Origin of the sequence: Chryseobacterium sp. PMSZPI (assembly GCF_002835665.1) — a bacterium.
Lineage (GTDB): Bacteria > Bacteroidota > Bacteroidia > Flavobacteriales > Weeksellaceae > Chryseobacterium.
Window position 1 is genome coordinate 1 of record NZ_PIZV01000012.1, and the last position, 57,671, is coordinate 57,671.

57 protein-coding genes and 1 tRNA gene (1 of these 58 running past the window's edge) are annotated in these 57,671 nt (G+C 34.9%); 22 read left to right on the plus strand and 36 right to left on the minus strand.

Features of this window, described 5'->3' with window-relative positions; genetic code table 11:
• The first annotated feature begins 17 nt into the window (after nt 1-17).
• From CW752_RS02955 to CW752_RS02975, 5 genes are all read left to right on the plus strand, one after another.
• Nucleotides 18-842 carry a hypothetical protein gene (locus tag CW752_RS02955; protein WP_101238306.1) on the plus strand — a complete coding sequence of 275 codons (825 nt, stop codon included), beginning with the start codon at nt 18-20 and terminating at the stop codon, nt 840-842.
• A 112-nt stretch (nt 843-954) separates the two neighbouring features.
• Complete coding sequence (locus CW752_RS02960) at nt 955-1,791, plus strand: hypothetical protein (RefSeq protein WP_101238307.1); 837 nt, start codon at nt 955-957, stop codon at nt 1,789-1,791.
• Nucleotides 1,792-1,865: 74 nt separating this feature from the next.
• A complete protein-coding gene (locus tag CW752_RS02965) occupies nt 1,866-3,095 on the plus strand; it encodes a hypothetical protein (RefSeq protein ID WP_133121642.1) in 1,230 nt (409 codons plus the stop codon).
• 84 nt (nt 3,096-3,179) lie between these two features.
• A complete protein-coding gene (locus tag CW752_RS02970) occupies nt 3,180-3,569 on the plus strand; it encodes a hypothetical protein (protein WP_101238309.1) in 390 nt (129 codons plus the stop codon).
• Between the two features lie 19 nt (nt 3,570-3,588).
• Nucleotides 3,589-3,843, plus strand: coding sequence for a hypothetical protein (locus CW752_RS02975; RefSeq protein WP_133121643.1), 255 nt, complete (start codon nt 3,589-3,591; stop codon nt 3,841-3,843).
• Nucleotides 3,844-4,222: 379 nt separating this feature from the next.
• Here the strand turns inward: CW752_RS02975 and CW752_RS02980 are convergent.
• From CW752_RS02980 to CW752_RS02990, 3 genes are all read right to left on the minus strand, one after another.
• A tRNA-Arg gene (locus tag CW752_RS02980) sits at nt 4,223-4,294 on the minus strand.
• Between the two features lie 75 nt (nt 4,295-4,369).
• Nucleotides 4,370-6,136, minus strand: a complete 1,767-nt coding sequence (locus CW752_RS02985) for a TonB-dependent receptor (protein ID WP_101238311.1) — start codon at nt 6,134-6,136, stop codon at nt 4,370-4,372.
• Between the two features lie 70 nt (nt 6,137-6,206).
• Nucleotides 6,207-9,170 carry a tetratricopeptide repeat protein gene (locus CW752_RS02990; RefSeq protein ID WP_101238312.1) on the minus strand — a complete coding sequence of 988 codons (2,964 nt, stop codon included), beginning with the start codon at nt 9,168-9,170 and terminating at the stop codon, nt 6,207-6,209.
• Between the two features lie 253 nt (nt 9,171-9,423).
• On the opposite strand from CW752_RS02990, the gene CW752_RS02995 reads away from it, so the two are divergent.
• The 3 genes from CW752_RS02995 (at nt 9,424) to CW752_RS03005 (ending at nt 13,951) form a co-directional block, all read left to right on the plus strand.
• On the plus strand, nt 9,424-11,664 hold the full coding sequence (locus CW752_RS02995) for a CocE/NonD family hydrolase (RefSeq protein ID WP_101238313.1): 2,241 nt from the start codon (nt 9,424-9,426) through the stop codon (nt 11,662-11,664).
• A 104-nt stretch (nt 11,665-11,768) separates the two neighbouring features.
• Nucleotides 11,769-13,451, plus strand: coding sequence for an APC family permease (locus tag CW752_RS03000; RefSeq protein WP_101238314.1), 1,683 nt, complete (start codon nt 11,769-11,771; stop codon nt 13,449-13,451).
• A 152-nt stretch (nt 13,452-13,603) separates the two neighbouring features.
• Nucleotides 13,604-13,951, plus strand: coding sequence for a DUF962 domain-containing protein (locus CW752_RS03005; RefSeq protein WP_101238315.1), 348 nt, complete (start codon nt 13,604-13,606; stop codon nt 13,949-13,951).
• A gap of 42 nt (nt 13,952-13,993) precedes the next feature.
• On the opposite strand, the gene CW752_RS03010 is transcribed toward CW752_RS03005, so the two are convergent.
• From CW752_RS03010 to CW752_RS03025, 4 genes are all read right to left on the minus strand, one after another.
• Nucleotides 13,994-14,467, minus strand: coding sequence for a hypothetical protein (locus CW752_RS03010; RefSeq protein WP_101238316.1), 474 nt, complete (start codon nt 14,465-14,467; stop codon nt 13,994-13,996).
• Nucleotides 14,468-14,479: 12 nt separating this feature from the next.
• A complete protein-coding gene (locus CW752_RS03015; protein WP_101238317.1) occupies nt 14,480-14,941 on the minus strand; it encodes a lipocalin family protein in 462 nt (153 codons plus the stop codon).
• Nucleotides 14,938-15,738 carry a hypothetical protein gene (locus CW752_RS03020; RefSeq protein WP_133121644.1) on the minus strand — a complete coding sequence of 267 codons (801 nt, stop codon included), beginning with the start codon at nt 15,736-15,738 and terminating at the stop codon, nt 14,938-14,940. The genes CW752_RS03015 and CW752_RS03020 overlap by 4 nt, the downstream gene beginning before the upstream one ends.
• A 107-nt stretch (nt 15,739-15,845) precedes the next feature.
• Nucleotides 15,846-17,867, minus strand: a complete 2,022-nt coding sequence (locus CW752_RS03025; protein WP_101238319.1) for a hypothetical protein — start codon at nt 17,865-17,867, stop codon at nt 15,846-15,848.
• Nucleotides 17,868-18,019: 152 nt separating this feature from the next.
• Between CW752_RS03025 and CW752_RS17005 the strand changes: the two genes are divergently transcribed.
• A complete protein-coding gene (locus tag CW752_RS17005) occupies nt 18,020-18,634 on the plus strand; it encodes a DUF4377 domain-containing protein (protein WP_228401596.1) in 615 nt (204 codons plus the stop codon).
• A 125-nt stretch (nt 18,635-18,759) separates the two neighbouring features.
• Here CW752_RS17005 and CW752_RS03040 read toward each other — a convergent pair whose 3' ends face one another.
• Nucleotides 18,760-19,698 (minus strand): SPFH domain-containing protein, encoded by a 939-nt coding sequence (locus CW752_RS03040; protein WP_101238320.1) that lies wholly within the window; start codon nt 19,696-19,698, stop codon nt 18,760-18,762.
• A 164-nt stretch (nt 19,699-19,862) separates the two neighbouring features.
• Nucleotides 19,863-21,218 (minus strand): deoxyguanosinetriphosphate triphosphohydrolase, encoded by a 1,356-nt coding sequence (locus CW752_RS03045; RefSeq protein WP_101238377.1) that lies wholly within the window; start codon nt 21,216-21,218, stop codon nt 19,863-19,865.
• 161 nt (nt 21,219-21,379) lie between these two features.
• Between CW752_RS03045 and CW752_RS03050 the strand changes: the two genes are divergently transcribed.
• Together CW752_RS03050 and CW752_RS03055 are read left to right on the plus strand one after the other, a co-directional pair.
• Nucleotides 21,380-22,006, plus strand: a complete 627-nt coding sequence (locus CW752_RS03050) for a class I SAM-dependent methyltransferase (protein WP_101238321.1) — start codon at nt 21,380-21,382, stop codon at nt 22,004-22,006.
• A 107-nt stretch (nt 22,007-22,113) separates the two neighbouring features.
• Nucleotides 22,114-22,848 carry a DNA-formamidopyrimidine glycosylase family protein gene (locus tag CW752_RS03055; protein ID WP_101238378.1) on the plus strand — a complete coding sequence of 245 codons (735 nt, stop codon included), beginning with the start codon at nt 22,114-22,116 and terminating at the stop codon, nt 22,846-22,848.
• A gap of 98 nt (nt 22,849-22,946) precedes the next feature.
• Here the strand turns inward: CW752_RS03055 and CW752_RS03060 are convergent, their stop codons facing one another.
• Nucleotides 22,947-23,282, minus strand: coding sequence for a DMT family transporter (locus CW752_RS03060; protein ID WP_101238322.1), 336 nt, complete (start codon nt 23,280-23,282; stop codon nt 22,947-22,949).
• A 1,353-nt stretch (nt 23,283-24,635) separates the two neighbouring features.
• Here CW752_RS03060 and CW752_RS03065 point away from each other — a divergent pair.
• The 4 genes from CW752_RS03065 to CW752_RS03075 all read left to right on the plus strand — a co-directional run bounded on the left by CW752_RS03065 (nt 24,636) and on the right by CW752_RS03075 (nt 28,160).
• The gene (locus tag CW752_RS03065) at nt 24,636-25,355 is read left to right on the plus strand and encodes an AAA family ATPase (protein ID WP_101238323.1); all 720 of its coding nucleotides are present in this window, start codon (nt 24,636-24,638) and stop codon (nt 25,353-25,355) included.
• Nucleotides 25,352-26,098: a YggS family pyridoxal phosphate-dependent enzyme gene (locus CW752_RS03070; RefSeq protein WP_101238324.1), complete on the plus strand. Its 747-nt coding sequence runs from the start codon at nt 25,352-25,354 to the stop codon at nt 26,096-26,098. The genes CW752_RS03065 and CW752_RS03070 overlap by 4 nt, the downstream gene beginning before the upstream one ends.
• Before the next feature lie 135 nt (nt 26,099-26,233).
• The gene (locus CW752_RS16820) at nt 26,234-26,410 is read left to right on the plus strand and encodes a hypothetical protein (protein WP_185117558.1); all 177 of its coding nucleotides are present in this window, start codon (nt 26,234-26,236) and stop codon (nt 26,408-26,410) included.
• 289 nt (nt 26,411-26,699) lie between these two features.
• A complete protein-coding gene (locus CW752_RS03075; protein WP_101238325.1) occupies nt 26,700-28,160 on the plus strand; it encodes a S41 family peptidase in 1,461 nt (486 codons plus the stop codon).
• 121 nt (nt 28,161-28,281) lie between these two features.
• Here CW752_RS03075 and gcvP read toward each other — a convergent pair whose 3' ends face one another.
• The gene (gene gcvP / locus CW752_RS03080; protein WP_101238326.1) at nt 28,282-31,140 is read right to left on the minus strand and encodes an aminomethyl-transferring glycine dehydrogenase; all 2,859 of its coding nucleotides are present in this window, start codon (nt 31,138-31,140) and stop codon (nt 28,282-28,284) included.
• Between the two features lie 491 nt (nt 31,141-31,631).
• On the opposite strand from gcvP, the gene CW752_RS03085 reads away from it, so the two are divergent.
• Nucleotides 31,632-32,804 (plus strand): DcaP family trimeric outer membrane transporter, encoded by a 1,173-nt coding sequence (locus CW752_RS03085; RefSeq protein ID WP_133121645.1) that lies wholly within the window; start codon nt 31,632-31,634, stop codon nt 32,802-32,804.
• A gap of 106 nt (nt 32,805-32,910) precedes the next feature.
• Complete coding sequence (locus CW752_RS16825) at nt 32,911-33,063, plus strand: hypothetical protein (RefSeq protein ID WP_185117559.1); 153 nt, start codon at nt 32,911-32,913, stop codon at nt 33,061-33,063.
• Nucleotide 33,064: 1 nt separating this feature from the next.
• Here CW752_RS16825 and CW752_RS03090 read toward each other — a convergent pair whose 3' ends face one another.
• From CW752_RS03090 to tpx, 25 genes are all read right to left on the minus strand, one after another.
• Nucleotides 33,065-33,712 (minus strand): J domain-containing protein, encoded by a 648-nt coding sequence (locus tag CW752_RS03090; protein WP_101238328.1) that lies wholly within the window; start codon nt 33,710-33,712, stop codon nt 33,065-33,067.
• Between the two features lie 376 nt (nt 33,713-34,088).
• A complete protein-coding gene (locus CW752_RS03095; RefSeq protein WP_185117560.1) occupies nt 34,089-34,637 on the minus strand; it encodes an alpha/beta hydrolase in 549 nt (182 codons plus the stop codon).
• Between the two features lie 252 nt (nt 34,638-34,889).
• Nucleotides 34,890-35,147, minus strand: a complete 258-nt coding sequence (locus tag CW752_RS03100; protein ID WP_101238330.1) for a hypothetical protein — start codon at nt 35,145-35,147, stop codon at nt 34,890-34,892.
• A gap of 89 nt (nt 35,148-35,236) precedes the next feature.
• On the minus strand, nt 35,237-35,569 hold the full coding sequence (locus CW752_RS03105) for a hypothetical protein (RefSeq protein ID WP_101238331.1): 333 nt from the start codon (nt 35,567-35,569) through the stop codon (nt 35,237-35,239).
• Nucleotides 35,570-35,580: 11 nt separating this feature from the next.
• A complete protein-coding gene (locus tag CW752_RS03110; RefSeq protein WP_185117561.1) occupies nt 35,581-36,135 on the minus strand; it encodes an RNA polymerase sigma factor in 555 nt (184 codons plus the stop codon).
• Between the two features lie 526 nt (nt 36,136-36,661).
• Nucleotides 36,662-38,665: an alpha/beta hydrolase family protein gene (locus CW752_RS03115; protein WP_101238333.1), complete on the minus strand. Its 2,004-nt coding sequence runs from the start codon at nt 38,663-38,665 to the stop codon at nt 36,662-36,664.
• A gap of 182 nt (nt 38,666-38,847) precedes the next feature.
• Nucleotides 38,848-39,306, minus strand: a complete 459-nt coding sequence (locus CW752_RS03120; RefSeq protein ID WP_101238334.1) for a hypothetical protein — start codon at nt 39,304-39,306, stop codon at nt 38,848-38,850.
• Nucleotides 39,307-39,424: 118 nt separating this feature from the next.
• Nucleotides 39,425-39,880 carry an SRPBCC family protein gene (locus tag CW752_RS03125; RefSeq protein WP_101238335.1) on the minus strand — a complete coding sequence of 152 codons (456 nt, stop codon included), beginning with the start codon at nt 39,878-39,880 and terminating at the stop codon, nt 39,425-39,427.
• Nucleotides 39,881-39,933: 53 nt separating this feature from the next.
• Nucleotides 39,934-40,362: an ATPase gene (locus CW752_RS03130; RefSeq protein WP_101238379.1), complete on the minus strand. Its 429-nt coding sequence runs from the start codon at nt 40,360-40,362 to the stop codon at nt 39,934-39,936.
• Nucleotides 40,363-40,408: 46 nt separating this feature from the next.
• Nucleotides 40,409-41,242, minus strand: coding sequence for an SDR family oxidoreductase (locus CW752_RS03135; RefSeq protein ID WP_101238336.1), 834 nt, complete (start codon nt 41,240-41,242; stop codon nt 40,409-40,411).
• Nucleotides 41,243-41,289: 47 nt separating this feature from the next.
• A complete protein-coding gene (locus CW752_RS03140) occupies nt 41,290-42,156 on the minus strand; it encodes a VOC family protein (protein WP_101238337.1) in 867 nt (288 codons plus the stop codon).
• A 161-nt stretch (nt 42,157-42,317) separates the two neighbouring features.
• Entirely contained in the window at nt 42,318-42,575 is a 258-nt protein-coding gene (locus CW752_RS03145) for a hypothetical protein (protein WP_228401598.1), read from the minus strand.
• A 17-nt stretch (nt 42,576-42,592) separates the two neighbouring features.
• The gene (locus CW752_RS03150) at nt 42,593-43,006 is read right to left on the minus strand and encodes an SRPBCC family protein (protein WP_101238338.1); all 414 of its coding nucleotides are present in this window, start codon (nt 43,004-43,006) and stop codon (nt 42,593-42,595) included.
• Between the two features lie 80 nt (nt 43,007-43,086).
• A complete protein-coding gene (locus CW752_RS03155) occupies nt 43,087-43,518 on the minus strand; it encodes a VOC family protein (protein ID WP_101238339.1) in 432 nt (143 codons plus the stop codon).
• Between the two features lie 33 nt (nt 43,519-43,551).
• On the minus strand, nt 43,552-44,331 hold the full coding sequence (locus tag CW752_RS03160; protein ID WP_101238340.1) for an alpha/beta fold hydrolase: 780 nt from the start codon (nt 44,329-44,331) through the stop codon (nt 43,552-43,554).
• A 3-nt stretch (nt 44,332-44,334) separates the two neighbouring features.
• Nucleotides 44,335-44,859 (minus strand): hypothetical protein, encoded by a 525-nt coding sequence (locus tag CW752_RS03165; protein WP_101238341.1) that lies wholly within the window; start codon nt 44,857-44,859, stop codon nt 44,335-44,337.
• Nucleotides 44,860-45,159: 300 nt separating this feature from the next.
• Complete coding sequence (locus CW752_RS03170) at nt 45,160-45,621, minus strand: hypothetical protein (protein ID WP_101238342.1); 462 nt, start codon at nt 45,619-45,621, stop codon at nt 45,160-45,162.
• 39 nt (nt 45,622-45,660) lie between these two features.
• Entirely contained in the window at nt 45,661-46,071 is a 411-nt protein-coding gene (locus CW752_RS03175) for a VOC family protein (protein ID WP_101238343.1), read from the minus strand.
• Nucleotides 46,072-46,229: 158 nt separating this feature from the next.
• Nucleotides 46,230-46,640: a VOC family protein gene (locus tag CW752_RS03180; protein ID WP_101238344.1), complete on the minus strand. Its 411-nt coding sequence runs from the start codon at nt 46,638-46,640 to the stop codon at nt 46,230-46,232.
• Nucleotides 46,641-46,717: 77 nt separating this feature from the next.
• On the minus strand, nt 46,718-47,308 hold the full coding sequence (locus tag CW752_RS03185; protein WP_101238345.1) for a Crp/Fnr family transcriptional regulator: 591 nt from the start codon (nt 47,306-47,308) through the stop codon (nt 46,718-46,720).
• A gap of 275 nt (nt 47,309-47,583) precedes the next feature.
• Entirely contained in the window at nt 47,584-48,795 is a 1,212-nt protein-coding gene (locus CW752_RS03190) for a DUF763 domain-containing protein (RefSeq protein ID WP_101238346.1), read from the minus strand.
• A gap of 59 nt (nt 48,796-48,854) precedes the next feature.
• Entirely contained in the window at nt 48,855-49,259 is a 405-nt protein-coding gene (locus tag CW752_RS03195; RefSeq protein WP_101238347.1) for a glyoxalase superfamily protein, read from the minus strand.
• Between the two features lie 11 nt (nt 49,260-49,270).
• Complete coding sequence (locus tag CW752_RS03200) at nt 49,271-49,618, minus strand: VOC family protein (protein ID WP_101238348.1); 348 nt, start codon at nt 49,616-49,618, stop codon at nt 49,271-49,273.
• Between the two features lie 311 nt (nt 49,619-49,929).
• The gene (locus tag CW752_RS03205) at nt 49,930-50,619 is read right to left on the minus strand and encodes an alpha/beta hydrolase (RefSeq protein ID WP_101238381.1); all 690 of its coding nucleotides are present in this window, start codon (nt 50,617-50,619) and stop codon (nt 49,930-49,932) included.
• 478 nt (nt 50,620-51,097) lie between these two features.
• On the minus strand, nt 51,098-51,598 hold the full coding sequence (gene tpx / locus CW752_RS03210) for a thiol peroxidase (protein WP_101238349.1): 501 nt from the start codon (nt 51,596-51,598) through the stop codon (nt 51,098-51,100).
• 250 nt (nt 51,599-51,848) lie between these two features.
• Here tpx and CW752_RS03215 point away from each other — a divergent pair, with 250 nt between their 5' ends.
• From CW752_RS03215 to CW752_RS03235, 5 genes are all read left to right on the plus strand, one after another.
• Nucleotides 51,849-54,068, plus strand: coding sequence for an NADP-dependent isocitrate dehydrogenase (locus tag CW752_RS03215; RefSeq protein WP_101238350.1), 2,220 nt, complete (start codon nt 51,849-51,851; stop codon nt 54,066-54,068).
• A gap of 5 nt (nt 54,069-54,073) precedes the next feature.
• Nucleotides 54,074-55,375 carry a hypothetical protein gene (locus CW752_RS03220; protein WP_101238351.1) on the plus strand — a complete coding sequence of 434 codons (1,302 nt, stop codon included), beginning with the start codon at nt 54,074-54,076 and terminating at the stop codon, nt 55,373-55,375.
• 227 nt (nt 55,376-55,602) lie between these two features.
• Complete coding sequence (locus CW752_RS03225; RefSeq protein WP_101238352.1) at nt 55,603-56,586, plus strand: heme-binding domain-containing protein; 984 nt, start codon at nt 55,603-55,605, stop codon at nt 56,584-56,586.
• Nucleotides 56,583-57,026, plus strand: coding sequence for a hypothetical protein (locus CW752_RS03230; protein WP_101238353.1), 444 nt, complete (start codon nt 56,583-56,585; stop codon nt 57,024-57,026). Before CW752_RS03225 ends, CW752_RS03230 begins: the two co-directional genes overlap by 4 nt.
• A gap of 79 nt (nt 57,027-57,105) precedes the next feature.
• On the plus strand, nt 57,106-57,671 hold the 5' portion of the coding sequence (locus CW752_RS03235; RefSeq protein WP_101238354.1) for a sensor histidine kinase. Its footprint extends 448 nt past the window's final position; the window shows 566 of its 1,014 coding nt (coding positions 1-566); it begins with the start codon at nt 57,106-57,108; its stop codon lies beyond the right edge, outside the window.

Here is a 57,671-nt window from a genome sequence, read left to right on the forward strand (position 1 = left end):
TTTAAAATTCAGTAATAATGAAAAAAAACTTAATTATCTTATCTACAATTTTGTGTTCTAGTTCCGTTATATCACAAGTTGGCATTAATACTTCAAGCCCTAATGCTACTCTTGAAGTATTAGGAGACCCAGCCAATGCTTCTAAATTGGATGGAATTATTCCCCCCAGAATTACAGGTGCAGAATTGCGAGCAAAAAACTATGGTGCTAGCCAGATAGGAGCTATGGTATATGTAACTTTAGCGGATACTGCACCTGCCGGCCAAACTATCAATGTAACAAGAACAGGATATTTTTCATTTGATGGTACAGTGTGGCAAGCTGTTTCAACTCCTCCCTTGAACCTGCCCAATGGTACAGGGAGTGTTATTTCCATTAATGGAGTACAACAAATAGCCCAGGAAATTTCCGTAAGAATGTCAGCAGATTGGAATATACCCAGTACAGCATCACTAAGTATAGGTAATATTACAGTCAAAATGATCGACAATTATAATTCTTTTACAGGTTTGGCTACTAGTAATTCCTTTACGATAAATACTACCGGGACTTATTTTTTGACTATGAATTTTTCTGTGCAGCCGCAGGGAAATTCGTATGATGGTAATTTTTATTATGGCATTTATAATGATTCTGATGCTGCATGGGGATCTCAGCTTTTACAAACATTACATTTGGTAAATGGAGATGTGTCTAACCTGGCTTTCAATGTTGCACTAGACCTTACTGCCGGAAAAATTTATTCATTCAGAATTCTTAAATCTGTCTCCTCAAATTTGATAATAAGAGGTCAATTAAGTGGAAATCCTTCCACCTTTTTCTCTGTTAAACGACTTAAATAAAAATATTAGGTACCACCATATATCCGAACAATTCTAAATGAATAAGAATATATTATAATTACCAAGTTTAATTTACGATAACACAAAAAAAATAACTCTTAAAACTTAAACAATGAAAAAAAACCTAATAACTTTATTTGGAATCTTGTGCTCTGGTTTGGCCTTCTCGCAAGTTGGTGTAGGTATCAATACTACAAACCCTCAAGCTACTTTAGATATTGTATCTAAAACAGCGACCCCTGCAAACAAAATCATAAACGTTCAAAATAGTAATGCTACAGATTCAAATAACCTAAGTATATATGAAGATAGTAGAACTTATATAGGGAAACCGGATAGTGTTACTCCAGATGCTACAAATGATGCATTGGTTAATATTTATGGTAATGTAACCCGTTCAGCACTTAAATTGGTAAATCCTCCACTTACTCAGGATAAACAAACAGGAAATATTGCGGCAGGTGTGAATTACGACAGGCTTTCACCTGCATATATCGATGTAAATGGAAATATTGTCAAAGGATATGATGTTGGAGCCGCTACTTCATTAAATTTTGATGGAAGCTATAGCCTTACTACGACAGGTTTAAAAATAACGGATATTTCCCCTTCAGCAATGCTTACTTTTAAAATTTATACAGGTCTGGTATTTGGTCCTGCCGGAACTGGATCTAGCATCTTAGCAACTGCCAATTTTGGTATTAATACAGGATTTACAGTTTCTAATTTCGCATCTGGAAGCGGATCAGGCTCAACACGTTATGCCGCTACTGCAACCGCTGTAAATAATGGCAATACAACAATTTCGGCATTTACTTCAACACTTACTTTTGCTTTTGGAACAGGTTCAAGTTTAGAATTTTATTACCAAAATAATGCTATATATGCTCGTGTAGTAGGAGGAACTACAGGAAGTATATTAATATTTGAATCAAAAAGATTTAGATAAGTCTTTTTATTTTTTTGTTAATGTTGATATATATTGTAAGATTCTAATATACACAAATTAAAAAATTAATAGCAATGAAAAAAAACTTAATAATTTTATTTGCAATCTTGTGCTCTGGTTTGGCCTTCTCGCAAGTTGGTGTAGGTATCAATACTACAAATCCGCAAGGAGTTTTCCATGTGGATGGAGCCAAAGATAATCCAGCAACGGGAACTCCTACTGTTGCACAGCAAGCCAATGATGTGGTAGTACTTAATAACGGCTATGTGGGAATAGGTACAGTATTACCCAAGCAACAATTACATATTACTGAGCTTAATACTACGAGTGGAATAACAAACAGCTTTATCTCAGGAATAGCTATTACGGGAAATGGAACAGCTTCAACATTATCCGGACCTGGTTTCTATCTTGAAAATCTAGCAGCAGCGGCAGGAAATAAAGTTTTAAAAATCAATTACACTCAAAATGCGACAGAACCTGTTTTGAATTTTCAAGCTGTAAGTGATAATGCAGGAATAAGTAGTGGACAAATATTATCTATTACACGTTCGGGAAAAGTAGGAATAAACAATACTGGCAACCCGGCAAGTAATCTCTCTATAAATGGAAATGCTTCTATTGGTAATGGTTATGCCAATACTGCAGCTCCAACAAACGGAGCAATTATTCAAGGGAATGTCGGGATTGGAACTACCGCACCATCAACCAGATTACATATTAATTCTGCTACAAACGGAGCTGTACGAATTGTTGATGGTACACAGGGAGCTAACAAAGTCCTAACATCGGATGCAAGTGGAACAGCAACATGGCAAGCTCCCACGGTACAATCTGTTACGGGAATAGCAACATCGGGTTCCATTGATATTCCCTTTGCTGATTCTTCAACCTATATGGCAACTGGAAATAAAATCACGTTGCCTTCTGGGAAATGGGCTCTCACCATTACTCAGCTTATACGTGTTAACGGGACACTAGCAGTGGGACAAAAAATGTTTGTAAGAAGTACTTTCTCAGACCAAACTTTGGCAGTAGGGGCTATTGGTACTCAATCCACAGATGTAATAAGACCTACTTTAATGAGTTTTTCTGTGGTAGGCCCTATAGCTGTAGCAGGAAATACTATAGAAAATGCGGTAACAGGTTCTGTTTTCATCAATAATACCTCGGGAGGAGACAAAACTTATACTTATATTGTAGGAGCTGCTGTCACACAAGGAAGTCCTCCCAGTTCAACTTTCATAAGCGGCTATGGAGGCAATTGGTCTGAAAATGCATTATATGCTATCGCAATTAACTAGGTATTAAACCATACACAAATGATGTATGATAACTTTGATAACCACCATTTTCTATAATGAGACCATTAAAAATAATCTATTACCATGAAAAAGTTATTTTTATCAATTGTTTTAGGGGGAGCTGCTCTTTTAGTAACAGGATGTAAGCAGCCTGCGAAGACTGTTTCTTCAAAACCTCAAACTCTGGTTAGCACTGACAATATTGTGAAAAATGTTTATGTTGATGATGAGTTTGGAGATGATGAAATGGAAGTTGTTATTAATAATACTCACAATACTGTAATAATCCATTTTGAAGGGGAAACCTACCAATTGAGTAAAAACAATGATTTGCCAAGCTATACAGCGGAAAATCCAGAATACAGATTTTCTGATATTAAAGGCGAAATTACTTTTTTAAAAAAGGACTCTGAGATGGTTCTCTTTCACCATGAACCCAATAATAAAAAATCATCAGAAAAAGCTTCCAATTAATTTTGCTAAATCAATCATTATGAATTATCAACAAGCTATTCAACATAAAAAAGAGATTCTAAAGAATACTAACGAACTTATCACTGTCCCATATTTTGAAATTCTGATTGTTCCTTCAAAAGCAGAAGACTTTGAAAGATTTATGAAATATTATAAACTGTTTCCAAAAGAATTTAATGATAACACCTGTACCAAATTTTCGACTGATAATGCATACATGGTGTACAGATTTTGTGAAGATAATGCTTTAAATTTTAGGGAGGGGAAAATATAATCATTCTGAATAATTATTATAAAAATTAAAATTTTGTCTTATTCCGAAATTGGATACGATTCTAAAAACACATACACTAATACACTAAAATTTAAAAAGCAAAACCTTCGCAATAGCGGAGGTTTTATTTTATAATTTGGAAATACATATAAATTTTAAAAATATTGTTAATAACACAAGTTAAAAACTCACACCAGTTGGGAGAATAGTAAAAAGGCTGCTAAAAAAGAGGGGCTAATACTATAAAAAATGGTTGGAGGCTAAACAGAAACTAAAGGCTTTTTAAGTCGCTATATTTTTTATCAATATCCACAAAGATAACCTGATTGCGTTTATAACTGTGTATATAATAAAAAAAGCCCCTAAAAAGGAGCTTTTGTGACCGCAGAAGGATTCGAACCCTCACTGTCGGAGCCGAAATCCGAAGTTCTATCCATTAAACTATGCAGCCGTATTCATCAGTAATGAATGATAAGTAATGAGTAATTCTCAAATTACTTATCATTCATTACTGATTACTTATATTTTAGAAGGTAATCTTCACACCACCCAAAATCTGAGGACCCAAAACTTTATAAGCTTTGTACGTCTGATATTTTGAGCCCAGAAGATTATTTCCGAGTGCGAAAATACTGAAATTTTTGTGAATTTTATACTCTGCAGAAAGATTTAAATCAGCGTAACCACCAACTTTATCGTTTGTATTCTCCGTAGACTGGAAAATCATACCAGGATTGGCAACCCCTTCAATCGTATAAGAATTTGTCGTTCTGTCACTTGCAAAGATTCCTTTGAAACCTAACAATAATTTTTTGTCAAGCATTGTATATTTAGCTCCGATGCTAGCATTGAACAACGGAACGTTGTAAATATTGTCGTAATTCTTTAAACTGTACTTTGTAAACCTTAGCTCTCCATCAATAATTAGGTTTGCTAATGGAAAATACTGCACACTACCTTTGATATCACTTATATTTCCGTCGTCATATACCGCAGAAAATGTATTGGCAAAATCATAAGCAGAACGATTCATGGTGTAGTTATTATCAAAAAGGCTATTCGCCTTGAAGAACATAATATCTTTCATCTTTCCAAAGCCTGCAGAGAAGTCGTATTTCAACGTTTCATCAATATCTCCTCTCAATCCTACATAAAAATGATATTTGGTCTCTGTTGGCTTTAAATACTGATCAGAAAGAATATATGGATTGGCCTGCAACATATCGCCATATGTATTAAGCTTTAGACCTCCGTCTACCCCACCGTAGAATTTAAATTCTTTAGCTGCCGCAAACTGGAATTCAGCTTGTGGAAACCAATAGGTTTTATTGTTCTTTACCTGATCCATTAGCTTATTTGAGTTTTTAGCATTCAGGAAAGAAAACCCTGAACCTAACATCAAATAAGATTCTCCTTTTCTAAAAGTTACTTTTGGAGTCAAATTAGTATTGAAAAAATTGGAAGAGTTTTTATCTACTATCGCAAAATCTGTTTTTACAGCTTCCAATCCTACTCCTAAATCAGCATTCAGATTAATTCCTGATTTACCCAGCTCAACGGCATGTTTCGAAAAATTAGCCAAAATGGAAACCTGGTTTTCCTGAGCATCAAAATGATCTTTCAGGAATGATGATTTTACTCTTACATCATTTAAGATTTCATTAGAATAAAAATCATAGTATCCATTCACCTTAAACTGGTTTACCTTCTGCTTCAAATCAACATCTGCAGATGGTTGCAGGGCATAAATTCCATAATAATTATAGTTGTCTAATCCATACTCGGCATTGATATTGAATTTTCCTTTTTCTCCGTAAGAATTTAAGAAAGCTCCGATCGTAGCTGACGTTTGACCTGATTTCCAATCATAATCTTTTTTAAGACCACTTGTAGAAAGTAAATGAACATCCGCTCCTACTTCAAACTTATTTTCAAGGGTTTTGGAAACATTTCCATCTAACAGGATTTTACCATAATTACCCATGCCAAACTGGACGTAATTATTCTGGGCTGTTCCATCGAATTTTGGAGCAACATCCTCCCCTTGAATTGTTGAAGTTTTAAAATCCGAAACCGCAGGAACATCCGTAATGGTATATTTTACGGGGTTCTGTGATTTCTCTTCCGGAGGATAATTCTTAATGGTTTCTACCGAAGTCTTCTTCTTCTCGATCTTCTTCACTTCCGGTTCTCTTTTTTTATTAAGAACCAGTTTTTCCTCTTTGATCTGGGAAAACGCCACCGACGAAACCCCTAAAAATAATATGGATAATAATTGAATTTTTCTGTTCATTACTATTGGGTGTATTTGTGTATTGATACAAAAAGTACAATGACTTTCACATCAATAGGATACTACATTTTTACTTTTTAATCTGCTTTTTAACATCCTTAGCTTCTGCAACGATTTCAGGGAAATCTTTGTAGTTGGCAATAATCTGGTCGCATGTATAACTCGCCTGATAATTATCTTTCAAACCAATATAATTTTTAGCCATCAATACTAAAGCCTTCGCACCCCAATATTCTTCTGATGCATAGTTATTGGCAAGCTTAAAGATCGTTTCATTGGAAGATTTAAATGCTTTACCTTTATTCTGATAATAAGCTTTAGCATATAACGCTTCTGCCGCTACTGTTGTATTGGAAGATTTTTCAAGAGAAGCATATGCAGATTGTGCATCCTTATCTTTTCCTGAATTCATCAGACTTCTTGCTTTAATTACTTTGGCTGTTTCAATCACAGCAGCAGAATTCTTAGAATTAGCAATCACCGCATTAGCTAATTTTTCAGCTTCAGAGAAGTTCTTTTCATTAGCATATAGCTTCATCAACTCCACATTCGCATAATTTTTGATGCTGATATCGGAAGAGTTCCTAATACTTTCAAGATATTTTTTCGCTTCGGCAGTATTACCTTGTGCAATAAAAATCTGTGCTAAACGGGTTTGTGCATCATCCTGATAATCGTTCTGAACAGCAGCCACTTCCTGTAAAACAAGAAGTGCTTTTGTTGAATTATTCGTTTGATAATAACTTTCTCCTAATTCATATTTAGCTTGATAAAGACCTTCTCCTGTAGGGTTTTGCGTTAAATATTTCTCATAATAAGAAATAGCATTTTTATAGTCTTTCTTAGAAAAATATTGCTTCCCGGTAGATAAATTGATTTCATCAATTTCTGATGCATCAACATTAACTCCTATATTTCTTGCAAAGTTTTCATAGCCTGAAACATCTCCGGTTTTCGTGAAAATAGGTTTTGCTGCCTGAACGATTTTCTGTGCATAAGCTGTATTTTTATACTGTTCTGCCAAAGATTTCAATTCGGAAAGCGCTTTATCATTCTGATTTTGATCGATGTAATTCTGAGCCCTATAAATAGAAGCATTCGCAATAAGATCTTTATCTGAAGACGTTTTGATTACTTTTCCAAAATAATCATTGGAATTGGCAAAATCATCCTGAGCTGCATAAGCTGTTCCTATTTCGTATTGGGCATCATCATAATATTCGGAATTCGGATATTTCGATAAAAGGTTCTTTAGATTATTAATTTTTGCCTGCGTATCTCCTTTAAATCCTAAAGCCATTGCTTTTTGGTATAGCGTATAATCCGTTGCATCATCGTTTTTATCATAGATGGCAATGGCTTCATTCAGATCATTATTAGCATAATGGATGTCTGCCAAACGAAGTTCTGCATCATTTTTAAATTCAGGTTTCGGATTAGTCAGGTATTGTTTGAAATAGGTCGCTGCCTGATCAAATTTTTTAGATTTAAAATAAGCATATCCTAAATCATATGGTAACTGTTGTTTTTCCGGGAAATTCTCGTTAAGAAGTTTTTCGTAACGAACTATAGCAGACGGATAATTTCCTTTCTGGTAATATACCTGAGCCAGCCAATATAAAGCTCTGCTGTTAAATTCTTTATTAATATTAAATCCGAGACTTCTCAGGAAATACTTTTCGGCCTCGTCATAATTTCCTTTATTAAATTCTTCCGTCCCTAATAAATAAGAAACTTCCTGATCTACTTTATTGATCTCAGGAGTCGAATTCTGTAACCTGTCGATAGCATTCAACGTTTCTTTATAGTTTCCGGAATACAAATATGATTTCACCAATAACGATCTCATTTCTGATGCATTGGCTCCATCCTGATTTTCGTTGATATAACTTTGAATAACCGCTGACGGACTTTCAAATGGGTTTCCGATATCGTAACTCAATTTCGCGTACTGCTCATGAGCCAGTTTTTTCACTTTCGCATCATACTCCATCTGATAAGAAGAACGGAATGCAGAAAGTGCTTCCTGCTTTTTATCAACTGCCAGATAAGCATTTCCCAATTGATAATAAGCGTTCTGTGCTAATGCAGAATTGCTGTTGATAAGCTGGTTATAGTAAGAGACTGCCTCGTCGTATTTTTTAAGCTGAGCCGCTACAAACCCCATTTCATATAAGTCGTTCTCAGACGGACTTTGTTGTACGTTCAGATAATCTTTCAAATGTGGATAAGCAGAAGTATAATCCTTCTTCATAAAGTAACTCTCTCCAATGATCTTATGAACTTCCGCTTTATAAGAATCTGAAATATTTTCGTTCAATAAAGAATTTCCTTCAGAAATAGCCTTGTCATAATTCTTATCATTATAGTACATCTGTACATAATAAGGACGTACCAGCTTGGAAAACTTATCCTGATCTTTTATAGAATCAAAATATTGAAAAGCTTTATCATTCTGCCTGTTGCTGTAATATAGATGGCCCAGCATATAGGCAATATCTCCTTTTTGAGACTGATCCGCCGTTTTATAAGCTTCTTCCAAAGCATCAATAGCTCCTTTAGAATCTCCCGTCATAAACTTGGCATATCCCAATTTTAGAATATACTGTGTATTTTCCTCTTTAGAAAGTTGATATTGGTTTACTTTTTTCAAAGTTTCCAAAGCTTTATCAAAATCTTTCTTAGCCAAATAATAATCGGCCAAAGGAAGATTTGCCTGAGCAAAATAAGCAGAATTCGGATATTCTTTCATAAAAGCCGTTAATCCTTCTTCCGCATGATTCTTCTGAAGAATCACTCCGATCACATTATCAAAAAATTGCGCCGCCTCCTTTTTCGAACGTGACAAATTCTGATTGTAGAAATATTGTCGTGCATATTCGTATTGGGAGGCGTTGTATATTTTGGTCTGGTAAAGATTTTCAGCTAGATTGAATCTATAATTTTCTTTCTGTGTAAAATATTGAGACTGTTGAGCATCGGAGATTCCGAAATAAATGACCGCAGCCGCTAAAAGTATTTTTTTTGATTTCATTCTTCTTGATATAAGAAAATTAGTCTACATAAGTTAACGAAAATATTAAAAACTTATTGTTTAAGCAAGTTTTAACAGATTTAATAATCTAAAATATCAAATTCGCAACAATGAAATCATTTCACTGTTTTATGATAAAAATTCTTACTTTAGTCTGATAAAAAATTAAACAACTTAAGTATACCTTTCAAAATTCTTTTGATTTGATACTTTTTCAACAGCAGCTAAAAACATACCAGAAACCTTCTATGTCATGAAATTTAAGATACTTTTAGCATTAATTTTTGTGAACCTGATGCAGGCGCAAAAGTTTTCTTTCCCTAAAACAGCCGTTACAGACTCTCTTATTTTAGAAAAACAGATGCCTGAACTTGCCCAACAAGTGATCAACCATCTTCATTCTTCTCAGCATAAACTGAAAAACAACATCAATTTTTTGGATGATTTCTTCCGCTTACAGATCGCTGCAAAAGACTATCAAAAGGCAATCAATACCTTAGCCGATTACCGCAACGAATATGCAGATCACAATATGGCCGGAAATAAATTTCTAGGATATGAAGTGTACAGTATGGCTAAATTGATAGAGAAAGAGCGAAAAATTATTTTTCCGGACGCTCTCCAAATTGCATTTAACACAAAATACGAAAGCCTTCCCGATCAATTGACAACCAGGTTAGGACTCATATTGGATGGTGATGTAAATAATTATAAAAAAACGTTCAGGAAAGCCCTGGACAAACAAAAAGATAAAGACAACATCGATTATGTTTCAGCCTTGGCGCTATGTAAAAGTTATATCAACTATAAAATATATTCCGGTATTAAGCCTCAGGTCATGAAATTACTGGCATTAAAAGACAAAGCCCAATATATCATAGAAACAAAAGACCTGACATTAAAAAACGGGAGTACTCTAACGATTACCATTGTCAGGAAAAAAGCAAACACATCTCCCCTTCCGGTTATCCTTACCAGTAATATTTACGCAGGACCATTTGATGAATACTTTGGGAAAAGAGCAGCGTCCTATAATTATGTAGGAGCTGTAGTTAATACTCATGGTAAAAGAAATAGTAATGATGTCAATAATCCTTTTGAACATGAATCACAGGATCTTTATGAAGTGATAGACTGGGTTTACAAACAACCATGGAGCAATGGTAAAGTAGGTATGATCGGAGGAAGCTATTTAGGGTTTAGCCAATGGGCTGCTGTAAAAAAATTACATCCTGCTTTAAAAACAATTGTTCCACAAGTAGCAGTAGGAATCGGGATTGATTACCCTGCCCAAAATAATATATTCATGAGCTATATGCTACAGTGGATTCGATATGTCACCAATAATAAACTGACAGATGATGCGGACTTTAGTAATGCCACAAAATGGGATTCCATTAATACAGCCTGGTACAAAAGTGGTAGATCATTCCGGGCTTTAGATTCAATAAGTGGTAAACCCAATAAGATATTTCAAAGATGGCTGGATCATCCGGGGTATGATGAATATTGGCAAAAAATGGTTCCTTACAAAGAAGATTTCAGTAAAATAAACATTCCGATTTTAACGACTACAGGATATTATGATGATGATCAAATTGGCGCCTTATACTATTTTAAGCAACATCATCAATATAACAAAAATGCTGATCATTATCTGGTAATCGGACCTTATAATCATGGTGGAGCACAAAGCTACGGTTTTACTTATGTAAACGAAACTCCCATAGACCCTGTTGCCAGAATAAGTATTGACGACCTGGCTTTTTCATGGTTTGATTATATTCTTAAAAACGGGAAAAAACCAGAACTTTTAAAAGATAAGATCAACTTCCAGGTGATGAATACCAACACATGGAAACATGTTTCTGATCTTGATAAAATGCACAATTCTGCCCTCAAATTTTATCTTAAGGATCGTAAAGACAATTCTTCGGTTTTCAATCAACCTCATCAACAAAATTTTACTAAACAAATTGTTGACCTTAAAGACAGGGATAAAAAAGACACGTACTATATCATCAGCAAAAAAGACAGTATAAAAACGACCAATTCCATATATTTCGAAAGTGAAGTACTGGACAAGGATCTTATCATCAGTGGAAACCTCTCCGGTTTTTTCAATCTTTCCATTAATAAAAAGGATTTCGATACAGATACCGCCTTATATCAGATACAACCGGATGGAAAATCATTTTTATTATCCAATCATATGGTAAGAGTAAGCTATGCTAAGGATAATGCCGTAAGACAACTTCTGGAACCAGGTAAAAGTGTACAGATTCCTATAAAAAACTCAATAGTCATCAGTAAAAAAATAGAAAAAGGAAGTAAATTACTGCTATTAGTAGGTGTTAATAAAAATCCACGCTGGCAAATTAACTATGGTACAGGCAAAGATGTAAGTGATGAAACCCTACAAGATGCCGGAGAACCTTTGGAGATAAAATGGTACAACGACAGCTATGTGGAAATACCTGTCTATAAGGACTAAAGACTATTGACAAAGCATTTTTGCGCAAATGTTGTTAACAGCTGTTAACATCAAAATAAAAAATCATTACATTTGCTTTTTTTCAAATCAAATATACTTATTGAATGAGTCAACTTTTTAGAAGAAAAATCTATTCAGATACAGATACTTCAACAGGACTTTTAAGGGTCTTAGGCGTATGGGACATCGTATTTTTCGGGATTGCGGCAATTATAGGAGCAGGAAGTTTTAGTAGTTTAGGAGAAGCCGTTTTCAGAGGCGGTCCCGGTGTTATCCTTCTATATTTGATTTGTGGTTTTGCCTGTGGATTTACAGCTTTATGTTATGCTGAGTTTGCCAGCAGAATCCCTACAGCAGGCTCTGCATACACCTATGCCTACGCGAGTTTTGGAGAACTGATTGCCTGGATTATCGGCTGGGCTCTGATTATGGAATATTCCTTCGGAAATATTTATGTAGCCTTTTCCTGGTCGGATTATTTTACCAGTTTCTTAGGCCGTCTCGGAATGCATATCCCCGATTATCTTACCTGTAGCTATACAGAAGCTAAAAAAGCCTTTTTAAACGGTTCCGAAAATAAAGAATTATTGAACGCATGGAAAAGTGCCCCATTAATCGGAAATCTGAAGTTTATTGTGGATGTTCCCGCATTGGTCATCAACGGACTAATCACATGGCTTTGCTATGTAGGAGTGAAAGAAAGTAAGAATTTCAACAATTCACTTGTTATTTTAAAACTGGGGGTAATCTTATTGGTTATTTTGGTTGGTTTTGCTTATATCAATACTGATAATTGGACACCAATAAGCCCTACAACAGGGACTCCGTCTTTCATGCCGAATGGCTTTACCGGAGTGATGAGCGCCGTTTCAGGGGTATTCTTTGCGTATATTGGATTTGATGCTTTAAGTGTTTTATCGGAAGAAACAAAAGATCCTCAAAAAACATTACCTAAAGGGATGATCATTTCCCTTGTATTGTGTACAGTGATTTATATTGCCCTTACTTTGGTATTGACAGGTATGGTAGATTACAGAAAGTTTGACGGTGTAGGTGACCCGCTTTCTTTTATATTTGAAAAAGGTAATGCTAACGTAGCCTGGATGGAACTTGTGGTTTCCTTTGTTGCTATTGTAGCCATCACAACCGTATTATTGGTTTTCCAGATGGGACAACCCAGAATCTGGTACGCCATGAGCCGTGACGGTTTGATGCCTCAAAAATTCTTAACGATACACCCAAAATACAAAACCCCTTCTTTTGCAACGATTGTAACAGGAATTGTGGTAGGAATTCCAATTTTATTTACAGATAAAACGTTTATTCTCGACTTTACAAGTATCGGAACCATCTTTGCTTTCGTACTGGTTTGCGCAGGAGTTCTTGTACTTCCGGCTAAAGAAAAGATAAAAGGAAGATTCCACCTTCCTTATGTAAATGGTAAAATTATTTTCCCTGTTGTTTTCATCGGTGGATTAATTGCTTTTTACTATTGGCAACCGGACTTCTTCCATACTTTGATGGATTGGTCAGATGCTAAAGAAGGAGAATTCAGGGCTTCTATTTTCTTCTTCATTCTCATTAACCTGATCATGTGCGTTGTTGCTTTTATAAAAGACCTTTCATTGATTCCATTAGTAGGTTTAAGTTCTTGTTTATACCTTCTTACCGGAATGAGTCATGAAAACTGGTTCTGGTTTGGAATGTGGTTCATGATCGGAATGGTTATTTACTTCTTCTACGGTTATAAAAACAGTAAACTTGGAAAAGAATTAAGAAATAGCTAAAAGCTAAAAAAAATAATGAAAGGGCAAAACTGCCAAAGGTGAATATAATAATTTATCTTTTTGCAGTTTTGCCCTTTCTTCTTTTTTATCCGTTTATCAAATCGGCAGAATTATTGCTGTAAACTCAACAGAAACCTCAAACCAACATCACTATGACTGAAAGAATAAAAACATACAGAGAGTTTTATCAATTTTACCTTACTGAACACAGTAAAACAGGAACCCGAGTTTTCCATTTTTTAGGAACTCTGCTGGTTTTTGTCGTAATCGGATATGTTATCAGCTCAGGAAAAGAACGATTCCTATGGTACATTCCCATTGTTGGATATGGTTTTGCATGGATTAGTCATGCATTCATTGAGAAAAACAAACCGGCTACTTTTAAATATCCTTTATGGTCTTTAATTTCAGATTTTAAACTGTTTTTTGAATTGCTGATTGGCAAACAAAAGTTCAGAGAGACTTCTTCACAGCCTCAGAATCCATCTGCGGAAGAATAAATATTTTCAACAAAAATTTTCTCGCAACTAAAGGCTGAAATATTAATTTATCTCGGCAGAATTCTCTTTTTTCGAATGGATTTTCATTCCTATCAGATATCCTAAAGAAGGCAAAATAAAGGATAACATCACCGGCGCAATCAACGCCAGCCCGGACCCCTCAAGAACAATCGTTAAAGGGAAAAGATATCCGTTATAAAAAATCAATGCCAATGTGAATAGGAAGCTATCACTATTGCCCGTTGAAAGAATATTAAAATCGCTTCCAAACTGATCAAATAACCCTGAGCACGCAAACAGAAAAACATTGACAAAAAAGATCCATAGTACGGACCGATACTTCATTCCTTTTTTGGCATTCAAATATCCGGCACACAATACAAAAAGAGATAGTACTCCCGATATAATCCAACTCAAGGTTGAGATATGCGTTTCACTAATAGTTTTTCCAAAGAAAAAGAAATAAAGAGAATATAAAAACAGGTTTACAAGATAAATAATCGTAACATAATTCATAGTTTCAGCTTTTTAATATTGTTTCTCAAGGGTATCATAATGAATCATATTCAGTATTTTTTCAAGTTTTGGATCATCATCCTTCACCGGCTCCGGGATATACGTTGAGAAAGTCATACTCTTATTTTTTTTATCCAAAGCCACGACTACTTCCTCAAGAATACTTTTATCATCTGCATAAAACTGAATTCTATTGTCTACAATTCGCCAAAAGGAAAGCCTTGGTTCAGAAGGCATACAGTTTCCAACACTTCCTTCTACATAATTATAAATGGCAAAGCCGTCTTCCCTCATGGTATAGTTTCTCATCAGAGAGCAGTTGTCAAAACTTTTGCTAACCTTTTTATTATTTTCATAAAATCCTGATTCTTTCAATCTCCAGAACCCTATAATATCTTCCTTTTTTAATTTTTGTGCATTGATAAAAGAAGAAAAGGCTAAACAGCCAGCCAAGGATAGTAATATCCGCATCATTTCTTTTTTCTTTTTGTATTATTCTTATGGGAGGAAGCTCCTTCATCCATACTCTTTCCCAACTCAATAAATCCTTTTGAGAGCATTGAGGCAGCATCACCATGATTCTCCCCTTCAGTCCAGGTTTCAAAGGCTTTATCCTGAAGTCCTAAAATTAAATAATAAGAACCTAGAACATTGTAGCCTTCTGTTTCACCAAGACTCACTATTCTTTGAGAAAGTTGGATCAGCTCCGGATGGGGTTTTAATTTTTTCGCTTTAATTTTATCGGGATCACCTAACAAATCAGGGGTATATTTTACCATTTTAATTCCAAAAGTAGTAAGACATGCCCTCGGTAATCCTCTGTTACAAAAGTCTTCATTAGTCTTAAGGAGGTCATCTGAAACTAAAGCATCCAGTTCAGACCATTTTTTTGTTTTATCATAAAATTCTGCCAATAAAGCAGCTCTCTTGCGGGCTTCTTCAGGGTTCTTTCTATTATTGACTTCCGAATTGTCCTTCTTACGAGTCCAAATTCCCTTTTCTACCCAATCGGAAACACCAATCAATTTATCTTTTTTAATTTTAAAAATAAATATGCTTTTATCCGGAAAAACCACCAGACTATCATTTCTGGTAAAATAATATCCGTTAGACATGCCTCCTACCACTTTTCCGTTTCCATCAAAACTGAATCCTTTATAAAAGGTTTCATTCCCTTGTTCTTCATAATATCCCTGCAGAGCGTTATCTGCCTTTTGGGCAGACATACAACCCGCTAACAATAAAGTAGAAGTTAATAATAATTTTCTCATCTGCGAACTTTTTCTCTTCTCCATTTTTTGGTAATAAATAGGAACAGATTCTGGCGGGGCGGCTTTGCCGCCCCGCCAGAACCTTCTAACAAATCTTCTATTAATATTTATTTGAATCTTTTCTTAAAACTGAATTTAAGTCTGTTCATCAGTCCTGGTTCAATAACATCAATCCCTAATCCAAAATTACTGTCGGCTATGGTATGATGATCTGTTCTGAATTTTTCAAACTCTTCCTGTGGAATTTCTAGATTGATTAACGGCTGATGCTCGATATAAACACTTGCCCCGTTCTTTGTAATCTTTTTACGGCTTTTATAATCAAAATAAGGGTTACTGATTGTGCTTTCCTGAACAGTGTATTTTTCTTCCGTATCAATTTTCTGATCTGTATACAGGTTGATCTCATATTTTTCACTGTCGAAATTATGCCAGAATGCAATATCCTTATGCATGAAATCTCTGGCACTTGCTTTCACCACATTTCTGTCGAAATACATCAGGAAACGATTCTGTTGTGGATCTACATAATAAGGGTTTTCTATTGTCGCAGTGTATTGAATCTTTACTTCATTTCGTTTTTTATCATCGCTTACCACATCAATAGCTGCATCTTTGAAAATATCCCTTACATCCGTCCCATTTCTGTCATTGGAATAGTTAAGACCATAAAATAGGAAGCTGTTCCAACTGTCTATAATTTCCCTTTTGTTGGTACTTTTAAAATATCTTCTCATAGCATTCGCTCTGTTTCCTTTATAGACGGTCACCAAATTAATTTTTCCGATACCGCCCTGCACGTTGAAGTCTACTTTTTCATCAACGCAGAAATATTGGAATTTATGAGGATTTCTAACCTGCAATTCCTGATCTTTCTTCACTTCCAGGTAATGCATAAAATACATAAATCCTCTGTTTTCTATCGATCCGAATTCATCACGGATGGTAGCATCTACAAAATATTCTTCTCCTTTATAATGTATTTTTACCACAACATGATTAAAGCTCAATAAAGACGGCAGATAATATTTAATATAATAATCCGTATGAAAATTGACTAAAACCACTGATGCATCAACTCCAATATAATCCAGGATTACCTTTAACAAAACTGATTTTGCCTTACAGTCTCCTTGTTTGTTTTCATATGTTACTGAAGGTTCCTGTGGCTTATGTCCGTTCATTTCATCCGCATTGAAGATATAATAGATATGGTTCTGAACATATTCAATAGCAAATTGCAGTTTTTCATCCTGATCTGCTATGGCATCTAATTTTTCAACAAGATTAGGGGCAAAGTCCTTTAAAGAAGATTTATTAAAAATTTCATCATAAATCGGAACAATATAATTGGAAAGATCTTTCCAGTTGCTATCCGTTGCAAAATCTATATAAGGAAAGATTTCACGGCCTGCATCTACAGGGTTGATGTAATTCTGTTCTTCAATCACGAATCGTTCTCCTTTTTTCAGATAATTTGTTTCCGGTTCCAAAACATTCCCTTGTTCGTCTCTGAAAAATGTTTTCTTATAAGCAACGGTCTGATCACGTTCATTGATAAATGTGAATTTAAAATTCCCATAAGCCCAATAATTATCCGGACTTACCCAAACATATTTAGAAAATTCTTTTCTCAAAAAATCCCGATCTGTAAATACTTTCACCCTTGAATCTTCTAAAATCAAAACATCATACAACCTAAGATCTTTAATGGTAATATTGATTTTTTTATTGCTGCTCAGGACGCCTCCGCTACTTTGATTTTCACTGTCCAGCACTTTGATCTTTGTATCCGGAATTTTGTCTACCAATACCCCATCTCGTAAAACACTGATTCTATGAATCTGATAGACTTCATTTTCTTCTACCACAACATCTGAAACGGAAGCCCTTTCGAGGTTTCCAGGTTCATTGAGTGTGTAGGCCATGCAAGCATATTCACTGTTTTCCGTATTACTGGTATAATATTTTTTATCTAAAAAATAACAATAGTCCCTTCCCTCACTGGTCTGTTTTTTTGCAAATTCGGAATCCTGGATTCTTTCTATGATTTCCTGATCTCCGATATTCCCTGCCCACACTTCAGGTTTCTGAATCTTGTAGTTTTCAACTTGAATTTGATTGTCCATATTATATTACTAGTTATGTTTTTGGGGTTACAGTTCTTAAGAACTTCAAATTAAATAATTTAAAAAATAAAAAGCAATAGAAGAACTGCGACAATTCATGAAAATAGAACTTCGGCATGGTAATTGCGAGGTAAGCCCTAAAATCAAGTTTTATGAAAAGTATAGCAACAATTCTAAAAGGGACAGCTCCCGTATTGGCGTTATTCGCAATGACACAGTGTACAACCATGACAGGAACATCATCTGCCGATGAAAAAACATTCATCGTAGGACCGCAGACTGCAGATTGTACAGGAGTAGCTCCTATGAAGTGTCTGCAGGTGAAGGAAAAAACTTCAGAAAATTGGACCAACTTCTACAGCAATATTGAAGGATTCACCTATGAACCGGGATATGAATATGTTTTAAAAGTAAAAACAGAAAAAATCGCTAACCCGCCGGCTGATGCCTCTTCAATAAAATATACATTGGTAAAACAAGTTTCTAAAATTAAAAAACAAGGAACTGCAGCCAATGAAAAAACAATTATTGTAGGAGCACAAACTGTAGACTGCTCCGCAGGTGCAGGTCGTATGAAATGCATGCAGGTAAAAGAAAATGCTTCAGAAAACTGGACCAATTTCTACAGCAATATTGAAGGATTCACCTATGAACCGGGATATGAATATGTTTTAAAAGTAAAAACAGAAAAAATCGCTAATCCACCGGCTGATGCTTCTTCAATAAAGTATACATTAATTGAACAGGTTTCTAAAACGAAAAAATAAATAAAAAAGCTTCAGAAAATTCTGAAGCTTTTTTATTTTATGCCAGGAAGTATGAAAAACTAAGGTGGAAATTATGGATAATAGTATTACTGACTATCATAACATCCCTCTTCCAGCTTCCTTACCTAATACCCTGATTCTTTTTGAGGAGGATCCGGATACTTGCCTTTCGTTGCTTCTCCTACCGTATTGGCTGTTGTCATTGCAACAACCAGATCATTGAGCATATTGCTGGCTGCAGTAGGTGAATTAGGAAGAAGAACCAGATTACTACGATTACTTGCTCCTACAGAATGGAGAGTATCATAATGCTGTGTTACAACAATTAAAGCAGATGCCTCATGTGAGTTGATGTCTACATTATTTAGCATTCTTACAGATTCTTCAAGACCTTTTGCAATTTCTCTTCTCTGATCAGCGATCCCTTGTCCTTGTAACTTTTTAGATTCCGCTTCAGCTTTTGCTACCGCTACAATCCTGATTCTTTGTGCTTCGGATTCATATTCCGCTGCTGTTTTTTCTCTTTCTGCCGCGTTGATCCTGTTCATGGCATGTTTTACCTGTTCATCCGGATCAATATCTGTTACTAAAGCTTTGATAATATCATATCCATAGCTATTCATGGCATCCTGAAGTTCGCCTTTTACCGCTACAGCAATATCGTCTTTTCTTACAAAAACATCATCTAGTTTTAATTTTGGAACCTCCGCACGCACCACATCAAAAACAAAAGAAGTAATCTGATTTTCAGGATTCTCCAAACGATAAAAAGCATCCCCCACCTGATTTCTGATAACCTGATACTGAACGGAAATTTTCATTTTAATGAATACATTGTCCAATGTCTTCGTATCGATCATTACATCCAACTGCTGAATTCTAAGATTTAGCCTTTTGGCTATCTGATCAATGATAGGAAGTTTCAAATGAAGTCCTGAGTGCTTTACCGCCTGAAATTTCCCAAAACGTTCTATAATGGCTGCCGTTTCCTGCTTAACCACAAAAAATGATGCAAATAAAATAATAAGCCCGAAAATGATAACAGGCGCTAGAAAAATACCCATAGTTTAGTTTTTTAGTAATTGTTTCCGTTAAAGATAGAAATAATATTTAAACCGGGTGATAGTCTGTTTTATCAGTAAAGAAGCTTAGGACCGGAAACAGGAGGCTATTGAAGTGTGAAACAATAATTTCCATCAACTTTTCTTCCTGTTTCCGTTCTCTGGAATTATACGGTCATTCCGATATCTATTCCTTTAATTTTTCTGTAAAGATCGGTGGCATAATTATCGGTCATTCCTGATACGAAATCGATGATTCCAAGTACTTTTTGATAATCTGTTCCATGTTCATAGACAAATTGCTTAGGAAGTAGTTTTAATGCTTTTTTATCGTAAGATTTTCGTTCTTCGTCAGGTTTCAGAATGGAAGGAATAAAATGATCCAATAATTCGTACATTACGTTATAACCTGCATTTTCTATTTCCACTACGGCTTTATGATTGTATATTTTTTCGATGGAGAAAGATTCTATGTCCTGTAAAGCGCTGTTTTCCGATTTATAGATATCTAAAAGTCCTTTATCCAGATTGCCATGAAGAATAGTTTCAAAATTTTGTTTGTAAATCTCAAGGGATTTGTTAATCAAGGCATTAATAGCTTTTGCTCTTAAATAGGAAATTTTTTCATTTTCATTGGAAATGGAAGCCAGTTTATTTTTTACTCTGTCAATATCATTACTTTCAGATTTTACCAATTCGAAAAACAGGTTTTCGCAATCGGAAGTAGATACAATACCTAATCGGTGAGCATCTTCCATATCAATAATGTTATAACAGATATCATCCGCAGCTTCTACCAGCCATACAAATGGATGTCTTTTGAAAATATGAGGTTCCTCGCTTTCTGAAATAAGATGGGTTCCTTTCGCAATTTCTAAAAAAATATCTTTTTCATTTTGGAAAAAACCGAATTTCTTTCTGTGAATAATTCCTTTTTTCTTAGCGACAGCTTCACATGGATATTTTGCTATGCTCGCCAAAGTCGAAAACGTAAGCTGAATACCTCCCGCATCCTTTCCTTGCTGTTGTTGAGCCAGGACCCTGATTGCGTTGGCATTTCCTTCAAAATTCACCAAATCCGCCCATTCCTTTTCATTGAATTTCGATTTTAGATCTCTTTCATTCCTTTCAAAGTAGCTCGCAATAGCATCTTCTCCCGAATGTCCAAAGGCCGGGTTTCCGACATCATGACAAAGACAAGCTGCAGCAATTACATTTCCTAAATTATATAAGTAAAAATTTCTGGAATCTTCAGTGAGATCATTTTTAAAATCTTCGGCAATAAATTCACCGATAATACTTCCTAAACTTCTACCTACCGACGATACTTCTAAAGAATGCGTCAACCTGTTGTGTACAAAAACACTTCCGGGAAGCGGAAAAACCTGAGTTTTATTCTGAAGTCTTCTAAATGCTGAAGAGAAGATTATCCTATCGAAATCTCGCTGAAAATCAGTTCTTGAAGCTTTAGTATGTGGATTATTTCCTGTACGTTGATTGGTGAAAATCTGGTTTAAATTCATCATTTTTCAAAATTACTCCAAATTTTAATTGTACGGAATAGTATTCAGATATTTCTTGAGTAGAGATCATCATTCAAAAAATCTATTATCCTTACTGCTTTTTCCGTTGAAGAAACAACTAAAAAACATCCTACATTTGAATATAATAAAAACTATAAAAAATGAAAGACAATACATGGCTTGATAAATGGAATGAAAGATATACTCATGAAGAATTTGTATACGGAATAGCTCCCAATGACTATTTAAAGGAACAACTTGAATCATTAACTCCCGGCTCTATTCTATTTCCTGCAGATGGTGAAGGGCGAAACTCTGTATACGCTGCCAAACGAGGCTGGAAAGCTTCAGCCTTTGATATCAGCATACAAGGCAAAACTAAAGCACTACAGCTTGCTGAGCAAAATGGAGTGACAATAGATTACCGGGTTGGAGAGCTGCCATCTTTAAATTACCATAAACAACAATTTGACGTAATCGCTCTTATATATGCTCATTTTCCTGCAGATATAAAATCTTCAATACATAGAATGCTGAATCAGTATTTGCGTAAAGGTGGATATATTATTTTTGAAGCTTTCAGTAAAAAACATCTTGAATACATTACAAAAAATGAAAGCGTAGGAGGTCCAAGAGACATTGAGTCTTTATTCTCTATTGACGAGATCAGGTCTGATTTCCCAGATTACAACATTCTAGAACTTACAGAAAAAGAAATTGAGCTTAAAGAAGGACTGTTTCATAATGGAATAGGTTCCGTAATACGATTTGTAGGACAGAAACAATAATTTCAATTTTTAAAGAATTAAAAAAATATTTGGGCTTACAGACTACTTACTTTCTTTCTTTGTTACGTTACGGAATGGTATTTGGACTTTTATTAAAAAAGATTGTTATGCCTGAAGGTCCCTCTATAATTTTAATGAAAGAAAGCCTACAGCCATTTGTGGGAAAACAAGTCACAGAAGCTTCAGGCAATGCAAAATTTGACAAAGAAGTGCTCATCGGTCAAAAACTCCTTGAAATTTGTACTTTTGGAAAACAGACCTATCTTATTTTTGAAAAAGCTGTAATCCGTATTCACTTATTAATGTTCGGTTCTTATAGCATTAATGAACAAACAAAGCCTGACAAAAGCTTGCGCTTAGGACTGATCTTTTCATCTGAAGGAATCTACTTTTATACCTGTTCTGTAAAATCTGTCGATCCGGAATTTCTTTTCTCTATTGATTGGGAAGCAGATGTAATGAGTAACCGGTGGAATCCTCAAAAAGCAGAAGAAAAATTAAAATCAAGTTCAGATATGATGGTATGTGATGCTTTGATGGATCAGAATATTTTTTCGGGAGTCGGAAATATTATTAAAAATGAAGTTCTCTTCAGAATCGGAGTTCAACCCGAAAGTTTGCTGGGTAAGCTTCCTTCCCAAAAACGGAAAGAACTTATCACAGAAGCCAGAAATTACAGTTTCGATTTTCTGGAGTGGAAAAGAGCGTTTACCTTAAAGAAACACTGGCTCGTCCATACCAAATCAATTTGTCCTCAATGCGGATCAAAATTGATCAAAAAGCAAACCGGCAAAGGAAAAAGAAGAAGTTTCTATTGTGAAAAGGATCAGAAGCTTTATTAAAATACATATTTTTTGTAGGTTTGAGGTAAAGTCGAAGGAAGATAATTTATTTTATTTGAGCAGGCTGAGAGAGCAACTTCAAACTATACCATTATTGTTTAATGTGTCCCCATTTTCGAAAAGATATTAATAACGACTACCCCAATTACGATCAGTGCAATTCCAATGATTGCCGGCCAATCCGGAACCTGTTTAAAAGCGATAACGCCAATCATTGTAATAAAGACAATCCCTACACCCGACCAAATTGCATAAGTGATCCCTACGGGAATCTGGCGAAGTGTAATGCTCAAACAATAGAAAGCACAAGCGTAGCCTATTACTGTGATAACAGAAGGCCATAGTTTTGAAAACTCTTCCGACTTTTTCAGAAAAGTAGTGGCTATGATCTCACATACGATCGCTAAGGCAAGAAATATATAACTGCGTCCCATAAGGTGTATTCTTTATGCAAAAATAAAAAAAGAGATCAAGTGTAAAAGTTGTGAAGCTTAGAATATTTAGAGCCATTTTAATCTTTAAATTTCACGCAAAGGATTTTTATTATGTAGTGTTATATCTTAGGAAGCAAAGGCTGAATCAATATTATTGATTCTTTCTAAGCGTACGCATATCCATATCGCTTCATCAGCGACCTTTGTCGCTTTCTTAGCTCCCTTACCAATAATGAATTGCATCTTGTCTTTGCGTGGAAATAAAACTTCAGTGTAAGTTTAGAGTAGTAAAAAGATAACTCATTTTTCTCTTCAAATTAACCCAACTTTTGCGCCTGATCCAGAAAAAAAGAGATCTTGTTCTCCCACAAAAGCAAAACCGGACTAATGCCCGGTTCTACTCTTGATATTAAAATTTGTTGTGAAACTAAGATCTTAATGTTATGTTTTTGGGCCCTTTTACCCCAATTGAGTAAAAGAGCGAATCTGATTTCAGATTAAAAACATAAAACAATATAATTAGTATAGATTTTCTATAGGCTTAATTTATTTTAGAATTAGTTTCTTTCTCTTCTTGCTGTCATAAAATATGATGCGAACACTACTACACAAGTTGCGATACCGATATAAGTTATCATTTTGTATTATTTTTAATTATTTGACTTTTTTTTATCAATTTTACAATTGCAATATTACAGTTTTCAAATCATGTGCCAAAGCAAAAGACCATGATGTATATCAGTACTTTAAGAGAATTTATTTAATTTTTAAGTGATTTTTCATTTACAATAAGTTAATACGTTATTGTGAATTTATTAATATATTTATTATTCTATATTCAAAAACATATAAAACCGTTAATCAATTAGAGGCTTCTATAATGGACTCAATAAAACAAACAATAAACAATGTATTGCATAATATTGAAATAAAAGGTTCTTTTGGAGTGTAAAATTTTAGCAGAAAATAATTTTTATGTTAAGAAAAATTATTTTACCAAATGAATTTTTCACCTTGAAATTTTTATCACTGTCCATTTTCATGACATGTCACACTGCCTTTTTATGCCAAAAAAGAAAAGAATAAGAGTTTTTCTGACATAGTGCATTACAACCCCTTAAGCATGTAAAGAAAATAAACAATTAAAAGAACAACAAAGTAAAACATTCACATACAGATACTTAAAAACAATAATCGAAAAACCGCCTGTATTTTAAGCTTAGATTATAACGCCATCACTTAATTACCTACTCTCATCCCCTTCTATCCTTCTTGTTTATTCTTATTCAGGGGATATACTTCATTTAATAAGCCTTATCTTTGTTATTACTAAGAATTTATTTAATTGTCATCATGAATCTCTACAACCTTATTATTCAAGATAAAGAACAGATAGCTCTTAATGAAGTATTTCTCGATCAAAACAACAGGGATCATTTAATACAGCTTATTAAAGAGCACACCTATATCAAAGAGCTGCAGGAATATGGTCTGCCGGTTAATAATAAGATTTTGCTACAAGGAAGTTCAGGGTGCGGGAAAACAATGACAGCAAAAGCAATTGCCAATGCTTTAGGGAAGAATATTATTATTTTAAACCTGAGCAATATTGTTTCATCACGAATCGGCGAAACTTCCCAGAATATTAAAATGATATTTGACAAAGCAGCAAGAGAAAGATCGGTCCTGTTCCTTGACGAATTGGACCAGATTGGGAAAGCCAGAGGCAGCGATGATAAGGATGTGGGTGAGATGAGAAGATTAGTCAATACATTAATCCAATTAATCGATTATTATCCTGAAAACGCTCTTTTACTTTGTGCCACGAATCATCCGGAGATTATTGATACAGCTTTATTGAGACGTTTTCAATTAAAGATCAATTACGAAATGCCTTCTGCTCCATTCTTAGATACCTTCTATGACCAACTGCTAAGCTCATTCCCGGAAGAAATGAGAAATATAGAAAGAAAATATTCCATTTCCTTTGCGGAAGCTAAAGATCATGCACTTACTTCAATAAAAGCAGCATTCATCGCGAAACTGGAAGCCAAAGAAACCATTCAATCATGAAAGAAGATATTCTCAACAATCTCAGTATTATCAACAACCGGATAATAAAGGCTTGTGAAAAAGCAGGAAGAAGTGCCCAAGAAGTTAAACTATTGCTTGCCACAAAAACAGTTTCTGCTAACCGTATCAAAATCGCTTTAGAAAACGGACAAACTTTAATTGCCGAAAATAAAGTTCAGGAACTAAAAGAAAAGTTTGAGGATTTGAAAGATACTCCTCACACGAATCATTTTATTGGACATCTTCAAACAAACAAAATTAAAGACATCCTAAAGTATAACGTCTCCTGCTTACAGTCTCTGGACCGTTTGGAATTGGCAGAAAAACTACACCAAAGGCTTCTAGCAGAGAACAAAACAATGGATGTTTTGATTCAGGTAAATACCTCAAATGAAGACAGTAAATTTGGTATTGCTCCCGAACAAGCAATAGAGCTCACTAAAAAAGTCTCCGAGTTTTCTACATTAAAGATAAAAGGACTTATGACTATCGGTTTATTCAGTGCCGAAGCTGAAAAAGTAAGGCTATGTTTCAAAATACTGAAAGAGCTTCAACAAAAAATCATTCTTGAAAAAATCCCCAACGTAGAAATGAAAGAACTTTCTATGGGCATGAGTGGAGACCTTGAAACGGCTATTGAGGAAGGTGCTACCATTGTACGGGTAGGAACGGCTATTTTTGGAGCAAGAATATATCCGGATAGCTATTACTGGAATGAAGAAAATAATAAAGAGAAATTATAGTTATTTATACATCCTTTCTTTTAAAAAAAGAAATACATTTAGTTTATTAACTCATTAAAAGACATCTCTATTCAGTCTATTAATTCGGTATACTTTTTGATCATAAAAATCTAAAAACCAAATAAATACAATTGTATGGTCAAGAAATTATTACCAATCTGCCTATTCATGACAGTATTATTCTTTTTCTCCTGTGAAAAAGAAAGCACCCAAGCCAAAAGCAAAATTTCAATAGAAACGATTTCAATTATCACCTTTGCCATTGTAGGAATTGCAATTTTAGCTGTATATTTTACAACCAAGAAAAAATAAGATTTTAAATATTACTTTTAGAACACCCCTCTTATTATTGAAAGGGATTTTCACCATTAGAATGAACACATTCGCTATCATCAAATCTACTCAAATAAAATATAGATAATTTTCAATTCCTTATTCTTCCACCTGATATATTTTCAAATTTATACAAGTGTTTTTTTTAAGTATAATTTGATTAAATTTAGCCAAAACTATTTTTTTGATTTATTATATGGACTCTCATTAAAAATGTCCAAAATATAGTATTTCAGATGTGTCAAATATTTTATTATAAACTGATTCCATGAAGAACTTAAAACCTTTATTAATTTCATCTCTATTCACATTAACAACATCGTTATACGCACAAACCTGCGACTGTACAAAAAACTTCGAATGGGTTAAAAAAACTTTTGAAGAAAATGATGCCGGTTATGAATATGCTTTAAAACAAAAAGGAAAGCAAACCTACGAAGACCACAATAAAAGAACTGCCGAAAAAGTAAAAACTGCTAAAACATTCACGGAATGTGGACCTATTCTCTATGATTGGCTAGCTTTCTTCCGCCCCGGACACATTGCCATAAGACCTATCGAGAAAGAGAAGGCACAGCAGGATAATCCTAATCAAAAATCTGAAAACTTATATTCTAACTGGGAAACTTTTCCCATAGAAACCCAAGATTTTAAAAACTATTTGGACAAAAAGAAGACCTCTGATTATGAAGGTATCTGGGAAACGACTCCTTATAAAATAGGAATTAAGAAAAAAGGAGATCAATACATAGGATTTATTATAGAATCGGGAGCTGAAACCTGGACTAAAGGACAGGTAAAGCTCAAGATAGATTTCTCTAATGGTAAGTCCAATGGTGTTTTTTATATGCGCGACCATTCTGCCGCAGAAACAAAAGAAATCACATTAACCGGAAAAAATCATTTACAAATCGGAGACTTCAGCCTTTCAAGGGTTTATCCGAAAATTGAGGATGATCCTAAATATGTCCAATATTATAAATCATTAGGCGCCAGCAAACCCTATATAGAAAAGCTCAACAAAACCACATTATATTTCAGAGTTCCCTCTTTTCAGGCTTCGGAAAAACAAAAAATTGACAGTGTAATTGTTTCCAACAGAGAAAAAATTCTTTCTACTGAAAACCTTATCATCGATATTAGGAACGGGACGGGAGGAAGCGATTCCAGCTATAATCAAATTCTACCATTGATTTATACCAACCCCATCAGAACGGTAGGAGTAGAATATTTATCCACCAAATTAAATAACCAAAGAATGATAGACTTCATCAATAAACCAGAATATGGATTTAATGAAGAAAATAAAAAATGGGCAAAGGCATCATTTGATAAATTGGAAAAAGAACAGGGAAAGTTTGTAAACCTTAATGAAAATGTAGTGAGCATTACGAAATATGATACCGTTTATCCTTATCCAAAAAATGTAGGAATCATCATCAACCAACGAAATGGAAGTACAGACGAGCAGTTTTTATTGGCAGCCAAGCAAAGTAGAAAAGTAAAGCTATTCGGAACAACAACTTTTGGTGTCCTGGATGTTTCAAATATGTATTTTGTTCCTTCACCTTGTAACGAATTTCAGTTGGGATACGCTCTTTCAAGAAGTATGCGAATCCCTGATTTTACCATTGATGAAAAAGGATTACAGCCTGATTTTTATTTAGACAGAAGCATTCCACTATCCGAATGGACTGAGTATGTAAATACGGTATTGAATGGAAAATAAAAGCTTTGGAAAACCAATAATTTTAATGAATAAACCGCTCAAAGGTATTTTGAAAAATCTATAAAAACAAAAATCCCTTTCATTGCTGAAAGGGATTTGTTATATCTGGAAAAACTTCTAATTACATATAAGCTTCAATCGGCTCACAAGTACATACTAAGTTTCTGTCTCCGTAAGCTTCATCAATTCTTGATACAGAAGCAAAGAATTTGTGATCTCTTACCCACTCTAGCGGATAAGCTGCTTTCTCTCTGCTGTATGGTTTATCCCAAGAATCAGAGATTACCAGTTGTTCTGTGTGAGGTGCATTTTTCAATACATTGTTTGCAGCATCAACTTCTCCGTTTGCGATTTCATCGATTTCTTTTTTGATAGAGATTAATGCTTCAGCAAAACGATCGATTTCAGATTTACTTTCAGACTCTGTAGGCTCAATCATCAATGTTCCTGCAACTGGGAAAGAAACTGTAGGCGCATGGAAACCGTAATCCATCAATCTTTTAGCAACATCAGCTACTTCAATTCCTAAAGATTTGAATTGACGGAAGTCTACGATACATTCGTGAGCCACTCTTCCATTCTCGTTTGAATATAAAATCGGGAAATGCTCAGCTAAAACTTCTTTAAGGTAGTTGGCATTCATGATCGCATGTCCTGTAGCCTTTTTAAGACCTTCAGTTCCTAACATTTTAATGTAAGCATAAGAAATGTTAAGGATCAATCCTGAACCATAAGGTGCTGCAGAAATACCATCAATAGCTTCTTTAGCTCCCACTTTGATATTTGCGTTAGAAGGAAGGAAAGGTACTAAGTGCTTCGCAACACAGATTGGACCTACTCCGGGACCTCCACCTCCGTGAGGAATGGCAAATGTTTTATGAAGGTTTAAGTGGCAAACGTCTGCTCCAATGTTTCCAGGACTTGTAAATCCTACCTGAGCGTTCATGTTGGCACCATCCATATATACCTGTCCCCCATGCTCGTGGATCAGATTGGTAATTTCTTTGATATTCGCATCAAAGAATCCATAAGTAGACGGATAAGTAATCATTACAGCTGATAAATTTGCTGAATGTTGTTCTGTTTTCGCTTTAAGATCTTCGAAGTCGATTTCCCCATTTTCAAGGTTTTTCACCACTACGATTTTCATTCCTGCCATTGCAGCAGAAGCCGGGTTTGTTCCGTGTGCAGATTGTGGAATCAATACTACATTTCTGTGGTGATCGCCTCTTGAAATATGGTATTCTCTGATCACCATTAATCCTGCATATTCTCCCTGAGCTCCGGAGTTTGGCTGTAATGAAGTTCCTGCAAAACCTGTGATGGTAGCAAGATCTTTTTCAAGCTCAGCTATCATTTGCTGATATCCTCCTGCCTGATCTACCGGTACGAATGGGTGTACACTTCCCCAATCTGCCCATGAAAGTGGTAACATTTCTGTAGCTGCGTTCAGTTTCATTGTACAAGATCCTAAAGAAATCATCGAATGAGTCAATGATAAATCTTTTCTCTCCAGACGCTTGATGTAACGCATCAATTCTGTTTCTGTATGATATTTGTTGAATACTTGTTCCGTAAGAATTTCGTCTTTTCTTAAGTTTTCCTCAGGAATACTGTATCCTTCTTTGATTTCTAATTTGAAAGTCTGCTTATCTTTAAATTGAGCAAAAGAAGCCATCAGATAATTTAATTTATCTAATGTTGTGCTTTCGTTGATTGCTACACTCACTACTCCTTCTGTAAAGTAGTTAAGGTTGAGTTTGTGATCCTGCATCATTCTCATCAATCTTCCTTTCTCATCCTCGCTCATGATAATTTTTACCGTATCGAAGATCGGCTCTTCTGCAGTCTCATATCCTAAAGCTTCAAGACCATTCTTCAAAGCATTTGCTTTAAAGTGGATCTGATCAGCAATATAATTTAATCCTTTTGGACCGTGGTATACAGCGTACATTCCTGCCATTACTGCCAAAAGAACCTGAGCTGTACAAATATTGGACGTTGCTTTTTCTCTCTTAATGTGTTGCTCTCTTGTTTGCAAAGCCATTCTTAATGCACGTTTTCCGTACATATCCTGAGAAACTCCGATGATTCTTCCCGGGATATCTCTTTTATAATCTTCTCTACAAGCAAAGAATGCTGCGTGAGGGCCTCCATATCCTAATGGAATACCAAATCTTTGTGTTGTTCCTACAGCACAGTCAGCACCCATTTCAGCAGGAGACTTCAGTTTTACCAAAGCCATTGGATCACAAGCTACTGCTACCTGAAGGTCAAGTTTTTTATATTCTACAATATCTTCAGTATAATCTAATACAATCCCGTTTTTCCCCGGATATTGTAATAAAACTCCATAATAAGAAGCATCAAACTGGTGAGTTTTATGATCTCCTACCACGACTTCAATTCCTAATCCTTCTGCTTTCGTTTTTAATACAGAAACGGTTTGAGGTAATACAAGGTCAGAAATGAAGAATTTGTTGGCATCAGCTTTCTTCTGGTCTTTAGTCCTGTTATTGAAGAACATGTGCATTGCTTCAGCTGCTGCAGTAGATTCATCCAATAGGGAAGCATTAGCCAGGGCAAACCCTGTAAGGTCACACACCACAGTCTGGAAATTAAGAAGAGCTTCTAACCTTCCTTGTGCTATTTCCGCCTGGTATGGAGTATATGCCGTATACCAGCTAGGATTTTCAAAGATATTTCTCTGAATTGCTGATGGCAAAAGTGTATTATGGTATCCAAACCCGATATAACTCGTATAATCAACATTCTTTGATGCCAATTCTTTTGAGTGGTTCAGCATTTCGTATTCCGAAAGTGGTTCTGAGATCTCAAGGTCTTTTTCTAGGCGGATAGAAGAAGGGATGGTTTGAGAAATTAACTCCTCAATACTAGAAACGCCAAGTTTTTCCAACATCGCCTGTTTATCGGCTTCATTAAGGGAAATGTGACGGCTCACAAACTGTTCTGTATTCATTTTTATTTATTAGATTTTGTTTGTAAAAAGATGGGTAAAATTACAATTTTTTGCACGATTGTACAACAGCATAAAATTGATATAAGTCAAAGAAATACATGCCTTTTTCAAAACACTTATCTCTTCATAAACATCTGTTAAAATTTAATTTATTTAAAACAACAATTACATTGATTTCATAAACAATACTCAATAATATATAATATTTATTACTAATTAAACAGCAGTACACTAGTTTAAAATATTAAAATACTTTCAATTTAATTAAAAATATTATAAAAATTGATTCTAAAATAATTTTGTAGCTTCACTTCACATTTAAGAGATTAAAGTCAAAACAGAGAAAAATTCAATCTTTAAAAACACACTTAACTTTAAAATAAATCAATAGAAACTAAAGAAAGAAAAAAATCAATAAAAAAACTAATAACATAAACAAATGCCTATGAGAATATAATTGAAACACAACAACAAAAGACACAACACACACGATGAAGAACGCACATACAAGGTTTGTAGCCTTAATAGTCTCTGCCTTGATTTCTCATGCCAAAGTTTCAGCACAGGTTACCCTCACCTCCATTAAAACTGAAAATCAAACTGATTGGGACCTCTATGCAAAAGGGTTCGTACAAACTGATTTCATGATAGATTTTCAGGATATGAAAATGAAAGACGGTTTTATCACCCACTCAATAGAAATCCCTCAACACAATGCAGTAAGCACCAATTTCAGTATAAAACAATCACAGCTAGGATTAGGAATAAAACAAAAAACAGGAACCGGTTTATCTGCTTATGTAGAAGTAGACTTCTATGGTCCGAACGGAACTACCGCTCCACGCCTTAGACACGGATATATACAGTGGAATAAATGGCTTATCGGGCAAACCTGGGGTAATTTTTCCGATCTTGAAATTGTTCCTAATATATTTGACTTTGTTCCTCCTAACGGAATGATTTTCACCCGAAGAATTCAGCTTAGATATACTACTCCTATTTCTGCAAAAGAAACGTTATCAGTTTCCATGGAAGATCCTAATATCCCGAGCATCACTCTTCCAACTGATTCATTAAACTGGAAAAAAAGAGCTACAATTCCAACATTTACAGCAATGTATCGATATGGAAATGATAAAAGCTATATCAAAGCAGGAGGTATTCTGACACCCATAAGCTACGACACAAGATCTCGTACACAAGATCCGTATAAAGTCCGTACCATGATGGGCTGGGGCGCAATGGTTTCCGGAAAACTGTATCTTGACAACCATAATATCGTAAGCCTGCAAAGTTCTTTCGGAAAAGGGTTTGAAACGAATAATACAGATTTAAACAATGAAAAATATGATGCTGTACCCGATCCTCATGACGGAAACCGGCTAAAAACATTACAAATGTTCAACATCATTGGTATCTATGAGCATTGGTGGACTCCTAAATGGAGCTCAGTGGCTTTCATCAGCCATTCCAGTATAGGAAATGAAGATTTTATTGTAAAAGATATGACGAAAAACTTTCAACACATCGGAATGAATATCGCTTTTCATCCCTACAAAAAAGTGAGAACCGGAATAGAAACCACTTATGGAAGAAGACAGAATTTTGCCAACCAGGAGGCACATGCATGGAGAATTCAGTGGTCTACTTCTCTCAGTTTTTAGAAGCATTTGGAAACAAAAAATAAATGTGGGACTGCTATTGATCAGGTTTTAAGAATTTTATGAAATTTTATTAATTATATTTATTCTAAATTAATATATTTGCAGTATGAATATGATTACACCGTTTAAAGTTCCGCCTTTAACTCCTGTCTATGCCTTCAACAATGAAGAAATGTTTTGTGAAAAGAAATCATGCTGCAAAAAGTTCAAGAAAGGGAAAAGATGCAAAAAATGTCCCGGAAGAAAGAAAATGGCTTAGATTAATTTAGGGATTTTATAAGTATATAGAGAGCTATTGCCAATATAATAATCCCCCAAAGCAACATCATAATTTTAGGTTGACCGTACTTATTCACTACTGTTTTAGGTTGTGGCTTGAACATTTCTTCCACTGTATTTTTGAATTTCTCGGAATCATTTTCAAAAACCTCAGTAATGGTAATCCCCTGTACAACGGTCTTATGCAACAATGAATTGGTGGCATGAAGCAAAAGCTGGAATTTTCCGTCTTTAAATTCCGTAATTTTAAAAATCCTCTCACCATAAGGTTTTTCTAACCCAAATGGTAATACTTTCACGACATCAGCGTTACTCGTTTGCCAGTTGATGATAATCTCCTCTCCTTTTTTCGCATGAATTTTATTCGCCGTAAAAGTTTTGATAGCAGGCGGAATATTATATCTGAAACTTCGCTGGTGACTTTCTAAATTCTGATCATAGGTACGTCTCCTACCCGGATCACTCAATGTTTCATAAGCCTCCTGAATTTCACGGAACCGATCGGCAAAGAAATTATCATTTTCATTTTTATCGGGATGGTATTTTAAAGAAAGTTTTCGATAAGCTTTTTTGATGTCTTCTTCCGAAGCATCCTGAGAAATACCGAGAAAATAGTAGTAGTCTTTCATTGAGCAATACAAAAATAAGGATTTATTTCTCTTCGTGTTCGATGTTCATGGTAAAACTTTGTTAGAAAAACAAATCAAAAAGCCATTACAAATCAAAGATAAAATAGATATTTCAATGATACTTTTATCGTTCCAAGCACAGCCTGAAGGTCTTCGAACGTAGTTCAACCTGAAATCCCTAGATATTGTTTCCCACTGATTTCACAGATCACCCAGATATTGGGAAAAACTTACATCATGTTGATATCAAAAAATTAATTAGAAATCTTTTTTATAATTGCCATGTGAATACACTCATAAAAATTCATGAATTTGTGTCAAAAAAAACGAACGCATCTTAAAAATCTGTGGTTTTCTTGTTTTTTATAATAACAACTTACTTACGAGAGATCCAATCTTTAACAGGAACTATCCAAGCATCAAGAGCTTTGAATAAAAATCCGTGATTCATTCCCGTAGCAAGCTCAATTTCTTTGAAATCTTTAATATCAGACCTGATGAACCTTTGTTCTTGCGACAGCGAAACATGTCCGTCATCCGATTTTTCAGTTATGGAAAGGATTTTTCCATAAAGCCTGAAGTTGTTATCTTTCTCCAAAGAATCATCTTTAAAACTCGCACCAATAAATACAAATTTTAATTGTGGATTTTTTTCATAATATGAAACATACTGAGCAATATAGCCCCCCTGAGATGTACCCACAACTGTAATATGTTCTGCCGGAATACCTTTTTTCATCAGACTGTCAATCTGTTTCTTCACCTTCTCAGCATAAACCGAAGGTTCTGTGCCGGCTTTCCTTTTCTCGGAAATCACAATTGTATTGTTATCTCTTAACCGATCTAATACTTCTTCGTATTCTGCAGTGCCATATTTAGGATGTTTTTCTTGTAAAGAATGTTCTTCCAAAAATTTATTATGCAAAAAGAAAATATATTGTTTTTGCTGAGTCCTTTGCCCAAAAACAAAGATTGAAAAAAGTAATAGAAATAGACTAACAATATTCTTAGAAAACATAGGTTTATCAGGATTTAAAGACAAATTTAATATTTAAAATAATGGAAATGTCTTTCGTTTTCGAAAAATGTCATTCTTTTGAATAAGAAAATTCCGGCTCGGGGGAAGCGAAGCTTCCCGAGCCGGAATTTAACAATTTCAATGAGTTTTGTCTATTTCTTATGCTTCGCAGATATTATCTTTTCTGCAGCATTTTGATGCAAATTCTTTTTTGAATTTTCCTTTCAGCTCCTGATAATCATCTTCATTCATTTCCCTGATTTTATCGGCTAATCCGAAAGGTGATTTTTCTTTAATTCCATATTCATCAAAAATACCTTTGATAAATCTTTTTCTTTGTGCGGCTTTTTTAGCGATTAAAGCTACCCCCACAACGGCTAGTGCTCCCAGAGCTCCTTTTAATGCTGAATTTTTCATTTTTCTAATTTTAAATTTTACTACTTCTTGTTTTTTATATAGACGAATGAATTTTAATTTTACTTTACTACTTCTTTAAAATTTTTAAATTATTCGTTATTTCTATTGAAGAATCCTCCTGAACATTTATTTCTCCAAACTTCTTTGAATTTTTCTCTTTCCTCAGGAGACCAGCTTTCCATTTTCTGTCTCATCTTTCTCTCCTTGAAATCTTTCATTCCTTTACCGAAATGAAATCCTCCGAAAAGAATTTTACTTAAAACCAGGATTCCCATTGCCTGCCAAAACGAGATAGCCTTTACTCCTAAAACTTCCGGAAGAAGACTGTTCCAAAGCAACATTACAATCCATGTAACAGCTGCTAAGATCAACGGCGGACATAACAATAAAAAAATCCAGCCTTTTTTGTGTTTATGATTCATAATTTCTTTTTCTAACTTTTTAAATCTTCGTACAATTTTCTCAATCTATTTCTTAGATGCTTCACAGCATAGTTTTTTCTACTGATGATGGTCTTGATATTTTCTCCCTGTTCATCTGCAATTTCCTGGAGGGTTTTGTCGTTCAGTTCATTCTCTACATACACCAGTCTTTGTTTTTCGGGAAGCTCATCAAGTGCTTCAAACAGTTTTTTCCAGATTTCATCCTGAAACATTTTCACATCAGGACCTGCGCTTTCATCCATCAATAGAATTTCTTTGATAGAGAAACTTCCGTCTTCATCTTCATAGACGAAATCTTCAAGATTTTCTGTTTTCTTTTTACGGTAACGGTCTGTGATTTTATTGGCCGTTACTCTATATAGCCAACCTCCTACATTCACAATCTCAGAAAGATTGGTAAGACTGCTGAACTGATACCACACTTCCTGCAGAATATCTTCCGCATCTTCAGTGTTTTTCACTTTGGGACGAATATAAGACATCAGCTTCCCTCCGTAGTTGGAAACGGTCTGTGAGATGATGCTTTCTTTCTCCTTCTGTGGCATTGTTATTTTTTCGACAACCTCCATATTGCTATGACGGCTATCCTTTTGGTTTTACTTTAATAAATTTAAAATATTTTTTTCAAAATTCAACTTTTCCTATATTCATCGGGCTTTTATTTCATATTTTATGCATCAGCAACCCATTATTTATTGCTCATTGCCTATTACTCATTTTTTTCGGGAGCTTTTTCCTGCTATCCGCTCATACTCCTCTCGTCAAGCTTGTGCCAACAGCAACTGTGGGGTAACCGCTTCTATGGGCTAGAACAGCTCTTATTGTTCAAAATAGTAGATTATGGTACTAGGGTTATTTGCATAATCTGCGAGAAAAAAAGATTCCATGCTGCACTACTGAACTACGTTCGCAGACCTTCTGTCTGTGCTCTGAATGACAAAATGGGTACATAATTCAAATCACCTGTGGAATATCCAAATTTTATCGAGATTGCTTCGCTATGCTCGCAATGACAAAAAAAGAAACGGAAGACACAATATCTTCCGTTTCCATTATAATAAAATTATTAGTTTACTTATTGAAATTTTCTGCAAAAAATCCTAACATAGACTTATACAATTCAATCCTGTTAGGTTCTTTCCCAAATCCATGTCCTTCATCGTATTTTACCATATAAGGAACTTCAAACCCTTTAGCTCGCATCGCTTTTACAATTTGATCGGATTCATTGATGTTTACTCTAGGATCATTAGCGCCCTGAACCACAAACAGAGGTTTTTTAATCTTATCAATCTGGAAAACCGGTGATACTTCTTTAGCAATTTTAGCTTCTGCCGGATTGTCAAGATCATACCATATTTGTTTTACCATCTCTTTGTAAGGTTTCCAATATTCCGGGAATGAATCAAAGAAGGTGAAAATATTAGATACTCCAACGTAATCTACTCCACAAGCATATAAATCCGGTGTTTTAATCAATCCCATTAAGGTTGCATACCCACCGTGACTTCCTCCATAAATCGCTATTTTATCTTTATCAATCCATCCTTGGCTAATAACATATTTCACACCGTCTTCCACATCATCCATTGCTTTTCTTCCAATCTGTTTGTATCCGGCTTTCTGAAACTCTTTTCCATAGCCTCCTGAAATTCTGAAATTCACCTGAAGAGTAGCATATCCCCGGCTTGCAAATAATTGTGTTTCAGGATTGAATCCCCAACTGTCTCTGATTCCTTGCGGTCCCCCGTGAGGGTTTACTACCAGAGGAACTTTTTTACCTCCTAAAGCAGCTTTGGGCAGGGTAATATATCCACGAATCGTCAAACCATCTCTGCTTTTAAACTCGATAGGCCTCATCTCAGCCATATCTTCTTCTTTTAGTTGTGGCATAAGATTATATAAAAGCTTCACTTCTTTGGTTTTCGTATCATATTCGTAATAAGTACCATAGAGTTTATCACTGGTAACAATTACAAGCAACTTATCATTATTATCGTCAGAAGAAACAATAGCAAATTCTTTATCTTTAAACTCAGATTTTAGTTTATCATCAATTTCTTTATAAAATTTACTTACCGGAACTGTTTCTCCTTTTACCCCTTCATAGCTGATGTAATCCAATTCATAGTTCCTGTTCTTTCCGGCAACGCTTATAGAACTCACATCGTAGACAGGGTTGGAATATACTTCTTTAATCACGGCATTTTTCTTTAGATCATACAAAACAATTCGTGTTTTATCTCCGTCTAAATTGGTTACCACATAAGCTTCATCCTTATTTTTGGAATTATCATTAAATCGGATAATATTGAAAGTATCCGACCAATCTGTTGATTTAAGAAGGCTAAATTTACCTGTTTGCTGATCTTTATAATATGTTTTTGAAGTCAATCCATTTTCGAGAACAATATATCCCCTAAGATTTCCGTCCTTATCAAAAATATAATCATTAATAGGGCTACTAACATCTTTGTTTTCATACAGCTGAGTAATTTCCCCGGTAATAAAATTGATTTTAAAAGGTTCAAAGATTTGTTTGTTGTTCTTATTCATCGTTACAATAACAAAATCAGTGTCTTTTATAGGAGTTATTTCACCCAGGGTAATTCCGTCAAAAGGCGTTAAATCTTTAAGGTTATTTCCATCAATATCGGCAGCATAAAGATGAATATTTTCATTTCCACCTTTGTCCTGTGTATAATAAAGGCGTTTTTTATTGAGCCAACCATAACTTTTGATCAGATCGTCTTTTTCAACAATCGCCTTGGTAATTTTTCCGGAACTCAACTCTTTAACATACACATGGTTTTTCTTATTCGGGTCTTTCTCTTTGTAGGAAAGGTATTTTCCATCCGGGGAAATTTTAAATACTGAAGCTTTTGGCCTTGCAAAGTAGTCTTCAACTTTATATTTGAAGTTTCCTTTATCATAAGAAACCAACTTTTCAAGATTTGCTTTTGAAGATGGCAGTGTGGGATCACCCGGTAGCTTAGCCGTTGAATTTTGCGCGTTGATCATAATAGCTGTGATTATAATATTGGCAGTGGTTAAAATTTTGGAATTTAGATTCATAACTTATGTTTTTTAAGGTAAAACAATCGTCAGCATTTAAGCTTTTAAATTCATGAAAGAATAAACACTTTTATAATATTAGACACTTCAAAAAGCCAAAATGTTACAAATTCAATAATTTTCCAGAAAATAAAATAGAGACAATCTCAAAAATCGAATAAATTAACCTTTGTCACATGATATCAAAGTAAGCATATACCGAAATACCAGGTCCAGCCTATTAAAATAACCTGCATCGGAATTCTTTGAAGATAAAGATATTCCATCCCCGGACCTGTATAATCCGCTTTGAAGATATTAATGTTTTTTTGAGATGAATTGATGTTGGCGATAAAGACCAACACATAAAAAACGATCAATAAAGTGGCAGTAATTCCACGCAGAGGAGGAATCATCAGACCTATTCCTGCTGCAATTTCTAAAAACCCGGTAAAGTATACCCAAAATAGCTTTCCCGGAATGAAATCAGGAATCATCATTGCCATTCCCTTTTGAAATTTAAAATGTGATAATCCGGTAAATATGATAAAAACAGCCATACCCAGATTTCCTGAAAATAAAAAATCCGGCTTTCCATAAAACACTGTAGTTCCCAGTAAAGCCAGAATAAATGTACCGAAAAGGATTACTAATAGTTTCATATTTTGTTGATAATAGAAATTAAAGAAAGATATAAACATAAAGATGTGAAATCTGAAACAACAACCAGCTGGTTCACAACCTTAAATTTTAAACTTTAAACTTTGAACCCGAAATTGATTATACAGCATCCAAACTCACACCCTCAGCTAAACTTTTCACAACAATCAATCCTTTTGTAAATCCTGTATCCATATGGTCTTTCCATTGATTATCAACCTGAACTTCTGTATGAAGCTTTGTTTTCCCGTCAAAATCAATTAAAAAGTATTTTTCAAAAGAACCGTTCCACTCCATTACTTCTTTACTTTGGGTATCTTCTATTCCATCTTTTACGACTCCCAAGTGTTTAAAAACAACTTGATAGGGCTCCTCCAGACTGTCTATTGTGGAAACCATGCCTTCTCCTTTATCGTTTAGGAAATAAGTTTTACCTCCTATTTTCCAATCTGATTTCATAATGGATCCTGCACTAAAATACTTTGTCCATTCGCTATACGTTTCCGGACTCCAAAGAATGTCCCAGACTTTCTGCACTGGAGCATCAATTACTGTTTCATAAGATAACGTTTCCATATTTTTAAATTTTGTGATGATTTGATTTGGTTCTTTTTTATATTATCAAAACTTTAAAGCTGATTTTCTGAAAGGTGTTTGATAATCTCCAATGCTTTGGGAAATTTTTCTTCAAAAAATGCTTTAAATTCTTCCCGTGTCTGGATCTCTCCTTTCAACAAAGTTCCTTCTTCATTTTCTTCCAAAATAAAAGTCTCCGTAGGATTTCCCCAATCCTGAGGAACTTCAATTCCTGCGTAAATTTCTCCAAGGTGCAAAAATTTCATTTCCTGATTGGGAATATTAACTTCAACACGGCTATACATTCCGTTATTATTGGGATCAAAAAATTTTACAATACTCCCCTCTTCAAGGGTTCCCTGATAAAATGAACCTTTTGCAAAAGCCGAAGTCCATTGCTTATAGGTAATATCTCCCCATAGTACACTCCACACTTTTTCTGGTTCTGCATTGATCTCAATTTCATATGATAAAATTTCCATAAGCATATATTTAATTTTGATGTCAAACTGAAATATCTTCATTATTCTAACCTCCTACGAAATCTCCACCATTGATATGAATTACTTCTCCTGTAATATAATTTGCATCTTTAGAAGCGAGAAAAACGTAGGCAGGGGCCACCTCTGAAGGCTGCCCGGCTCTTTTTAATGGTGTATCTTTCCCAAACGTAGAAAGATTGTCAAAAGCTTCTTTTACTAGAGGAGTCCATATCGGACCGGGAGCAATTCCATTCACCAGAATATCTTTTTCTGCAAGATTATCGGCTAATGAACGAATAAAGGAAAGGACAGCTCCTTTCGTCGCTGCATAATCAATTAAATGATCACTGCCGCGATATGCGGTAACAGATGTTGTACAGATAATTCTCCCTCCTTTACCAATCAATGGAAGAAAAGTTCTTGTGAAAGAAATCATAGAAATGATATTAGTATCAAACGTTTCCCGAATCTGTTCATCAGAAATTTTCTCCAGACTGTTTTTTGAGGTATGAATTCCTGCGTTATTAATCAGAATATCCAAATGCTTCCATTCTGATTTAATTTTATCAAAACATTTTGTTCTGAAATTTTTTCGGGTGAGGTCACCTTTAATTAAAATACAGGTCTGACCTTCTTTTTCAACCAATCTCTTGGTTTCTTTAGCATCGCCGTCACTTTCTTTATAAATAATAGCAACATCAGCACCTTCTCTGGCAAAATGAACGGCTACTGCCTGTCCTATGCCACTATCTCCACCGGAAATCAAAGATTTTTTGCCTAATAGTTTCCGACTTCCATAATAATCATCCCTGATAATTTCCGGGAATAGCCCATCTTTAGGGACTTTTGATTTGGATTGTGATTTGTTCTGTGTTTTCATAAGCAAACCCTTTCTTAAATCACATCAAACAATAAGCCGAAATAACTTTAAGAGTTATAAGCGTCTTCCAGATCTTTTATAATAATTTTCTGCATTTTCATCATTGCCTGAACAACTTTGGATGCTTTTTCCGCGTCTGGATCACTCATCAATTGAAGAAGTCTCTTAGGTACAATTTGCCAGCTTAATCCGTATTTATCTTTCAACCAGCCACACATACTTTCTCTGCCTCCATCCGAAGTAAAAGTATTCCAATAATGATCGGTTTGTTGTTGATCTTCCGTCATCACAACCAATGAGATTCCTTCATTAAAATCAAACTGATGATCATAGGAATTATCCATACAGAATAATGTATAACCATCAATCACAAACGTAGCATGCTGAACATTTTCTGACGGTTCAGATATTGGATGGCCTTCGCCTCCTTCTCCATATTCCATTACGTTTCCAATGCTTGAGTTAGGAAAAGTCTGAGTATAAAACTTCATGGCTTCTTTGGCTTTACCGTTATTTCCATGAATAAACATCAAGGTAGGAACTATTTTCTGGTCTTGTGCTTTTTCTCCTAAAAATAACTGCCAGGTCACACCATATTTATCCTGAACCCAGCCATATTTTTTGCTCCAGGAATAAGAACCTAACTCCATTAGAGCTATTCCACCATCTACTAATTGATCCCAGTATTTCTGAACCTCATCTTCCGTATCACAAATTACCATCAGAGAGATGGAAGGATTTTTTTTAAAATGTGGTCCACCGTTGAGCAGCATTAGTTTTTGTCCAAACAAATCAATGTTCATCACCACAGGTGTATCTGCAGTAATTTTACCACCAAAAACTTTGCAGTAGAATTCTGCAGATTGTTTTGCGTCTCCGTCATACCAAAGACATGGAAAAATATCGTTGTTCATAATTTTAAATTTTAATATTAACTGATTTAGCTTAATGATTGATGCTCGTGCAGATCATACAGATATTTGTATAAAAATCTGCTTAATCTCGGCAATCTGCGAGAGTTTTTTATTGCCATGAATGCACGAATTTCATGCTATGATGCATGATTTTATACCTTTTATGCTTCTTTAAAAAACACCTGATGCTCTTTCATATAGTCTTTTAGCTTAATCATCGTATTTTTACCGAAGCCGTGAAGCTCCATAATTTCTTTCTCAGAATAATCCGATAACTTTTCTAAAGAATTTATTTTTTCCTTTTCCAAAGCCTTTCTAGCAGAAATTGCAATAATCCCATGAAGGAATTCTTCTTTAGGATCATACTGAACAGCATAAATGGAGTTCAAACTCTTTGACATGATGACTAAATTGATCATGGCTGCAAAAAATATTTTTAGTGATTCTCGACATACTTATGGAAATTATTGAGAATTGCATACCAGCCATCTCTTTGCATTTCCACAGAATTTTGTTTTTCGGGATCGAAAATTTCAATAACCTTCGTTGTATTGTCATCAATTTTATCGAAGATTACTTCCACTTTTCTTCCGTCTGTAATATGATATTTTATTTTTTCCTGAGGTTCAATTTCGTCATAGACCCCTTCAAAATAAAACCCAAAGCTTTTATCTTTGGCTTCCATTCTGTTTTTAAATTTTCCTCCTACCCTTAAATCATTTTCAGAACTAGGGCATTGCCAGCTTTCATGGGCAAAATTCCATTTTGTAATATGTTTGGGCTCATTGAAGTAATTCCAAACCTTCTCAACCGGAGCTAAAATTGTAATGTCTATTTTAATCGGATCCATAGTTCTTATTTTGGTGATTGGGACAAAAGGGCTATCTGAAAAACAGATATCCCTTTTTTTATAATGAGTTAAATATAAGATTATTTTGCGTATTCTTCATTATAGTTCACCATCCAATGAACACCATATTTATCCTGAAAGCTACCAAAATAGTCTCCCCAAAATTGATCTTCAAGAGGCATTTCTACTGATCCACCTTCAGAAAGTCCTTTAAAAATTCGGTCTGCTTCTGCTCTTGAATCCGGGAAAATAGAAACGTAGTTATTGTTTCCGACTGTCAGAGTCTGTCCAAATCCGGGAACAATATCAGAAGCCATTAAAAGGTCATTTCCTATCGGTAATGCCACATGCATTACTCTGTTTTTTTCTTCATCTGATAGATTTTCGGTACCGGGAGCATTTCCCATTTTATGGATACCCCCCACAAATTCACCTCCAAAAATAGATTTGTAAAAATTGAACGCTTCTTCAGCTGTACCATTAAAATTCAGATACGGATTTAATTTAGCCATGATTTTTAATTTTAAATGTTATTTATTATTCTTTTATTGTTTTTTTAAAAATGTTTCCACCTCTTTAGTTGTAAAGTCTACTAAGTTTTTGTTGACATATCCCGCAAAATCAGCCATCATATAAGCTCCATGCACGCCCGGAAGGATCATTACCTGGGCCTCTTTTACTAAATGCCACATTGCTATGGTATGCTCAGGCTTCATAACATCTTTATCACCACTGATAAATAATGTCGGAGCTTTTATAGCCTGTAATACTTCATCATCCCAGTCTTCAAAGGTTTGCATTCTTTTGCTGTCTTTATCAAAAAGGTTCTCCAACTTTGAGAAATCCGGATTAAGATTCAAAAAATTGATTTTCAATGGTTCCGGCATCGATTCTAAAGTAGCTTCTTGCATTGCTTCAAAAAAGCCATCCATCATTCCACTTTTTTTATAGAAGGCTGATGCGACGACTAAGTTGTCTACAATTTCAGGGTAACGATATGCAATTTGCATCACGGTATTTCCTCCATTGCTGAATCCCCAAAAAGAAGCTCTATCAATATTGAGTTCCGCTAAAAGAGCCACCACATCATGCGCATCCTGTTCAAATGTTTCAGGAATATCACGATGTTCACTTCTTCCGTGGTTTTGTAAATCAATCCCGATTAATTGAAATTGATCGTCCAGCCTTTCAATAACTTCTTTAAAATCGAATAAAATAGAAGAACCTCCTCCGTGAATCAAAACCAATGGTTTGCCTGAACCATAAATTTCATAGTACAATTGAATTCCATTGACTTTTTTATAACCTTTTTCTACCGGATTCATTGATTAATATTTGAGGTTTTCATCCATCTCGTACTTCATCCCCGGATATCCCAGAATTTTACGCATTAGCCCTATTTGTCCACTAAGGTAATCCTCACGACCAATACACATTCCGATAAAATTGAGTTTTGTTTCTTTCACAAAAGGAATCTTCATTCCTATTTCAAATAATTCATCGAGCTCTTCATCAGTAACCTCCCATAGTTTTTGGTAAATTTTAGGGGAAATTTCATGAAAATTTTTCTTCAATTCAGCCAGCGTCGGATATTTTACATTTTCATCTAATGCTTTTCCCTGGAAAAACAAATCATTGTTTGGATCTTGCTCTTGTAGACCCAATACCCAGCCTAAGCCATATCGCATATTCACAAAATTTCCTACCATCCATACTATATGATTGGTTTTATTTTCAATCCTTTTCAATGCATCTTCTTCCGAAATGCCATCCAAAACATTCATAAAACTTTGGGAATGCATTCTGTAAGCAGGAATAATAAGCTCTATTTTTTTTGATTTTGGGGTGTCCATTTTTTTTGTTTTTATAGATTAATTTTAATTGTTGGAAATAAGACAGAGGCACAAGAATTTTATTTGCGATAAAATTGACTGAATACTGCTATTCTTTGCCTTACACTGATTTTGCAGATTGTGTTTAAATCTGTATAATCTCCTCCATCTGCGAGGGTTTTATAGCCACGAATGCACGAATTTTTATATTGCTAAATAAAATACGGTATATTGTGCTTCACGCTGATTGTGCAGATTGCGCAAATTTTGTTTAAATCTGTGTAATTTCCTCCATCTGCGAGGGTTTTATAGCCACAAGAATTATTTTATCGCTCCGGATTTCCCCAGAATTCTACGGATATAGCCTAGCTGTCCACTATGATAGTTCTCGTGAAAACAAAGGGTTGCAATATCTTTAATCTGCTCCTCACGGAAAGTCTCAAGAGTAGCCAGTTTTGCATTCAATTTGTCTTGTGATTGCTTTAAATATGATTTTAGTTCTTCAAAATTGATCAATTCATCTTTTCTTTCTAAAGCAATAACCCCTCTATTGTACGCAGAAAATTTGTCGCCGTCCCATATAGGCTCTCCTTCTAAAATGTTTAACAGACCATTTCTTACATAAATCAGATGTCCTAAAACCCAATTCATACAATTGGCCTCTCCATTAGGAAAAATCATTGATTCTTCGTGAGTAATACCTTCTATGTTGATAGAAACCACTTGGTACGTAACATCTACCTGATGTTTCACCAATTCTATTTCTTTTGATTTAACTTCCATAAGATCAGGGTTAATAAAATGATTATTCAAATTGATATATTATTCTGCAGGAAACTGAGAGACATCACCATACATTACTTCCCATTGATGTCCGTCGATATCTGCGAAGCTACTTTGATACATCCAGCCGTGGTCCATAGGCTCACTGTATTTTGACCCTCCGTTCTCAATTGCTGTTTTTACCAGCTGGTCCACCTCATCACGGCTATTTACACCAATCGCAAGAAGCACCTGCGTAGTATCTCCTTTAGCAAAAGGCCGGTTTGTAAATGTTTGAAAAAATTCTTCCTTCAAAAACATTGTATAAATATGGTCTTCTTTCATGATGACACATATTGCTTTATCATTTGAGAATTGTTCGTTGATGGAGAATCCGAGATTCGTCCAAAATGCTCTGGTTTTTTGTACGTCTTTTATAGGTAAATTGACATAAATCTGGTTTATTTTCATTTTGTAATTTTTAGTGTGAAATTTCTAATCTAAACACCCTCCGGTAATAAAGATCTATTTCTTATATGGTAAAAATGAATTCTATCTCAATGGGAAACCCATTTTTAAGTCACAGAGGACATGTTTTTTAAAGAATAAATGTTATGAAGCGTTGGATATTATTGTCCAGGCATTTGAGACGGATCAGCAAAAGTCATATTCCAGCCATGTCCGTCCGGATCCCAAAAAGAATTTTGATACATCCAACCGTAATCCTGAGGCTCTTCATGTTGTGACCCTCCATTTTCCAGGGCAGAGTTCACTACTTTATCTACTTCTTCCCGACTATTAAGACCTATAGCCACCAAAACCTGGCTTGTATTTTCTTTAGCAATAGGTTTATTGGTAAAAGTCTTGAAATAGTCTTCTTTCAGGAACATTACATAGATATTATCTTCTTTCATCTGAACACACGTTGCCTGGTCATCTGAAAATTGTTCATTAATTGTAAAACCGAGTTGAGTCCAGAAGTTTTTTGTTTTCTGCACATCTTTTACCGGAAGATTCACATAGATTTGATTGGCTTTCATTTTTGTAATTTTTAGTGTTAAACTTTTAACCAAAATTACCAAGGTATAATGAAAGTCTACTTGCCATAAGGCAAGATTTAATTTTTCTTTGGATGAGAAACCAACTCCTTACGAATACGGCTTAAAGAAGTGTCTGTAACTCCCAGATAGGATGCAATCTGCTTTAAAGGAGCAAATTGGATGACTTTAGATTTTTGTTCCAGGAGATTAAGATATCTTTTGGTAGCTGAAAGGGTAAACATTTCTACAGATCGTTGTTTGTAGTCGAAAAGCTCTTTGGACATCCAGGATCTCCCCCATTCTCTAAGGTTAGGAATTTTATGAAATAGTTCCTGGAAAGTATCATAATCAAGCTTCCAGCATTCGCAATCGGTAATGCAAACAATATTTTCCTGAGACGGAATTCTTTGAAACAATGATAAAACCTCAATAATGACTTCATTTTCAACAAAAAAATGAGTAGTCACCTCATTCCCGTTAAAATCATTAACAAAGGAACGCGCTAGCCCTTGATCCAGAATATAGTATTCATTGGCTGTTTTTCCTTCTTCAAGAATAATATCCCCTTTTTGAAATGACTTTTTTTCATGGGCCTGAAATATTTCATCAAGTTCCTCCTTGAGAAAAAACGGAAAGTCGTAACATATTTCTAAGGCTTTATGAGTCATCAGATCATTTTTTTTAAGATTTTAAAATTAAAATTTTTTATTGAATTAAGACCAAAAATTATTAAACAAATTATAAAAAACACCACATACCACATTGTAATTAAAGCATTTTACAAATAATAAAAACTAAACATAAGCATTCTGCCGCCCATCAAATCAAAAATTCAATTTCACTCCAAAGACTAATCTTGCAGGATTATTAATCCAGATCTCAACAAGAATTATGACATGTATTTTTGTTTTTACAAAGATTTTAAAAGATCAATACTCTTTCCTTAGAATAAAGTCAACTGTATAGATTTTGAAGGGTTTGGCTTTTGTGCATCTCCAAAAACTGTTTTACCTCCAAACCGCCATGAATTTTGCCGTTCATCTTCAATAACATCCTGAATGTCAAAATCGGGTGTAAAATCTTTTTCGGCAGCCGCTACAATTTGATGCAGTTTATTCAGAGAATTTAGTTTATCTGTGTTTCCCAATTTAGATTTTTCAATTCCTCTTCTAAGGATATTGATACTCTCATCATAAGTATTAACAGGCACAGGAAAAGGATGTCCATCTTTACCTCCATGGGCAAAAGAAAACCTTGCGGGATCTTTAAACCTTGATGGTGCACCGTGAATGACTTCGCTTACCAAAGCCAGCGACTGCATTGTTCTCGGTCCGACACCTTCCAGCATCAGTAAATCTTCAAAGTTTTGTGGCTGTTGTTCACGAGTAACGTATAAAAGAGCTCCTAAACGTTTTAGATCAACATCAGAAGCCTGCACGTCGTGATGAGCGGGAAGAATCAGTCTTGAAAAATCCTTCATGACTTCTGCGGAATCTGTATGGGAAATATCCAGAATTCCTTTTCGGTTTTCAGAAGCATCAGCGTCGGTTAAATTAAGGATTCTTCCTCTGGAAACGCCATTAATTCCTGTATGAGGTTCCTCTACAAATGATTTTATATTTTCAGAATGCCAATGATAACGCCTTGCTGTTCCATCTGACTCGTGCATTCCTTGTTGGATAACACTCCAGTTTCCGTTATCGGATAAAACAAAATTATGCAGATATAATTGATATCCGTCCTGAATAGCCGTATTATCTACCTTGGCTGAAAGCTTACTGGCTCTTACCAGCTCTGTTCCATTCAAACCTGTTTTGTCTGCAATCTGGATCAATTCTGAAGGAGTTTCTCTGGAAAACTTTCCTTTTCCACCACAAATGTAAAGTCCTAATGACTGAGAATTTGGATTAATAGAACGCTTCAAAGCCCCCATTACCGAAGTGGTAATTCCTGATGAATGCCAGTCCATGCCCATTACAGCTCCGAAACTTTGAAACCAAAACGGATCGGCCAATCTGCGAAGAACTTCATCTTTTCCGTAATCCATAAGAATGACTTCAACGATAGAAAGTCCAAGGATAGACATACGTTCATAGAGCCACGGCGGTACCTTGCCGTAGTGAAGAGGTAAATCTGCTGTTCCTGAACGCTTCATCTTTAAAATTAAAAAACAAAGGTAGTATTATTCATCCTAAATCTTAATGATTTGAATCATTAATCCATAGAATAGAACTTCAGGTCTTTATGCTTCTCTTCATTATATTCTTCTTCAAAAGTAATTTGATTTCCAACAGGATCAATTACGGTAAAAGAGACAGCTCCGTAGAATGTTTTTTCAAGACCCGGACGGTTATATTTATATTTTTTGTCTATCAGTTCCTTGTGGTATTCCGGAACGCCTTCTCCCCAAACAGCAACTCTGGTTCCCGGAGTTCCGTCTCCATGATGTTCGCTTAAATGAAAAATGATATTTTCTCTTTTCACTTCCATATACACCGGAGTATTTTCATCAAAATAATGCTCCCAAACGATCTCAAACCCTAACCAGTCTACATAAAATTCTTTTGTCTTCTGATAATCAAAAATTCTGAGAATAGGAATAATACGGTCTGCTTTCATATGTATCAATTTTATTGATGAGAAAGGATATTAATTACTTTTCCAAATGGATCTTTAACAAAAAATCGACGAACGCCCCATTCTTCATTAGTAATGTCATATACGATTTTAAATTCTTCCTTTTTCATTTTATCATAAATTTTGTCCACATCATCCACTTCAATGGAGAAATCCGGTACCTCGGTATCATTTCCGCCTTGTTCAGCAAAACTAATCTGAACTTTGGATTCTTCATTATTTCCGAAAGTTTTGATCCAACCAAGATCCATCAAAACATCAAGTTCTAAAATATCCTGATAAAACAGACTGGCTTTTGACAGATCATTCGTCTTTATATTGGCTACGATTCTTTTTACCATTTTTGAATAAGTATTTCATTAAAGAGCCTTGTGAAGTTACGTAGAACATTCCAAGGCATTACAAAAGTTTATAAGAGAATGTTTAAATTTTATTAAAAATTTATTTGACCCCTTAAGATGAATTAAGTTGTTGAGGGTAATTAAGAAAAAATCAAAGATTTTTTATAAGCAAAGTGCATGAAAGCGCAGCTCAAACTTAATATTCTAAAAATCTTAAGAATCTTAATGGTGAAACTTATTTGTAATAAAAAATGGTAAATTAATTCTTAAAATAAAACTTTTTAAATTTAAACAGGCTCCAGGTATATTTTTTAAAGTGAAGAAGCTGCCTCTAAAATCAGTTGGGTAACTTCTTCAGGATGTGATGCTAATGAAGCATGACCTGCGTCTAATGAAATTATTTTCTTCGGTTCTAGACGTTCCGCCATTTCCTTTTCTGTTTCAGCCGGAATCATGCGATCCTTCTCTGAAATCTGATACCAACTCGGCTTTTTCTTCCATGCCGGTTCCCCTGCTTCATCACCAAAACACTGGCCATGAATAGGTTTTTGAGACAATGCCATTACCAGAGCTTTTTCATCGTCCAAATCCTGACAGAATGCCGATTGAAATTCATCATATTTGATCCACAAAAAACCTTTATTATCAGGATAAATACTCGCTCCACCAGGGGATTCCCTTCTTCCCAGAAGAGAACCTAAGCTATCTCCTGCATCGGGTGCAAAAGCCGCAATATAAACCAAACCGGCCACTTTATCATGATTTCCAGCCCCTGAAATAACAGCTCCCCCATAGGAATGTCCTACTAAAAGCACTTTCCCATCCTGAGCATCAATAAGATCCTTAGTCTTATTAATATCATCCTGTAATGAGGTTAAAGGATTCTGAACACTTCTCACTTTATATCCTGCTTTGGTAAGAGCAGGAATAATGTACTGCCAATGTGAGCCATCTCCCCAGGCTCCATGTACCAAAATAATGGTTAAGTCTTTTTGTTCCATGATGATCATATTAAAATTTGCTGATGATAAAGGTACATCATAAAATCTTTACAATCGTTAAATTAATTTTATCAACGATACTTTTTCTCACTACTAGCACAAAACCACAAAAATCAAACACAAACAATTTATTTTCAATAAAATAAATAAAAAAAAACTTCCTTCAAAAAATGATTTTGTTAGCTAAAAAAGCCTTGCAAAAACTAGTTTTACAAGGCATTTATAGGTTTAATTCAATACGAAGCTGTTTAAACTTTTATATTGATTATTTTTAACCACAAAAGGTTTCACCACTTAAGTTTTTTAGAGTCAGGCCTTATGCATAATAAGGACACTTAAGCTTTGTGAAAATCTTTGATTTTCATCTGATATGGACTTTTCTACGAAATCGTTTTAAACAAACTTACTTAAGTGAACTAAAGTGTTTTAAAATGAAAGCCTCTGTGATTTATAAAGTTTAAACAACTTTTACATCATTTTATTTTAATGCTGCAAGTGCTGCTTCATAATTAGGCTCATCGGCAATTTCTGAAACCTGCTCTGTATACACCACTTTATTGTTTTCATCTGTAACGATTACGGCACGGCTTAATAATCCTTTCAAAGGAGAATCTGTAATCGTCACTTCATAATCATCACCAAAGCTGCTTCTGAAATCTGAAAGGGTCTCAACGTTATTCAATCCTTCTGCTGCACAGAATCTTCCTAATGCGAACGGAAGATCTTTAGAAACATTAATAATCACCGTCCCATCTAATTTTGAAGCTTCTTCATTAAATTTTCTGCTGGAAGCTGCACAAGTAGGTGTATCAATACTTGGGAAGATATTGAACACTTTTTTCTTTCCTTCGAAGCTTTCTAATGTTTTTACATTTAATCCTGAATCTACCAAAGCAAAATCCTTAACGATTGTTCCTACTGATGGTAATGTTCCTATTGTGTGTACTTCGTTTCCTTTTAAAGTGATTGTCGTTGACATAATATGTTATTTTTTAAAGTTTTTCAAATTTACTCAAAATGTAAAGTTTTTCCTTCAAATAAAGGTTAAATAATTCTTAAAGTAAAAATAAAGCTGGATTTAATATTCCAATAAAAGGAAACGAAACTCATATAATGTTTCAAATAAATTTTGAGACGGCCTTCTCTTTTTTATGCAAAAAACCTAAATAAAACAATCATATTTAGTAAATTTGTGGGTCTTAAAAAATCAAATAATAAATAACAGTATAATGTCAGAAAAATCAAAAATCTATTACACACTTACTGATGAAGCTCCAATGCTGGCTACACATTCGTTTTTACCAATCGTAAAAGCTTTCACTAAATCAGCAAATATCGAGATCGCGGTTCCGGATATTTCTTTGGCAGGAAGAATTTTAGCAAACTTTCCTGAGTTTTTAAAAGATGACCAAAAAATTGGTGATGCTTTAGCTGAATTAGGAGAATTAGCGACCAAACCAGAGGCTAATATCATCAAATTACCAAATATTTCTGCTTCTGTTCCTCAATTAGATGCTGCAATTGCTGAGCTTCAGGCTAAAGGATTTGCCGTTCCAAATTATCCTGCAGAGCCTAAAAATGACGAAGAAAAAGCAATCAAAGCTAAATATGCTAAGGTTTTAGGTAGTGCTGTGAACCCTGTATTGAGAGAAGGAAACTCTGACAGACGTGCTCCAAAAGCTGTTAAAAATTATGCTAAAGCTAACCCTCACAGAATGGGTGACTGGGCATCTGACAGCAAAACTGATGTAGCTCACATGAACAATGGTGATTTCTACGGAACAGAAACTTCTACAACGTTAGAAAACGCTACAAAATACAGAATCGTATTCAAAGGAAATGATGGTGCTGAAACGGTATTGAAAGATTTTGCAGGTCTTCAGGCCGGAGAAGTAATCGATTCTTCTGTAATGAACTTAAATGCATTAAAAGCATTTGTTCAGGATGCCATCGAAGAAGCAAAGAAAAGAAATGTACTTCTTTCTGCTCACCTTAAAGCTACGATGATGAAAATCTCTGATCCGGTTATTTTCGGGGCTATCGTAGAAACATTCTTCAAAGATGTATTTACGAAATATGCTGAAACTTTCAAGTCTTTAGATATCAATCCAAATAATGGTCTTGCAGATCTTTTCGAAAAAATCAAAGGAAATGCTCAGGAAGCTGACATCAAAGCCGATATCGAAAAAGCCCTTGCTGACGGACCAAGAGTAGCAATGGTAAATTCTGATAAAGGAATTACTAACTTCCACGTTCCTTCTGACATCATCGTTGATGCGTCTATGGCTGCTCTTGTAAGAGGTGGAGGTAAAATGTGGAACAAAGACGGAAATGAAGAAGATACGGTTTGTATCATTCCTGACCGTTCATATGCAGGTTTCTATCAATCTGTCATTGATGATATGAAAGCTCATGGAAAATTAGACCCTACAACAATGGGATCTGTCCCTAATGTTGGTTTGATGGCTCAAAAAGCTGAGGAATATGGTTCTCACGATAAAACATTCCAATTATCTGCTGACGGAACTGTAGAGGTTCAGGATGAAGCGGGTAACGTTCTTCTTTCTCAAAAAGTAGAAAAAGATGATATCTTCAGAATGTGTCAGACTAAAGATGCTCCTATTCAGGACTGGGTGAAATTAGCGGTAAACAGATCCAGACTTTCTGAGACTCCGGCTATTTTCTGGTTAGACAAAGGAAGAGCTCACGATAGAGAAATCATCAAAAAAGTAGAGAAATATCTTGCAGATTATGATACGACAGGTCTTGACATCAGAATTATGGATGTAAAAGATGCCATGACGGAAACATTAAGAAGAGCAAGAGAAGGAAAAGATACTATTTCTGTTTCAGGAAATGTATTGAGAGATTACTTAACTGACCTTTTCCCAATTCTTGAACTTGGTACTTCTGCAAAAATGCTTTCTATCGTTCCATTAATGAATGGTGGTGGTTTATTTGAAACAGGTGCCGGAGGTTCTGCTCCAAAACACATTGAGCAATTCTTAGAAGAAGGATACCTAAGATGGGATTCTTTAGGAGAGTTCTTAGCTCTACAAGCTTCTTTAGAACACTTAGCTCAAACTCAGGGAAATACAAAATCTCAGGTTTTAGCAGATGCATTAGATGAAGCCAACGCTAAATTCTTAGCTACGGATAAATCTCCGGCAAGAAAAGTAGGGCAAATTGACAACAGAGGTTCTCACTTCTATTTAGCAATGTATTGGGCTGAAGCTTTAGCCAACCAAACTGTTGATGCTGAATTAGCAGCTCAGTTTGCTCCGATTGCACAAGCAATGCAGGAAAATGAAGCAGTAATCAATGCAGAATTAATTGGTGCTCAAGGTAAACCTCAAAATATTGATGGATATTATAAGGCTGATACGTATAAGACCTATGCTGCTATGAGACCTAGCACTGTTTTAAATGAAATTATTGACGGGATCTAAAATTTATGAAAAAAACTTTAATCGTATTATTTGCTTATTTCTCAATATTTTCATGTAGCAGCTCAAACGATGATATTACGGAGGTGGTAACACCTCCTGTTATAGAAAATAAAATCAATCTGACCTCAAATTACAATGATACCACTGAAACAGTAACCTTAAAATGGACTCTTAGCGGAAATAATACTTATAATTATTATAAAATTGTAAGAAGTGATTCTCAAAATGGAGTACAAACAGAAGTTGGCAACAGTAACAGTAACTCTAATCAGTTTATGTTCACATCAGTTGTCCCATTTAGTCCTTATTTAGAATACCAGATTATAGGTATTAAGCCTAATGGCGAAGAGGTTAGAAGTAACACTATAAAAATAGAAAGAGCTGATATTAAATCACTTAATCTTAAAGTTTTTGATGCTCAATTTGATAAAAATTCCGGAAAGCTATATCTTTTAGACACAAACGGAAAAGTTACTCTTTATGATGTAAATACAGGCTCTGTTACGCATCAGATCAATACTAATGCTACTTTAGGCTACTCTGACCTTGGTATTTATAATGGTAATGTAGAATTATACGTTCCCAGAAATGATGGTTGGGTAGATATCTATGATGGTAATGACCTGACATTAAAAGATCAGGTGAGTTTCGGAATGCCGCTAATAAGTACTATTTATCACAATGGTAAGCTGTATGGTTCTTCTTCGAGCACCAGCAGTTCCAGCGTTATTAAATCAGTTGACAGAGCAACTAAAGTTATGGTTTCTCAATCACCTCAACTTTATTATAATAGTGGAAGGATGAAAAAAACTGTAGGAGCTTCTTCTATACAATTGTATACCATAACACAGAATATTTCACCTATAGATATGGATCTTTATAATTTTGATCTTAATGGTAATTACATTAGCCACCAGGACGATTCTTATCATGGAGACCACCCTCTTAACTATAGGATATTTGAAGCATTTCCTGATGGAAGAATCATTACAGCAAGTTCAGGATCGGTATATAACTCTCAAATGATTTACCAAAATGATCTACCTTCCGGAAACTCTAAGCTTTCAAGTTTTGATTTTGACAGCAACAGTATTATTGCAGGAAGTACAAGTAAAACAATTGAGTTTTATAACATCAATTCTTATATGAAAACGAAAACAATCAATACAAAAAAATATCCTTATAAAGTATTTAATTACAACAATAAGGTGATTTGTATAAGTTCAGTTACTCCACTCAGCGTTCAGGATTATGATTATTCTGGAATAATTCCTGAAAATATAATAATCGAAATTTTTGACAAATAATCATAAACCTCTCCTTAGTGAGAGGTTTTTATTTGCATAATTTACTGTGCCCTATTTCCCAATCCTATGCGAACGGGAGATCCAGAGCAATATGTATCAGTTTTTTTCACTTTCAATTTCACCGGATAAAATTCCTGATTTACCCTTCAGTTTGTCCGGTTTACCTTTTTTTACATTTCAACACAGTGTCGATCCGTCTACTTTTGAGCCAGAAAATAAAACTCATTATGGATACTGTAAAGAAAAAAAGAAATCCCATTGCCATAGCTTTTCTAGCTATACTGGGAATCTTCGGAGGTTTACAACTCTGCAACAAACCTTTGGAAGGAAAACCTGTAACTGGAAAAATAGAAGCTCCGAGGGAAGTTATTTCTATTCTTGAAAACTCATGTTTCAACTGTCATTCCAACCAGCAGAATCTGAGTTGGTATGATAAAATTGCCCCTATTTCATGGGCAGTAGACAAAGATGTAAAAAGAGCGAGAGAAGTTTTAAACTTTTCAGAATGGGATAAACTTTCCCCTGCTGAGCATAAAGGAAAAATGTATGCTATTCTGAATATGATGCAAAGCGGAAAAATGCCTCTTCATGAATATACAATTCTGCACCCTTCCGCTAAAATCACGGCAAAAGATGTGGAAGTTATAAAAAAATACACACTTTCTCTAGCAGGTACACTGCCAGCAATAAAAGCCTCAAATAATATTCATGAAGCCACTGCAACTCTGCCTGCTTCCTCTCATTCAAAATCCCCCGTTTCTCCTAATGGTGTTAAATATACCGATGATTTTAAAAATTGGAAAGTAATCAGTATGAGTACTCTTTTTGATAATTCCATCCGTGTCATTTATGGAAATGATATTGCTGTAAAAGCAGTGGAAACAGAAAACTTTCATCCTTGGCCTGACGGAAGTGTTATCGTAAAATCTGTATGGAATCAAAAGGAATTATCCAACGGAGAAATCAGGCCCGGAAAATTTATCAATGCACAATTTATGGTAAAAGACTCCAAGCAATATAAAGATACTGAAGGTTGGGGATTCGCGAAGTTTTCAGGAGAAGACCTTCACCCAACCGGAAAGACTGCATCTTTCGCCAAAGAATCATGCATCGCATGTCACAGGCAGCTGGCAGAGAAAACAGGATATCTGTTTGATGTTCCAATGAAAGTAAATACTCAAAGATTAATCAAAAACCTACAGAAAAAATGAAAAATACAATCCTTGTCTTATTGGTAAGCCTTGTTTCTCTTATCGCCTGCAACAAAGAAAATAATGATACAAATAACAGACTTTCAAGAGTTGTTTTTGACCCGGGAAATCTCAAATTCATTTCCAATTCTTTAAATCCCAGGAAGGAAACAATGTCTGCTTTATATGGAAATGCAAAAGCATTGGAATCCTTATCAAAGGAAAGCCAGACACCTGAAACAGGTGCTGTTATGAAACTCGTCACCTGGAAATACCATGATAATCCTCAATATATTGGAGGAACAATTACCGGAGAGCTGGTAAGTATTGAAATTGTTCAGGCTGATCATCTTGGAAATATATCTTATAGTATAAAAAATGATCCGGCACAGAATAGTTCTCCTAATAAAGAAGAAAGAATACAATATTTTATGAGTTACCACCCTGTAAGCAGACCGTAATAAAAATTATGGTTTTACTATTTATCATAATATTTTTAATAAAAAACATTAATTTAACGTTTTCAAATCAGTTGATTTCATGCAAAAGCAAAAAATAACAATCTCACCAGCTATTATCTGGATAAGCTCTATTTTTCTTGGAGTGTTATCTTCTGTACCTCAGCTAGCTTCTCATGCATTCAACTGGAAAGAAGCGGTAGTAAATTCAGCGATTACAGCTGCTTTCTCCATCATTATGTGGTATCTCAATATTTATATGCTGAACCGTACGGGAAAACGCCGACAGCATATTTCTTATTCAAGATTGATGGTGATACTGGTTTTTGGGATGGTGATTATGTTTGGACTGGCATGGATACAGCAGCTGATTCTTTCACATATTAATTTCGGTCCGGTGATGCTGATGGTGGAAGTAAGAGGGATTCTCATTAACCTGGTGTGCTATATGTTTCTTACTTTGCTTCAAAACAATTATACAGGACAGCAAATACAGCTTGAACTGGAAAAGGTAAAAAGTGATAATCTGGGAGCTCAGTATGAATTATTAAAGCAACAAATCAATCCACATTTTCTTTTCAATAGTCTGAACACTTTAAAGTTAATGGCTGAAACCCATGATGAAGAAACGGTTGATTTTATTGTAAA

What these genes read in the sequence shown, in the direction of transcription:
- CW752_RS02955 (WP_101238306.1), top strand. Translation starts at nt 18, where the DNA reads ATGAAAAAAAACTTAATTATCTTATCTACAATTTTGTGTTCTAGTTCC.
- CW752_RS02960 (WP_101238307.1), top strand. Translation starts at nt 955, where the DNA reads ATGAAAAAAAACCTAATAACTTTATTTGGAATCTTGTGCTCTGGTTTG.
- CW752_RS02965 (WP_133121642.1), top strand. Translation starts at nt 1,866, where the DNA reads ATGAAAAAAAACTTAATAATTTTATTTGCAATCTTGTGCTCTGGTTTG.
- CW752_RS02970 (WP_101238309.1), top strand. Translation starts at nt 3,180, where the DNA reads ATGAAAAAGTTATTTTTATCAATTGTTTTAGGGGGAGCTGCTCTTTTA.
- CW752_RS02975 (WP_133121643.1), top strand. Translation starts at nt 3,589, where the DNA reads ATGAATTATCAACAAGCTATTCAACATAAAAAAGAGATTCTAAAGAAT.
- CW752_RS02985 (WP_101238311.1), bottom strand. Translation starts at nt 6,136, where the DNA reads ATGAACAGAAAAATTCAATTATTATCCATATTATTTTTAGGGGTTTCG.
- CW752_RS02990 (WP_101238312.1), bottom strand. Translation starts at nt 9,170, where the DNA reads ATGAAATCAAAAAAAATACTTTTAGCGGCTGCGGTCATTTATTTCGGA.
- CW752_RS02995 (WP_101238313.1), top strand. Translation starts at nt 9,424, where the DNA reads ATGAAATTTAAGATACTTTTAGCATTAATTTTTGTGAACCTGATGCAG.
- CW752_RS03000 (WP_101238314.1), top strand. Translation starts at nt 11,769, where the DNA reads ATGAGTCAACTTTTTAGAAGAAAAATCTATTCAGATACAGATACTTCA.
- CW752_RS03005 (WP_101238315.1), top strand. Translation starts at nt 13,604, where the DNA reads ATGACTGAAAGAATAAAAACATACAGAGAGTTTTATCAATTTTACCTT.
- CW752_RS03010 (WP_101238316.1), bottom strand. Translation starts at nt 14,467, where the DNA reads ATGAATTATGTTACGATTATTTATCTTGTAAACCTGTTTTTATATTCT.
- CW752_RS03015 (WP_101238317.1), bottom strand. Translation starts at nt 14,941, where the DNA reads ATGATGCGGATATTACTATCCTTGGCTGGCTGTTTAGCCTTTTCTTCT.
- CW752_RS03020 (WP_133121644.1), bottom strand. Translation starts at nt 15,738, where the DNA reads ATGAGAAAATTATTATTAACTTCTACTTTATTGTTAGCGGGTTGTATG.
- CW752_RS03025 (WP_101238319.1), bottom strand. Translation starts at nt 17,867, where the DNA reads ATGGACAATCAAATTCAAGTTGAAAACTACAAGATTCAGAAACCTGAA.
- CW752_RS17005 (WP_228401596.1), top strand. Translation starts at nt 18,020, where the DNA reads ATGAAAAGTATAGCAACAATTCTAAAAGGGACAGCTCCCGTATTGGCG.
- CW752_RS03040 (WP_101238320.1), bottom strand. Translation starts at nt 19,698, where the DNA reads ATGGGTATTTTTCTAGCGCCTGTTATCATTTTCGGGCTTATTATTTTA.
- CW752_RS03045 (WP_101238377.1), bottom strand. Translation starts at nt 21,218, where the DNA reads ATGAATTTAAACCAGATTTTCACCAATCAACGTACAGGAAATAATCCA.
- CW752_RS03050 (WP_101238321.1), top strand. Translation starts at nt 21,380, where the DNA reads ATGAAAGACAATACATGGCTTGATAAATGGAATGAAAGATATACTCAT.
- CW752_RS03055 (WP_101238378.1), top strand. Translation starts at nt 22,114, where the DNA reads ATGCCTGAAGGTCCCTCTATAATTTTAATGAAAGAAAGCCTACAGCCA.
- CW752_RS03060 (WP_101238322.1), bottom strand. Translation starts at nt 23,282, where the DNA reads ATGGGACGCAGTTATATATTTCTTGCCTTAGCGATCGTATGTGAGATC.
- CW752_RS03065 (WP_101238323.1), top strand. Translation starts at nt 24,636, where the DNA reads ATGAATCTCTACAACCTTATTATTCAAGATAAAGAACAGATAGCTCTT.
- CW752_RS03070 (WP_101238324.1), top strand. Translation starts at nt 25,352, where the DNA reads ATGAAAGAAGATATTCTCAACAATCTCAGTATTATCAACAACCGGATA.
- CW752_RS16820 (WP_185117558.1), top strand. Translation starts at nt 26,234, where the DNA reads ATGGTCAAGAAATTATTACCAATCTGCCTATTCATGACAGTATTATTC.
- CW752_RS03075 (WP_101238325.1), top strand. Translation starts at nt 26,700, where the DNA reads ATGAAGAACTTAAAACCTTTATTAATTTCATCTCTATTCACATTAACA.
- gcvP (WP_101238326.1), bottom strand. Translation starts at nt 31,140, where the DNA reads ATGAATACAGAACAGTTTGTGAGCCGTCACATTTCCCTTAATGAAGCC.
- CW752_RS03085 (WP_133121645.1), top strand. Translation starts at nt 31,632, where the DNA reads ATGAAGAACGCACATACAAGGTTTGTAGCCTTAATAGTCTCTGCCTTG.
- CW752_RS16825 (WP_185117559.1), top strand. Translation starts at nt 32,911, where the DNA reads ATGAATATGATTACACCGTTTAAAGTTCCGCCTTTAACTCCTGTCTAT.
- CW752_RS03090 (WP_101238328.1), bottom strand. Translation starts at nt 33,712, where the DNA reads ATGAAAGACTACTACTATTTTCTCGGTATTTCTCAGGATGCTTCGGAA.
- CW752_RS03100 (WP_101238330.1), bottom strand. Translation starts at nt 35,147, where the DNA reads ATGAAAAATTCAGCATTAAAAGGAGCTCTGGGAGCACTAGCCGTTGTG.
- CW752_RS03105 (WP_101238331.1), bottom strand. Translation starts at nt 35,569, where the DNA reads ATGAATCATAAACACAAAAAAGGCTGGATTTTTTTATTGTTATGTCCG.
- CW752_RS03110 (WP_185117561.1), bottom strand. Translation starts at nt 36,135, where the DNA reads ATGCCACAGAAGGAGAAAGAAAGCATCATCTCACAGACCGTTTCCAAC.
- CW752_RS03115 (WP_101238333.1), bottom strand. Translation starts at nt 38,665, where the DNA reads ATGAATCTAAATTCCAAAATTTTAACCACTGCCAATATTATAATCACA.
- CW752_RS03120 (WP_101238334.1), bottom strand. Translation starts at nt 39,306, where the DNA reads ATGAAACTATTAGTAATCCTTTTCGGTACATTTATTCTGGCTTTACTG.
- CW752_RS03125 (WP_101238335.1), bottom strand. Translation starts at nt 39,880, where the DNA reads ATGGAAACGTTATCTTATGAAACAGTAATTGATGCTCCAGTGCAGAAA.
- CW752_RS03130 (WP_101238379.1), bottom strand. Translation starts at nt 40,362, where the DNA reads ATGGAAATTTTATCATATGAAATTGAGATCAATGCAGAACCAGAAAAA.
- CW752_RS03135 (WP_101238336.1), bottom strand. Translation starts at nt 41,242, where the DNA reads ATGAAAACACAGAACAAATCACAATCCAAATCAAAAGTCCCTAAAGAT.
- CW752_RS03140 (WP_101238337.1), bottom strand. Translation starts at nt 42,156, where the DNA reads ATGAACAACGATATTTTTCCATGTCTTTGGTATGACGGAGACGCAAAA.
- CW752_RS03145 (WP_228401598.1), bottom strand. Translation starts at nt 42,575, where the DNA reads ATGATCAATTTAGTCATCATGTCAAAGAGTTTGAACTCCATTTATGCT.
- CW752_RS03150 (WP_101238338.1), bottom strand. Translation starts at nt 43,006, where the DNA reads ATGGATCCGATTAAAATAGACATTACAATTTTAGCTCCGGTTGAGAAG.
- CW752_RS03155 (WP_101238339.1), bottom strand. Translation starts at nt 43,518, where the DNA reads ATGGCTAAATTAAATCCGTATCTGAATTTTAATGGTACAGCTGAAGAA.
- CW752_RS03160 (WP_101238340.1), bottom strand. Translation starts at nt 44,331, where the DNA reads ATGAATCCGGTAGAAAAAGGTTATAAAAAAGTCAATGGAATTCAATTG.
- CW752_RS03165 (WP_101238341.1), bottom strand. Translation starts at nt 44,859, where the DNA reads ATGGACACCCCAAAATCAAAAAAAATAGAGCTTATTATTCCTGCTTAC.
- CW752_RS03170 (WP_101238342.1), bottom strand. Translation starts at nt 45,621, where the DNA reads ATGGAAGTTAAATCAAAAGAAATAGAATTGGTGAAACATCAGGTAGAT.
- CW752_RS03175 (WP_101238343.1), bottom strand. Translation starts at nt 46,071, where the DNA reads ATGAAAATAAACCAGATTTATGTCAATTTACCTATAAAAGACGTACAA.
- CW752_RS03180 (WP_101238344.1), bottom strand. Translation starts at nt 46,640, where the DNA reads ATGAAAGCCAATCAAATCTATGTGAATCTTCCGGTAAAAGATGTGCAG.
- CW752_RS03185 (WP_101238345.1), bottom strand. Translation starts at nt 47,308, where the DNA reads ATGACTCATAAAGCCTTAGAAATATGTTACGACTTTCCGTTTTTTCTC.
- CW752_RS03190 (WP_101238346.1), bottom strand. Translation starts at nt 48,795, where the DNA reads ATGAAGCGTTCAGGAACAGCAGATTTACCTCTTCACTACGGCAAGGTA.
- CW752_RS03195 (WP_101238347.1), bottom strand. Translation starts at nt 49,259, where the DNA reads ATGAAAGCAGACCGTATTATTCCTATTCTCAGAATTTTTGATTATCAG.
- CW752_RS03200 (WP_101238348.1), bottom strand. Translation starts at nt 49,618, where the DNA reads ATGGTAAAAAGAATCGTAGCCAATATAAAGACGAATGATCTGTCAAAA.
- CW752_RS03205 (WP_101238381.1), bottom strand. Translation starts at nt 50,619, where the DNA reads ATGGAACAAAAAGACTTAACCATTATTTTGGTACATGGAGCCTGGGGA.
- tpx (WP_101238349.1), bottom strand. Translation starts at nt 51,598, where the DNA reads ATGTCAACGACAATCACTTTAAAAGGAAACGAAGTACACACAATAGGA.
- CW752_RS03215 (WP_101238350.1), top strand. Translation starts at nt 51,849, where the DNA reads ATGTCAGAAAAATCAAAAATCTATTACACACTTACTGATGAAGCTCCA.
- CW752_RS03220 (WP_101238351.1), top strand. Translation starts at nt 54,074, where the DNA reads ATGAAAAAAACTTTAATCGTATTATTTGCTTATTTCTCAATATTTTCA.
- CW752_RS03225 (WP_101238352.1), top strand. Translation starts at nt 55,603, where the DNA reads ATGGATACTGTAAAGAAAAAAAGAAATCCCATTGCCATAGCTTTTCTA.
- CW752_RS03230 (WP_101238353.1), top strand. Translation starts at nt 56,583, where the DNA reads ATGAAAAATACAATCCTTGTCTTATTGGTAAGCCTTGTTTCTCTTATC.